A 57671-nucleotide genomic window follows, 5' to 3' on the forward strand; every position below is an offset into this window, starting at 1 on the left:
GGCTCCTCGACCTTCATCGTCCGCGACGGCATGTCGATCCAGGATGCCATCGACGCGGCCTCGGCCGGCGACACCATCCTCATCGGGGCGGGGGTCTACAACGAGAGCATCAACGTCAACAAGGATGGCCTGACGATCGCCGCGATCGGCAACGAGGTCGTCGAGATCAACGGCATCTTCAGCGAGAGCAATCCCACCTTCACCAGCGGCACCCTGACCGACTGGCTCAAGGCGGCGCCGGCGCATGCCGGGGGCAATGTCGCGATCACCGTGAATGCCGACGATGTCACGATCCAGAACATCAAGGTCACGGACGCGCTCTGGGGCATCGAACTCGGGAATGGAAGCGACGGCACCACGCTGACGAATGTCGATCTTGAGTCGAATGTCGTCGGAATCTACAAGCAGGGCACCTCTGCCATCACCGATCTCACGATGACCGGCGGTTCGGTCTCCGACGGCTTCCTCGGCATCAACTTCGACATGGCGATCGGCGGCGGGACGGCGGACGGCGTCCTGATCGACGGCACCGAGTTCTCGAACCTGATGCGCAAGGGCATCTACGTCGAGACGCTGTCCAACGCCCAGATCACCAACGTCACCATGACCGATGTCGGCCAGTATGGCGGCACGACGTGGAACGGCTCGCTCGGGGCCGGGGGCAACGGCATCAACCTCAACGTCAAGTACGGCGACTACAGCAATATCGAGATCGACAACTTCACGATGACCGATGTCGGCGCCTCGGACCGCGACGGTTTGGACGCTGCTTCGCACGGCAACGGTGGCGCCATCGTGATCGAGGCGCGCGATGACGGCGGCTATGCCGGCAATCCCGCGACGCTCACCAACGTGACGATCCACGACGGCACGATCGGTGGTCATCTTTCGACCGGTGTCCATGTCGGCGAACCCGCCAAGGACAATGCCGGGCCCGCGGTAACCGTGACCAACGTCGCGATCGGGCCGGACGTCGAGCACAGCGCCGACCACGGCGACATTGCCAATGAAACCCTGTCGACCGTCGCGGTCGTCGGTACCGCGCAGGCCGACTCCTACATGGCGAGCGGCGACTCCGACGGGGCCTTCGACATCGACGGCGCCGGCGGCAACGATACCCTCGGCGGCGGCTCGGCCGACGACCTCATCGACGGCGGTCTCGGCGATGACGAACTCTACGGCGGCGCCGGCAACGACACGCTGATCGCCACCCAGGGCAGCGACCTCGCCCATGGCGGTGACGACATGGACGTCGCGGTGATCCACGACAATGGCGGGGCGCCGATCAACATCGGCGACTTCGACTTCTCCGGCTTCGATGCCACCAACGGCATCGACGGCGACACGATCGTGGTCGGTGGCCGCACCGTGACGCTGACCGAGGTCGAACTGATCAAGGTGGCCAACACCGGCTCCTCGACCTTCATCGTCCGCGACGGCATGTCGATCCAGGAGGCGATCGACGCGGCCGCGGCCGGCGACACCATTCACATCGGCGCCGGAACCTTTGCCGAGAATCTGGTGATCGACAAGGAATTGACGATCATCGGTGCGGGAGAGGCGACGGTCATCCAGGGCACCTTGAAGACGGACAACGGCATCGGCGGGTCCGTCGCTGACTTCATGAAAGTCGCGGAACTCGGGAATCTCGGGTCCGGAATCGGCGTCAGTGTGGCCGCAGACAATGTCACGCTTCAGAACCTGAAGATCGACAGCTTCGCCACGGGTATCAATCTCGGCACAGTCGACAATGTCGTTCTGGACGGCGTTGTCATCGAGGACACCAATGTCGGCGTCCGCAAGGGTAACGCTGCCGAGGTCAACGGCTTCGAGATGACGGGTGGCGAGATTCGCGACAGCTTCATCGGCATGTACCTGTCGAAGGAGAACGATAACCACCGCGACATCACGGACGTGTTGATCGACGGGACGTCGTTCAGCGACCTCACCTTCAAGGGCATCTACGCCGAAACGCTGTCGGATGCCTTGATCACCAACATCTCGATGAACAACGTCGGCGAGTTCGGCCGTGGCGTCGACCTGGGCGGCGCCTTCACCGGGTTCTGGGGCAACGGCATCGACCTGAACCTGAAATGGGACAAGGAAGCATCGTCCGACACGACCGATGACGACGCGCCCTATAGCAACATCGTCATCGAGAACTTCACGTTCACCGATGTCGGCTCATCCGACAAGGATGGCGCGGCGGCGGCGCACCTGGCAGGCGGCGCGATCGTCATCAAGGCCCGGGACGACGGAGGATACAGCGACGAAGCGGCCTCCTTCCTCGGCTCGGTGATCGTTCGCAACGGCACCATCGACGGCACCTCGACCGGTATCCGCGCCGGCGAACCCGGCAAGTCCAATGCCGGTCCGCAAGTGACGGTGACCAATGTGACGATCACCGACGCGGTGCAGAACGCGCTGCACGGCGATATCGACAACGTCACCCAGTCGATCATGACGGTAACCGGCGACGCGGCCGCCAACAGCATCATCGCCCACGCCGCTGCCACGGGCGTGTTCCACATCAACGGCGGTGCCGGCAACGATACGATCATCGGCGGGTCGGCGGGCGATACCCTCAGCGGCGGCGCCGACAACGACACCATGCGCGGTGGCGGTGGGAACGACATCCTGAACGGCGATGGCGGCAACGACACGATGTTCGGTCAGGCCGGGACGGACACGCTGTTTGGCGGTGTCGGCAACGACACGCTTTATGGCGGGGACGACGCGGACACGCTGAACGGTGGCGCGGGCAACGACGCGCTGGACGGCGGGGCCGGAGCCGATGCGCTCAACGGCGGCGCCGGTACGGACACCGCCCGCTACGGGGTCACGCTGGCCAAAGCCGACGTCACCTTCGTCGGCGGAAACTGGGTCGTGTCCAACGCCGGGATCGGCGGCAACGACACGCTCAACGGTGTCGAGATCGTTTCCCATTCGGGTGGCCGGTTCCTGCTGGTCGGCGGCACCGGCTTCGCCGATGCCACCACGGCGGCTGGCTTCGCCACCAACCCCGGCGATGTCCTGCTCTACGCGGTGCCACCGGCAAAGACCAATGTGAACCAGGGCACCTCGACCCAGAACCTGGTCATTGACCTGACCGAGGAGGATACGCCGGTAGAGATCGAAACCGGAACGGGCGACGATAACGTCAAGACCGGCGATGGCGACGACACCGTCAAGACCGGCGACGGCAACGACGTGGTCGAAACCGGTGACGGCAACGACACGATCATCGGCGGCTCCGGCAATGGCGACGATGTCTACGATGGCGGATTGCTCAACGACACCGCCGTCTACTCCTCGGCGACAAGCAGCATCACCGTCGATCTCCGCGGGATGAATCGCTCGGACACGGCGGTCAGCGGCGCGGACGGGGCGGGTTCAGGTCCCGATACGGTCGGGGCGCTGTTGGTCAACGCCGGCAAGTCTGCCACGACGTCCGTCGGACTGGCGAGCGGCGAGGACATCGGCACCGATGCGTTGCTGAACATCGAGAACGCCGTCGCCGGCAGCGGCAAGGACCTGCTGATCGGCAACAGCGTGGCGAACATGCTGGACGGCGCTGGCGGCAAGGACAAGATCAAGGCCGGAGGCGGCGATGACGAACTCATCGGCGGCGCCGGCAAGGACACCCTCAAGGGCCAGGCCGGCGACGACACCCTGTCGGGCGGCAACGGGCGCGACAAGCTGAAGGGCGGCTCCGGCGACGATGCCTTCGTCTTCGACAGCAAGCTCAAGTCGAACAAGAAGGCGATGGACAAGATCCTCGACTTCTCGACCGGGGACGACCAGGTCCATCTGGACGGGGCGGTGTTCAAGAAGCTGGATGTCGGCGACCTTCACAAGTCGGACTTCAAGGCCGGCGGCAAGAAGGCCAAGGCCGACGACCACGACCTCTACTATCACCGCAAGTCGGGGGTGCTCTACTACGACAAGAACGGGAACAAGAAGGGCGGCGACGTCGCTATCGCCAAGCTCGACAAGAATCTCGACTTGAGTCACGACGACTTCCTCGTCATCTGATCGGCAAAGCGCCCCGGCATGAACAACCGGGGCGCGATCCGCTCCGCAGCGAGCATGAGCCCCGGACGCGGAGACCCGTGGCCGGGGCTCGACTTTTGTCTGGCCTTGACCACGCCGGAACGGCTAGGAATGCTGCGGCGCGGTGGCGCTGCGCATTTTCAGCAACTGGGGAGGAGTAATTCGAATGGCCGGAAAGAAGATATTGATGCTCGCTGGCGACTTCAGCGAGGAATACGAAATCTTCGTCTTCGAACAGGCGATGATGGCGGTCGGCCACACGGTCGACGTGGTCTGCCCGGACCGCAAGGCGGGCGAAATCCTCAAGACCTCGCTGCACGACTTCGAGGGCGACAAGACCTATACCGAGAAGCCCGGTCACAACTACACGCTGTCGAAGAGCTTCTCCGCAGTGAAGCCCGACAAGTATGACGCGGTCTACATCGCCGGCGGCCGTGGGCCGGAATACATCCGCATCGACAAGGGCGTGCAGAAGATCGTTCGCCATTTCCACGAGGCGGACAAGCCGATCTTCACCATTTGCCACGGCGTCCAGGTGTTGGTCGCGGTGCCGGAGACGATCCGCGGCAAGGAAGTGGCCGGCCTCGAATTCTGCGAGCCGGAAGTCACCGCCGTCGGCGGCATCTACATCGACGTGCCGCCGACCGGCCCGAAGGCCGCCCATGTCGACGGCAAGCTGGTTTCGGCGAAGGGCTGGCCGGGCCTCGCGGCCTTTATCCGCGAATGCCTCGGCGTGCTCGGGACCGAGATCCACCACGGCAAGGTCAAGGGCGCCCGCAAGCCCGCGGCGAAACGCAACGGCGCCCGCGCCGGCAATGGTGCACGGGCCACGGCCTGACGATCGAGCCGGGCAGGGCGGTGGGACGCACCATGCGCGATCCGACCGCCCGGCCCGCTATCGCCGTGCCCCATCATTTGCAAGGCCCAACAGCCGGTCTTGAAGCGACAGGACAGCGTGGGGCGGTTGCGGGCGAGGAGCGTGCGAGCCGACGTGCAACGTCGACGGCGCTCCAGACGGTCGCGTGAACCGCGGCTTACTGCACCGTCAGGGATGAGAAACGGGGAAGGCTAGCCTTCGGGCGACCAGGGCTCATAGTCCGGACGCGCCGGGGTCCGCGGATCGCGGTTGAGGATCGAGCCTGGCGGGCGATAGGCGAGTGCGGTGCCGGTCATGTTCGGCTGGTGCGGCTTTTCCCATTCGCGCGGCGTGTAGGGCGCCGGCGGTTCGTCCACCCGGAAATGAATCCACGAATGCCAGCCCGGCGGGATGCGCGAGGCTTCGGCCAGGCCGTTATAGATGACCCAGCGGCGGGTTCCCTTCCGCTCGCGGTAATACTGGTTGCCCTGTTCGTCCTCGCCGACCAGTTCGCCCTTCCGCCACGTCCAGAAACGCGTGCCGATGGTCTCGCCGTTCCACCAGGTAAAGAAGTGCAGAAGGAAGCTTTTCATGTTGGCCGGTTTACCGCGCCGGCCTCGCGGTGTCCATGCTTTCGTCGACGCAGTCGGCGGCCTCGGCAGCGATCATGAAAAAGGGCGGCGCCCGATGGACGCCGCCCGGATTTCAGGCCTGCTGCCTCGGGCTCAGAAGAAGCTGCGCCGCTGCCACCAGCCGCTGCGCTTCGGCTTGTCCGGATCCTCGTCGGCGTCGTCAGCCTCCGGCGTGGATGGCGGCGGGGAGGCGGGTTCGGGCGCCACCGAAGCGACCACGGGCTCCTCGGCCTGCACGACCGGCGCTTCCGGCTCCCATTCGCTGTCGGGGATGGCGGCCTGCTCGGGCTCCGGTGTGGCGATCGCGTCGTGCTGCTCGGCCGCAACGGCAACCGGCTCGGCCGCGATGGGTGCGGACTCGGATTCGACGACCTCGGCCACATGCGTCGGGCTGGCATCGCCGTTGATCGCATGGCTCGGCTCGTCGGCGACCGGCGTGGTGTCGACTTCCTCGGCGAGGGAGCCTGTCCCGGCTTCGATCGCCTGATTCGCGTCGTCCTCGCCGTTAGCGCTCCGCTCGCCATTGGCGCCGCGTCCGCGCTGGCCGCGGCGACCGCCGCGACGACCGCGACGACGCTTGCGCGGCTGGGTCCCGTCGCCGTCTGCCTCGCCCTCGGCGGCGCTTTCGCCACCGCTTGCCTGCTCAGGCTCCGCCTCGGAAGCGGTTTCGGGGTCGGCGCTGCCTTCACCCGACTCGGGCTTCGCCTCAGCGGCCGAGTCGGACCCGCCACCGCGACGACGGCGACGGCGACGGCGCGGACGGCGCTCGCCGTCCTGCTCGCGGTCCGTCCCGGCATCGGCCTCGACCTCGGCTTCCGCCTCAGCGGCGGCCTCGACAGCCTCGTCCTCGGCAATCGCGTCGATGTCATCCTCTTCCTCGTCCGGCTGGACCGAGTCCGGCTGGACCGAGGTGACGAGTGTTTCGGGGCGCTCGGCGAGTTCGCCGCGCTCGACCGCGAAATGCGCGCTGTTGACCAGGGCCTCGTCGGCGCTGACCGTGATGGTCAGGCCGAAGCGCTGCTCGAGCTCCGACAGGTGGGCGCGTTTCTGGTTGAGGATGTAGAGCGCGACCGGCGTGCGGGTGCGGATCGTCAGGTTGTGGGTGGCGCTCTTGAGGAGCTGGTCCTCGATCGAACGCAGCACGTGCAGCGCGACGGAGGCCGGGGCGCGGACATGGCCGCTGCCCTGGCAGGTCGGGCAGACGCTGGTCGTCGATTCGAGGACGCCGGTGCGGATGCGCTGGCGCGACATCTCCAGCAGGCCGAAATGCGAGATGCGGCCGACCTGGATGCGGGCACGGTCGCTCTTCAGCGACTCCTTCATCCGCCGCTCGACGGCCCGGTTGTTGCGCTTCTCCTCCATGTCGATGAAGTCGATGACGACGAGGCCGGCGAGATCGCGGAGGCGAAGCTGCCGCGCCACTTCCTCGGCCGCCTCGAGGTTGGTCTGGAGGGCGGTGTCCTCGATGTTGTGCTCGCGGGTCGACCGGCCCGAGTTGACGTCGATCGACACCAGCGCCTCGGTCTGGTTGATCACCAGATAGCCACCCGACTTGAGGGTGACCTGGGGCGAGAACATCGCGTCGAGCTGGGCCTCGATGCCTGACCGGGCGAAGAGGGGCTGGCTGTCGCGATAGGCCTTCACGTTCTTCGCATGGCTCGGCATGAGCATGCGCATAAACTCTTTCGCCTCGCGATAGGCTTCCTCGCCGGCGACCTGAATCTCGTCGATCTCCTTGTTGTAGAGATCGCGGATCGAGCGCTTGATCAGGCTGCCTTCCTCGTAGACGAGGGTGGGCGCGGTCGAGTGGAGCGTCAGCTCGCGGACATTCTCCCAGAGGCGGAGCAGGTATTCGAAGTCGCGCTTGACCTCGGCCTTGGTGCGGCTGGCGCCGGCGGTGCGCAGGATGACGCCCATGCCCTCGGCGACGTCGAGATCGGCGACGACGTCCTTGAGCCGCTTGCGGTCGGCCGGGCTGGTGATCTTGCGGGAAATGCCGCCGCCGCGCGCCGTGTTCGGCATCAGCACCGAATAGCGGCCGGCAAGCGAGAGATAGGTGGTCAGCGCCGCGCCCTTGTTGCCGCGCTCTTCCTTGACGACCTGGACGAGCAGCACCTGGCGGCGCTTGATCACTTCCTGGATCTTGTACTGCCGGGCGCGACCGCGGCGACGAACCGGAACCTCTTCCAGCGCGTCCTCGGCGCCGACGGAATCGACTTCCTCGTCGCTGTGGATGTCGTCGCCATCGTCGTCGCCGTCATCCGCCGCGGCGACCGTCTCGTCCGCGGCCTCGCCGCCGGTGTCGGACGGCGTCTCGCCGGCGGCTTCGGAAACGGTATCGGGCTCAGCCGCCGCCGCGGCCACGCTTTCCGCTTCAGCGTCTCCATTGCCGGAATCGCCATCGTCGTGATCGCGCCTTTCGGCCTCGATCAGCGCCTGACGGTCGGCGACCGGGATCTGGTAGTAGTCGGGGTGGATTTCCGAGAAGGCGAGGAAGCCGTGGCGATTGCCGCCGTAATCGACGAAGGCCGCCTGAAGCGACGGTTCGACCCGCGTAACCTTGGCTAGATAGATATTGCCGCGGAGCTGCTTTCGGGTCGCGGATTCGAAGTCGAACTCGTGGACTCGGTTGCCGCGAAGCACCACGACCCGGGTCTCTTCGGGGTGGGCGGCATCGACAAGCATTTTGTTGGCCATTGCCTGAAATCTCCATGGCCGCGGGCCGGCGCCAGGCGGTGTGCGTCTTGGGAGCACGCCGCGGCGCCTGTCTGGCGGCCGTTTTGTCGGTGAAAGAAGGCGCCTGACCCCGAATCCATCCGCCGTCCGGAAGCCACGGTCATTGCCGGGCCTGGCGTCAGCGGTGATGTGATCGGATTTCGGGTCATGTCAGTACGCCGGTGCCTCATACATTTCGTTTGTCCGGACGCCGCGTCCGGGTTTTAAGGCGGCCGCCGGGAGGGCGACTACGCCGTCAGAATCGCCGGATTCCGTCCTGATGCGCGACAGGCAGATGACAGCTGCTGCATCCGGACGATTGTCCGATACATCCTCCTCCGGTGCCAACCGGATGCCGGTCTCACCAACGGCGAAACACTCGTTTTTGAAAGTCGCCGCCGCTTGGACCGCTGCCGCCGCTACGGGGAGCACCTACGGACGGAGGATGAATTCCGTACAAATGTTGTATGTGCGCCGCGCCTACATTGCAAGGAGGACATCTTTTTGCGCAACGACCACAATAAAATCTCGGATAGGCGGTTAACCTGCCGGCTCGCATCATTTAAGACGTGCGTCGGGGCGATGCGCGCATGAGGAACGGGCTTTTTGCGCAGATTTAGAGCCATGACAGACGGATTCGCCGGCCGCCTTCCGTCGGCGGCCATTGCCGTTGCCGCCGTCTTTTTCGTTCTCGGCGGGCATGCGGTCGCCCAGGATTCGCCAGCCGATACGGCCGGCACAACGCCGATCGTCTTTGACGCGCGGGTTGTCGGCGACTCGAATCGCACCCGCTTCGTCGCCGACCTGACCGACGTGGCGGACGCGGCGGTCTTCACCCTGGCCGACCCCTACCGGATCGTCGTCGACATGTCGGAGGTCGGTTTCCGCCTGCCCGAGACCGCCGGACAGGATGGACGCGGCCTGTTTTCCGCCTTCCGTTACGGCCTGATCTCGCCGGGCAAGTCGCGCATCGTCCTCGACGTCACCGGCCCGGTGAAGGTCGACAAGTCCTTCGTCGTCGCGCCGGCGGAGGACCAGCCCGCGCGCCTGGTCATCGATGTCGTGCCGACCAGTCGCGAGTCGTTCCTAGAAGCCAACCGCGCCTATCGCGATTCCCTGAGTGTCGAGGGCGCGGCGAAGCGCGATCGCGCGCTGGTCGCGGCGGGGAAGGGGGAAAACCAGGGGCCGACGGTCATTCTGGACCCCGGGCACGGCGGAATCGATACCGGCGCCAAGGGGCGGGGCGGCGGCGTCGAGAAGGACCTGACGCTCGCCTTCGCCCAGGTTCTTGGCGAAAAGTTAAAGGCGACCGGGCGCTATAACGTTTTGTTTACCAGAACGGATGACAGTTTCGTGGCACTGGGTGATCGAGTCGCGATTGCCCGCGAGAACGACGCGGATCTCTTCGTTTCGATCCACGCCAACTCCTTTCGCGGGCGGTCGATCCGGGGCGCAATCGTCTACACCGTGTCCGACGGCGCTTCGGACAAGATGGCGGCGGAGATTGCGGCGTCGGAGAACCAGGCGGACGTGCTGTCCGGTATCGATATCGCCGAAGAGGACTCGAACGAGGTGATGGATATCCTGCTAGACCTCACCCGTCGCGAGACCCGGAATTTCGGCACCGTGTTTGCCCGCAACCTCGTCAATGAACTGAAGACCGCCACGCCGATGTTCAAGGTTCCCCACCAGCAGGCCGGCTTCAAGGTTCTCGAGGCCCCCGACGTGCCCTCGGCGATGATCGAGCTGGGATTCGTTTCGAATGCCGAGGACGAGAAGTTGCTGAAGTCGGAGGCCTGGCGCGACAAGACCGCGACGTCCGTGGTCCGCGCGATCGACGATTTCTTCGAGAAGAAACTCGCCCAGCGAGGGGGGCAATGAGGCTGGTGTTGCGCAATGGTCACGGGCCGGCGAGAGCCGCCGGCAGCCCTGTTTGCGCCCTAGTTTCTCCACAAAGCTCGCCGAACTACGCGGGGGTCGAATTTGCCGCCAGAGGCGACGTTCGCCCCGCGGCCGCGAAAGCGTTTGAGCCGCGAGGAAGCGGCCGGGGAACGCACGCGATATGATACTACGAATCTTTGGTTATCTATTCGGGATCGGTGCGGTGTTATTTTTGGTCGTCGCGACGGGTATCGCCTGGTACGTCTCTGGTATCACCCAGGACCTGCCTGACTACGATGTTCTGGCAAAATACGAGCCGCCGGTGATGACGCGCATCCACGCGTCGGACGGGCAACTCATCGCCGAGTATGCGCGGGAGCGGCGACTCTATCTGCCGATCCAGGCCATTCCGGACCGGATCAAGGCCGCCTTCATCTCGGCCGAAGACAAGAATTTCTATCACCACTCCGGGCTCGACTATTACGCCATCTTCCGCGCCATGGTGCAGAACGTGCAGTCGATGGGCTCGGGCAGTCGGCCAGTCGGCGCCTCGACGATCACCCAGCAGGTGGCGAAGAACTTCCTGCTGACCAACGAGCAGAGCATCGACCGCAAGATCAAGGAAGCGATCCTGTCGTTGCGGATCGAGGCGGCCTACAAGAAGGACAAGATTCTCGAACTGTATCTGAACGAGATCTTCCTCGGGCTTGGCGCCTATGGGGTCGCGGCCGCGTCGCTCGAATATTTCGACAAGTCGGTCCACGAATTGACGCTTGCCGAGGCCGCCTACCTGGCGGCGTTGCCGAAGGCGCCGAACAACTACAATCCCTTCCGGCATCCCGACCGGGCGATCGAACGTCGCAACTGGGTCATCGATCGGATCGTGGAGAACGGTTTTGCCACCGTCCAGGAAGGCGACGCGGCCAAGGCCGAGCCGCTCGGCGTCAACCGTCGCGTCACCGCCCCGCATCTGTTTGCCGCCGATTACTTCACCGAAGAGGTCCGCCGGCAACTCGGCGACATGTTCGGCGACAAGGCGCTTTACGAAGGCGGCCTTTCGGTCCGGACGACGCTGGATCCCGAGTTGCAGGTGCTGGCCCGCCAGGCTCTGATGAAGGGGCTGATCAAATTTGATCGCGCCCGCGGCTGGCGCAAGCCGGTCAAGCATTTTGACGAGATCGGCGCCGACTGGGGTGCGACGGTCGGCGAGGTCGAGGCGCTTTCCGACGTCGTCGAATGGCGCCTGTCGATCGTGCTCGAATCCTCAGGCAACGGCCTGACCGTCGGGCTGCAGCCCGCGCGCCTGCCGAACGGCAGGCTCGAGGAAGCACGCGAGACGGCCGTCGTGCCTGCGTCGCAGATGAAATGGGCCGGCAAGCGGCCAAGCGTCGGCGACGTCGTCTATGTCTCGAAGGTCGAGGGCAGCGAATCCAACGAATACGCGCTGGAGCAGGTGCCGGAAATCGAGGGCGCAATCGTCGCGATGGATCCGCATACCGGCCGTGTCCTTGCGATGGTCGGCGGCTTTTCCTTCGCCGAGAGCGAGTTCAACCGCGCCACGCAGGCCTATCGCCAGCCCGGTTCGTCCTTCAAGCCGTTCGTCTATTCGGCGGCGCTCGACAACGGCTACACGCCGTCGTCGGTGGTCATGGATGCGCCGATCGAGATCGATCCCGGTCCCGGCCAGCCGATCTGGCGTCCGTCCAACTACAGCAACGAATTCTACGGCCCGTCGACGCTGCGGACCGGCATCGAGCGGTCGCGCAACGTGATGACCGTGCGTCTCGCCCAGGACATGGGCATGCCGCTGGTCGCCGAATATTCTCGCCGCTTCGGCGTCTATGACGACCTGCCGCAATTCCTGCCGATGGCGCTTGGCGCCGGCGAGACCACGGTGCTGCGCATGGCGGCCGCCTATTCGGTCATCGACAACGGCGGCCGGTCGATCAGCCCGACGCTGATCGATCGCATCCAGAATCGCTTCGGCGAGACGGTCTTCCGCCATGACACCCGGGGCTGCGAGGCCTGCGAGGCCGCCGAATGGCAGGGGCAGGACGAGCCGGAGATCATCGACGACGCCGACCAGGTGCTCGATCCGATGACCGCCTACCAGATGACCTCGATGCTCGAGGGCGTCGTCCAGCGCGGTACCGCGACCATCGTTTCGCGTGAGATCGACAAGCCGCTGGCGGGCAAGACCGGCACCACCAACGACTATCACGACGCCTGGTTCATGGGCTTCTCGCCCGACATGGTGGTCGGCGTCTTCGTCGGCTACGACCAGCCGCGCAATCTCGGTCGCAGTTCGACCGGCGGCCAGCTGGCGGCGCCGATCTTCGTCGACTTCATGAAGGAGGCGCTTGCCGACAAGCCGGCAATTCCGTTCCGCGTCCCGCCGGGCATGAATTTCATCCCGATCGACCGCAAGACCGGCCTGCATACAAGCGGCAACGGGGCAGGCGTCCTGCTCGAAGCCTTCAAGCCGGGAACCGGGCCGCCCGATACCTATTCGATCATCGGCTACACCGACACGCTCGGCAATCCGCTCACCGTCTCGCCCGATTCCGATAGCGCCGTGATTTCCGGCACGGGCGGACTCTACTGACGCAAAATGAACGAAGGTCGGCCCTTTGCCGACCTTCATTCAGCCATCATCAAATTGCAAAACCAAAAGCGAGAGGGGTCTCGCTGAGCATACGGTCGCCGTCCATGCCCCTCTGCCCATTGTCGTCCCGGAACCCACGGTTCCGCCCGACGGACGAAAACCCGCTGATTCACGAGATCCCGCTTGGTATTGACGCGGCCCGCGCCGCGTTGGACTGTGCGTTCTTTTCGAGCAAAGGCTACCGGAGCGTCTGAGCGCGCACGGTTTTTTTTCGTTACCTCAACACGACAATGGAGGGTTTCTTGAACCGACTTTGGCTTATCCCAGCAGCCGTGACCATCGCGCTCGCAAGCGGTCCCGGCTTTGCCCAGACAAGCGATAACGACGGCAACCGCGCCGCCCCCAATCGCGACCGGCTCAGCACCTGGTCGCCGGCGGCGATGGAGCGGGCAAAACAGGTCGTGTTGCCGAACGTCGATCCGGAGGCGGTCAAGGCCGCCGCCCGCAGCGGCCAGCGCGCCTCCCGTCCCAGCACGCCCGGCTCCAGCCCCGCCAAGGACCTGGTGTCCGATCGCGAGCGCGCGTCGGGCAACGTCTACGACAAGCCGCTCTACTGGGCCGGCAAGCTGTTCTTCCGCAACAAGGGCGAGAGCTATGTCTGCTCGGCGCAGTTCATCTCGCCGACCGTGCTGCTGACCGCCGCCCATTGCGTGCGCGATTCGGAGACCGGCGAGTGGTACGACGATGTCATCTTCGCCCTTCAGTACAAGAACGGCGAGTATTCGCAGGTCTACGACTACGTCTGCACCGCGACCAACAAGGGCTGGGTTCAGGACGGCTTCGAGAAGTACCTCTACGACTTCGCCGTCATCAAGGTCGATAAGCCCTCGAAGACCGGCTATTTCGGCACCCATTGGAACTGGGACGGCCAGTATAGCGACGTCGTGAAGATCGGTTACCCCGGCGGCGTCGAGAATGGCGAAGTCATCCAGGTCGAGAAGGGCCCGATCCAGTTCGTCGAAGGCGTCGTCCAGCTGACGCACGGCAACCCCGCCGACCAGGGCGGCTCGAGCGGTGGCGCCTGGATCGGCGCATTCTCGGGTGGCAACAATACCGACGCCAACTACATCATCAGTGTCGAGTCCTTCGGCGTCGACGGTCAGCCGGGCATCGATTACGGCCCGTATCTGAACGAGGACTTTAAGAGCCTGTTCGACTACGGCGAGAACGGCTGCCAGTAACGCCAGGCACCTGGCCACAGACACCGGGTCGCGGCGGCATCGTCGCCGTGACCCAACCGGGACGGACACGAAGGGCAGGGGCGAGATGAGGAACAGACCATGCGTCTTACAGTGCCGCTGCTTGCTGCCTGCGCGTCTTTCGCCTGCCTCGGCGCTTCGGGTGAAACCGTGACCGCCGACGACGACAAGCGGGAAAGCCAGGTCGACTCGAATGTTGCCACGCCGCAGTCGAAGGAGCGGGCAAAGGACTACTGGACGGTCGAACGGATGCGCAAGGCCAAGCCGATGCCGAGCCCGGTCCTCGATCCCGAGACGCTGAAGCCGGTCGACCCGGAATAGGCTCGGCCCCGATATCAACAATCCGACGTGCCTTCCACACGGGCGTTTTCTCGCCCGTATCGGGGATGTGCGCCCACGCCAAGGACCAACGAATGCGCTTCTCTCGCCCGCTCTCAGCCGTTGTCGCCGCGCTGGCATTGCCGCTCAGCCTCATGGCCGCAACTCCTGGCCAGGCCGCGTCGGTTGCCGCGCCCGACACGCTCTTCGCCACGCCGGACAAGACGCGATCGGCGGCCGGATACTGGACCTTCGACCGGATGGACAGGGCCAGGCCGCGGCTGCCCGATCTCCTCGATCCGGTGACGATGAAGCCAGTGCGCCGCCAATAGGCTCCTCACCGTTCGCATATTGTTTCCGGAGGCCGAGGCGGCTACATGCTGGCGTGACATTGGTACCGGAGACCTTGATGCGTACGGAAATCGAGAACGTCGTCGACGAAATCCAGCAGGGTATGAGCCTGCTGAGGAGGCATCTTTGACTGGGATACTGCCCAGGTACGCCTTGCCGAACTGAACGCGGCGGCTGAAGACCCCGAACTCTGGAATTCCCCCGACCGCGCCCAGAAGGTGATGCGGGAGCGCCAGACGCTCGCCGACCAGGTCGAGGCGGTCCAGCGGCTGGAGCAGGACCTCAGCGACCAGATCGAACTGATCGAGCTGGCCGAGGCCGAGGACGACCTCACTGTCGCCGTCGAGGCCGAGGCGGCGCTGCGCGCCCTGAAGAGCGAAGTCGAGCGTCGCGAGGTCGAAACCATGCTGTCGGGGGAGGCCGACGGCAACGACACCTATATCGAGATCCACGCCGGCGCCGGCGGCACCGAGAGCCAGGACTGGGCCGAGATGCTGATGCGCATGTACATCCGCTGGGCGGAGCGCAAGGGCTACAAGACCGAAATTCTCGAGTATCACGGCGGTGAGGAGGCGGGCATCAAGTCGGTCACCCTGATGTTCAAGGGGCCGAACGCCTATGGCTGGCTGAAGACCGAATCCGGCGTCCATCGCCTGGTCCGGATCTCCCCCTTCGACAGCAACGCCCGCCGCCACACGTCCTTCGCCAGCGCCTGGGTCTATCCGGTGGTCGACGACTCGATCGACATCGACATCAACGAATCCGACGTGCGGGTCGACACCTACCGCGCCTCCGGCGCCGGCGGCCAGCACATCAACACGACCGATTCCGCGGTCCGGTTGACCCACGAGCCGAGCGGCATCGTCGTCCAGTGCCAGAATGAGCGGTCGCAGCACAAGAACCGGGCGACGGCCTGGGGTATGCTGCGGGCGCGGCTCTACGAGGCGGAACTGGAGCGTCGCGAGGCCGAGGCCAACGCCGAGGCGGCGTCGAAGACCGACATCGGCTGGGGCCACCAGATCCGGTCCTACGTCCTGCAGCCGTACCAGCTGGTCAAGGACCTGCGCACCGGCGTCGAAAGCACGAGTCCGAAGGACGTGCTCGACGGTGCGCTCGACCCCTTCATGGAGGCGTCGCTGGCCCAGCGGGTCGGCGGCGAGCCGAAGGCCGCCGTCGAGGATCTCGAATAGGCAGGCGTCAGAGCAGAGGCGTCAGTTCAGCACCTGCCTTGATGTAGCCCATCGGATCGATAGCGCGGCCGTTGAGGCGGATCTCGTAGTGGAGATGGGGACCGGTCGATCGCCCGGTGCTGCCGATCTGGCCGATGATTGTGCCTTGCTCGACATAGGCGCCTTTCTTGACCAAGAGCTTGCTCATGTGGCCGTAGCGGGTCATCACGCCGCCGCCGTGGTCGATGACCACCATGTTGCCGTAGCCGCCGCTGTACTGGGCGGTCGTGACCTTGCCGCCGCCTGTCGCGCGGATCGGAAAACCGGTGGATGCCTTGAAGTCGATACCGGCATGCATGGCCGGACGACGGAGGAAGGGGTCGACCCGCCTGCCGAAACGGCTGGTGATCGGGGCGTTGGGGATCGGCTTGGCAAGCGGCAGGCGCGTCGCGGCGGCACGAAGCGTCGCCAGTTGTTCGATCTGGCCTTCCACCGCCTCGACATTGGCGCGGAACGCCTCGGGATCGGCGTCCTCGTCGAGCGCCAGGAAGGGACCGCCAACGGCGTCCCCACCGCCCGTATCGATCTTCGGCATCTGGCCAAGCTTGTCGAGCACGGCAGCGATCCTTGCCGAGCGCTCGGTGACTTCCGCGGCGATGTCCGTGACGTAGTCGACCTGTTCACGGGCGAGAGTGTCGATCGACGACTCGGCGGCGACGATCCGGTTGACCTCGTTCGATGCCGGCATCGGCGACGCCGTGGTGTCCCGGCGCAACTCGGCAACGGCGAGTTTCGGCGTGGTGTCGCGCGGAACGACACTGCCGGTGGTGATCGGATCGGGGTCGGCCGGATTGGTCGGCCGGGGCCGCGGCAGCGGCGCGGTGTCCTTGACCAGGCCGGAGCCGCGAATCGTCTGGCTGAGGCTGGCGATGATATCCTGGCGGGCGTCCAGCGCGGCCTGGCGCCCCAGCAACTCGGCGAGACGGCCCTCGAAGGCCTCCTGGTTGAGCAGCTGGCGGCTGGTCAGGCGGTCGATGTCCGACCGCAGCGACGCGATTCGGTCTTCATACGCCTGCTGGATCCGGGCCTGGCGGGCGAAGGAGGCAGCGAGCAGGTCGTCGCGGAAGACGAGGTAGCCGGTGGCGGCGAAGTAGAAGACGCCGAAGAGGATGCCGAAAACCCCTAGGGAAACCGCGGCCCAGGGCCTGACATGAAACTCCCGGACATCCTTTCCGCGGCCAATCAGGACGCGGAAGCGCTGTTTCCGTGGCGGGGCGGCCTTCACAAACCGGAGGGGAGTTGCAGTCGACATACGCAGTCACCATTAAATCGCTGAAACGACTGCGTAGTTAGAGCGGGTTAGGGTTAATATTCTGTTGTTGCAACCGCTCCCTTTCAAAGATTCCTGACCGCGTCGAGCACCTTGTCGACATGGCCCTTGACCCTGACGCGGGGCCAGATATTGGCGATCCGCCCGTCGGCTCCGATCAGGACGGTGGTCCGGATCAGGCCGATGGTCTTGCGGCCGTAGTTCATCTTCTCGCCCCAAGCCCCGTATCGCTCGATCACCTTGCGCTCCGGATCGGCGGCGAGGATGACCGCGAGGTCGTGCTTGGCGCTGAACTTCTGGTGCGATTCGACGGTGTCCGGAGAAACGCCGATGACGACCGCGCCGGCCGCCTCGAAGTCGGCGAGGGCGCCGGTGAAATCGATCGCCTCGGTCGTGCAGCCCGGCGTGTCGTCCCTGGGATAGAAGTAGAGCACCACCTTTCGGCCCTTGAGGTCCGCCAGGCGTACGGTTTCGCCGCCGGCGACGGGCATTTCGAAATCTGGCGCGGTGTCGCCTTCGCTGATCGTCATCGATGCCTTCCTTTCGTCGCGATTGGGTGGCTTGAGGATTGGCCCGCGTTCGAGCCCGACGCAAGGCCTTGATCGCAGACGGGTGCCGGCCGGCGAACAGGCGCCACGGCCGGGCGGCCCGGGCAAACTAACGCTTGCGCTGATGCCGGGAAGCGCGGAGCATCCCATTGATCGCGGCCTTGCGGTCGCGCCGCCGACGAGCTTTCCAGTTCAGCCCATGCGTTTCACGCGAACCTCCGAAGTCCCTGCCGGCGCACCGCCGGGGGCGGCCGGTGGCCTGTCGCACGGCGTAAGGATCGGCCTCCTGGTCCTCGCCGCCCTGGTCGGTGTCGCCGTTTTCGTGGTCGTCGCCGCGGTGGCGGTGGTCATGTCCGGCCCGACCGAACTCGGGTTCGTCCGGGATCGCTACGAGGCGACGCTGCAGGATCAACTGGGCGACGACTATCGCGTGACGGTGGCGCGGGCGGTGGTCGATGTCGATCCCGCCCTCGGCCTCGTCCTCGATATCGCGGACACGGCGGTGGCCGATCGCGCTGGCGTCGTCGTCGCCGCGGTGCCGCGAACCCGGATTGCCGTCGATCCCACCGCGCTATTCGGCGTGCGGGTCTCGGTGACCGCGGTCGAACTTCACGATGTGGCGCTGTCGCTGGTCCGTTCGATGGCCGGCGAGGTCTATCTAGGAGACGAGGCGACGACCACGTCGACGGCGTTGGCGGCGAAGGCGATCCCGGCGACCGCGGATCGATCGGGACCGGATGGCGGGTTCCCCGAACTGACAGCGATCCTCCAGATCGTCGATCAGGGGCTGGCGCTGCCGCTCGATCTGGCGATCAGCGCCGGGTTCCGGAACCTCACCCTGGTCGACGGAACCATCACCGTCTGGGACGCGGTCAACCAGCGGGAGCGGCGTTTCGGCGAGACCGATTTCGACCTGGTGATCAATGCGGAGAGCCGCGGCCTGACCGCCACCATCGCGACCTCCGGCTATGCCGGTCGATGGAGCGGAACGCTTGAGCGAACCGAGGATCAGCGCGACGGCACGCACGCCCTGTCCGGCGTCTTCTCGCAACTGACGCTCGCCGATCTCTTTCCCGGATTCGGCGGCTCGGAAGGCTCGGCCTCCGCCGATATTCCCCTCTACGGCCGCGCCAATGTCGGCTTCGACAGCGACGGCGCGGTTGCCTCGGCGACCCTCAGGCTCGATGTCGGGGCCGGCGTCTTCTCGACAGGCAGCGAGGACGAAAGCGTCCTCCTCGACGAGGCGACCCTGAAGCTCGACTGGGACGTCGCCAACCGGATCATCGTGGTCGAACCGTCGCCGGTCTTCTTCGGCGAGACGCGCGGGATTGCGACGGGGTGGGTGCGGCCGGCGGGCGGGACCGGTGGCGGTCGCTACGCCTTCGACATCCAGTCGCGCGGCGCGGTGCTTGCCGCCAAGGATGCCAATGCGCCGCCGATCGTCGCCGAGCGGCTGGGCATCTCCGGCATTCTCGACCTGCCGGGCCGGCTCCTCGACATCGAGGACCTTTCGGTCCAGTCGGCCAGCGGATCGATGACGCTCGCGGGGACGGTGGGTTTCGAGGAGGAGGGGACGTCGCTGGCGCTTGCCGCGTCGCTTTCGCCAATGCCGGTCGCGACCCTGAAGCAGATGTGGGTGCCATTTCTGGCGCCTGGCGCGCGGCGCTGGGTCCTGGCCAACATCACCGGCGGGGCCATCGAATCCGGTCAGTTCGAAGCGACGGTGCCGCCGGGCGTGCTGGACGCCACTCATCCGCAGATGCCCGACGACGGACTGAAACTCGATCTCGCGCTCAAGGACGTGTCCTTCCGGACGCTGGGCGGTCTGCCGCCGGTCGTCGGTGCTTCCGGGCATGCGGTGCTGTCCGGCAGCACCTTTGGCCTCGACGTCGCGGCGGCGCGGGTCGCTCTTGCCTCGGGGGATACGGTGACGATCGATGCCGGGGCCTTCGCGATCGATGACGTGTTCGCCCCGTCGCCGGTCGGCGTCGTCGAACTGGAGCTGTCGGGCTCCGCGTCCGGACTTGGCGAAATCGCCGATGCGGAACCGTTGAAGGTGCTCGCCCATCGCGACCTGTCCCCCGGCGATCTGTCGGGACAGGCGACCGCCGCGATTTCACTGCGCCTGCCGCTCGACCTGCCGGAGGAAGAGCTCGGCGACGCGATGGAATGGAAGGTGACGGTTGTCGGCGAGGGGCTGGCCAGCAAACGGCCGATCGAAGGCCGGACCTTTGCCGATGCCGATGTGACGCTGGTCGTCACCGATGACAATTTCGCGGCGAGCGGCACGGCGACGATCGACGGCGTGCGCGCCGATGTCAGCTTTTCGCAGCCGCTCGGCAGCGGCGGCGAGTCGAGCGGACGCGGCCAGCAACTGGCGCGGCTCTCCCTCGACAAGGCGGCGCGGGAGAAGTTGGGGCTCTCCCTCGACGATATTCTCGGCGGCACGGTGAATACCCAGATCAGCAGCCTCGCGGACGGCGCCGGCGATCACTACGATCTCGACCTGGCGCCGGCGCGGCTGACCATCCCCGGCCTTGGCTGGACCAAGGGTATCGGCGTGCCGGCAACGCTCTCCTTCGACCTTGTCCCGGCTGAGGACGGCCAGGCGGTCGAGAATATCGTCCTCGAAGGGGAGGGGTTCGGGTTCGCCGGCTCGGCGCGCATCGACGCGCAGGGCAACCTGGTGTCCGCCGACATCGACCGGTTTGCCCTGCGGCCCGACGACTCTGTCGCCTTCACGCTCGCAGCGACACCGACCGGCTACGCGATCAAGGCCTCCGGCGCCTCCTTCGACGTGCGCGGCGTCATTTCCGAGGCGACAGGAACCGGAAGCGGCGGCGGTGGCGATCCGCCCGACATCGCGATCGAGGCGGATATCGCCCGGATCGTCGGCTTCAACGGCGAGACACTGCGGGGCGGCAAGGTGACCTTCATCGCGACGCGCGGCCTGCCGGTCAGGATCGCCGTGTCGGGATCGCTGGACGGCGCACCGGTCACCGTGGACTACACCGACAGCGGTCGAGGCGCATCGCTGCGCGCCAGCGCGGGCGCCGGCGACCTCCTGCGCTTCCTCGATGTCTACACGCGGATCGACGGGGGCCTGCTGACGATCGCGGCGCAGAGCAACGGGCGGTCCGCGCCACTTGCCGGCGAGGCATCGATCGCCAACTTCGACATCCTCAACGAGCCGGCGGTCAAGCAGGCGATCTCGACCGCGCCGGCCCGGCAGCCCATCGATCCAAGCCGGCTGCGTATCGAGCAGATGGTGGCGCGGTTCCAGCTGGCCGGCGATATCCTGACCATCGACGAGGCCCTGCTGCGCGGCCAGACGCTGGGCGCGACCTTCAGCGGGCTGATCGACATGGCGCGCTCGCAGGTGAAGATCAACGGCACGTATCTCCCGGCTTACGCGCTCAACAACGCCTTCGGTCGGGTGCCGCTGATCGGCCTGGTGCTTGGCGGCGGCGATCGCGGCGGGCTGATCGGCGTCACCTTTCGGGTCGAGGGCTCGCTCGACGGCCCGCGGGTCTACTTCAACCCGCTGTCGGCGGTGGCGCCGGGCATCTTCCGGAAGATCTTCGAGTTCCGGTAAGCCGGTCGCGCCGGTCCTTGCCTATTCGGGCCGGACCAGCACGTGCTTCTTGCGGCCATGGGAGAGCTTGACCGTTCCGTCGACGAGGGCGTCGGCGGTGACGACCGCCTTCTCGTCCGTGACCGGGGCATCGTTGATGCGGAGGCCGCCGCCGCGAATGGCGCGGCGGGCCTCGCCATTCGACGACGCAAGGCCGGCCTCGACGAACAAGCCGAGGACGGCGATCCCGGCGTCGAGATCGGCCGCGGCCACGGTGATGGTCGGCAGGGCCGCGGCGACCGCACCTTCCTCGAACGTGCGGCGCGCCGCGTCGGAAGCCTCGGCCGCCGCCTCGGGGCCGTGCAGCAGCGCCGTCGCCTCGGTGGCGAGGACCTTCTTGGCCTCGTTGATCTCGGCGCCGCCAAGCGCCTCGAGCCGGGCGATCTCGTCGAGCGGCAATTCGGTGAACAGCTTGAGGAAGCGGCCGACATCGGCGTCCTCGGTGTTGCGCCAGAACTGCCAGTACTCATAGGGCGAGACCAGGTCGGCATTGAGCCAGACGGCGCCCGACGCGGTCTTGCCCATCTTGGCGCCGGAGGAGGTGGTGATCAGCGGCGAGGTGAGGGCGAAGAGCTCGACATTCTCCATGCGGCGGCCGAGGTCGATGCCGGCGACGATGTTGCCCCACTGGTCGGACCCGCCGAGCTGGAGCCGGCAGCCGACCCGGCGCGCCAGTTCGACGAAGTCGTAGCCCTGGAGGATCATGTAGTTGAATTCGAGGAAGGAAAGATGCTGCTCACGCTCAAGCCGCAGCTTGACCGAGTCGCGCTGGATCATCTGGTTGACCGAGACGTGGCGGCCGACGTCGCGCAGGAAATCGATGTAGTTGAGGCCGAGCAGCCAGTCGGCGTTATCGACCATCAGGGCATCGCCCGGTCCGTCGCCGAAATCGAGAAAGCGGTCGAAGACCGTGCGGATACCGTTCTTGTTGGCCGCGATCTCGGTGTCGGTCAGCACCTTGCGGCTCTCGTCCTTGCCGGTCGGATCGCCGACTCGGGTGGTGCCGCTGCCCATCAGGGCGATCGGCTTGTGCCCGGTCTTCTGCATCCAGCGCAGCTTCATGATCTGCAGCAGGCTGCCGACATGGAGGCTGGAGGCGGTGCAGTCGAAGCCGATATAGCCGGAGACCGGCCCCTCGATGGCGAGCGCGTCGAGCCCGGCGGGGTCGGAGCATTGATGGATGAAGCCGCGTTCTTCGAAAACGCGCAAGAAGTCTGACTTGAACACTGGACTGGTATCCCGACGGGTATGGACGTGAGGCGCCTCGCCGCGACCGTGAGGCCGCGATGGAGACGATCGGCGAAAGCCGTATAACAGGCCGCGTCGGGGATTTCACTTGCCGCGATTCCCGCTTTTCCGCTCTTTGGGGCCGGAAGGACGCACGGGGCGGCGTTCAGGATCGATTTTCAGGCGGACGGGACCAGGGCCAATGCAGACGGTAATCGGAATGATGAGCGGCACGTCGATGGACGGCGTCGACGCGGCGGTGCTGGTGACCGACGGCGAGACGATCGAGCGTTTTGGGCCGACGCTCTTCCGGCCTTATGACGCAGCCGAACGCGCCGTCCTCCGCCGTGCCCTAGCCGAGGCGCGAAGCCTCGACGACCGCACCGCCCGGCCGGGCGCCCTTGCCGAGGCCGAGACGATCGTCACGGACGCCCATGCCGACGCGGCGGAGAAGCTGCTGGCGGCCAATCCCGGCCTCACCGCCGATCTCGTCGGCTTCCACGGCCAGACCGTGTTCCACGCCCCGGATCGCCTGCTCACCGTGCAGATCGGCGACGGGGCGGCGCTTGCGCGGCGACTGGGCGTGCCGGTGGTGTTTGATTTCCGCGCCGCGGATATTGCGGCGGGCGGCGAGGGCGCGCCCTTCGTCCCCCTTTATCACCAGGCGCTGGCCCGCATGGCCGGGCTGAAAGGCAACATCGTCATCGCCAATATCGGCGGCGTCGGCAACATCACCCGCATCGGGGCCGACGGCAGCATCGCGGCCGGCGATACGGGGCCGGGCAATGCGTTGATCGACGATCTGGTCGCCAGCCGTACGGGCGCCACGATGGATGAGGGGGGGCGGCTGGCGGCGAAGGGCGAGGTCGACGAGCTCGCCCTGTCGGCGCTGATGGCCGACCCGTGGTTTCTCGAACCCTTGCCGAAGTCGGTCGATCGCGATGCCTTCTCGCCGGCGCCGGTCCACCTGATGCCGGTCGAGGACGGCGCCGCGACGCTGGCCGCCTTCACGGCGTCGTCGATGGCTGGCGCGATCGCCAATGCCGGCGGCGCCGACGTCATCGTGGTCTCCGGCGGCGGCGCGCACAATCCGACGATTGTTGCGATGCTGGCGGAAGCGACAGAGTCGGACGTCAGGCTGGCGACCGATCTCGGCTGGGACGGCGACTTTGTCGAGGCACAGGCCTTCGCCTTCCTGGCGGCGCGCAGCGTCGCCGGGCTGCCGCTCAGCCTGCCGGAAACCACCGGCGTGCCCGAGCCGATGCGGGGCGGCGTACTCGTTCGGCCCGACTAGCGACCCAATCGCCGGATAGTATCGTTCGAACAGGTTTCCCTGGAGTTCGTTGGTGCTCGAGTCGCTGAACATTGCCATCTTCATTGGATCCGCCCTCGTGATGGTGGCGGTGCTGACCAGCCTTGTCAGCTTTCGCTTTGGCGCGCCGCTGCTGCTTGTCTTCCTGATTGTCGGCCTGCTGGCCGGCGAGGATGGCCCGCTGGGGATCGATTTCGACAATGCCGGGGTGGCGTTCTTCGTCGGCGCCATCGCGCTCGCCATCATCCTCTTCGATGCCGGATTCGAAACGCGGGTGGCGACCCTGCGGGTGGCGGCCGGGCCGGCGGCGGTCCTTTCGACAGTCGGAGTCGTGCTGACCGCCCTGATGGTCGGCTTCGTCGCGCAATACCTCTTCGGCATCCCGTTCTTCGCCGGCGTCCTGCTCGGCGCCATCGTCGCGCCGACCGATGCCGCGGCGGTGTTTTTCCTGTTGCGGGTCGGCGGCATCACGCTGCGCGATCGCGTCCGGTCGACGCTCGAGGTGGAATCCGGCTCGAACGATCCGATATCGATCTTCCTCACGCTCGTCCTTGTCGAGTGGATGGTCGGCGGCGCGGTGACCGACGGCCTGACCGGCGAGATCGCCGTCCGCTTCCTCTTGCAGATCGGGCTGGGAACCGTGGCCGGTCTCGCCGGCGGCTGGGTGATTGCCCAGATCGTCAACCGCGCGCAACTCGAGCCGGCCCTTTACCCGATCATCGTCATTGCCGCCGCACTTGCCGTTTTTGCGCTCACCGGCATGATCGGCGGCAGCGGCTTCCTCGCCGTCTATCTGGCCGGCATCGTGGCGGGGAACACCCGGATACGGCACGCGCTGGCGCTTCGGCGGTTCCAGCAGGGCACCACCTGGCTCAGCCAGATCGCCATGTTCCTGACCCTCGGCCTGCTCGCCACGCCGTCGCAGTTTCCCGCGATCGTGCTGCCGGCGATCGCACTCGCCGCCTTCCTGACCTTCGTCGCGCGGCCGGTCGCCGTGTGGCTGTGCCTGCTGCCCTTCGGCTTCAGCCGCAACGAGATCGCCTTCGTGTCATGGGTCGGATTGCGCGGCGCGGTGTCCATCCTCCTCGCCATCCTGCCGGTGATCGGCCGGCTCCCCGACGCCCAGGCGATCTTCAATACCGCCTTCATCGTCGTCCTCGCCTCGCTTGTCGTGCAGGGATGGTCGATCGGGGCTGTCGGCCGTTTCCTGGGCATGGTGGTGCCGGCGCGCTTCGGCCCCGTCGAACGGATCGAGCTGGAACTGCCGGGACGCGGAGACCACGAGATCGTCGCCTATGTTGTTCACCCGGAGAGCCCCGTGGCCAACGGGCAGCGCATCCCGCGTTGGGCGCGCCCGGCGCTGATCGTGCGTGGCGGCCGGTCGTTGCGGCCGGACCGGGCAGGGCGTCCCCAGGCCGGCGACCACATCTATGTGCTGACCACCGCGAACTTCATCCGCCTGCTCGATGGCCTGTTCGCAGGACCTGTCGAGGGGGCGGGCGACCCGGATCTCTATGGTGAGTTTTCAATCGGCCCCGACACCAGCCTGGCGGAACTGGCGACGCTCTACGATCTGCCGATGGACAAGGAGAACGGTGACATCACCGTCGGCGAGATGCTGCGGCGCGAACTGGCGGGCAACATCGAACACGGCGACCGGGTCGCCTATGGCCGGATCGACCTGATCGTCCGAAGTGTCGACGACGATCACCGGATCGTCGAAGTCGGGCTGGCGCTGGAGCAATCGACGCGCGCGGCGCCGCGGATTCCGATCTTCCAGGATCGGCGCGAGATCGCGGCCCTGTTCAGACGGGGGCGGATGAGACTCCGCCGACGCGGGATGGGAGACGCCGGTGCTTTGTCGACAAGCGATCCGGAGCCGGCGGAGGAGACGCCCGACGACCCGTCCGGGGACGGCAACGGGAGGCCGTGAAACGGTCGGGTTGCAGCGGCCCCAGTCGGGCGTCGGACAGCCGGCTTTGCTATTATTGTTCCGGCTCGTCCACCGTGCGACAGTAGAGGGGGATTGCACGGCAGCTCGTCTCAGATTTCGCCGAGGATTCATGCTGACAACCGACGAACTGGCCGCGTTTCCGGTCTTCTCCGGTCTTCGGCCTGACCAGCTTGGCGAGGTCACCAAGCACGCGGCCGATATCGTGGTCGGGTCCGGACAGTATGTCGTTCACGACGGCGACGAGGCGGCATTCTACCTCGTGATTTCCGGCGTTCTGGAGGTTGTCCAGGCAATCGACGGAGTCGAAAAGAAATTCGGTGAACGGCGGGCCGGAACGATGTTCGGTGAAATCCCGCTGACATTCGGCATGGACTTCCAGTGGGCCGCCAGGGCCCTTGGCCCGACGCGCGTGCTTCGCCTGGACGCCCGGCACTACCACGCGCTTGCCGGTGAGGCGCCGGAGTTCGCGAAGACCGTGCGCGAAAGCGCCGAGTATCGCGTCGGCGGGCCCAAGGGAATGAAGAGCCTCGTCGCCGAACGACGACCGCCGCAGGTGACCATGGCCGGACACCGCTACGACGCGACCTGCGTCGCGCTCCGCAGTTTCCTTGCCAGGAACCAGATTCATTTCGAGGGGGTCGACGTCGACGAGCCTGGCTTCATGGACCGGTGGCAGGCCCCGATGCCCGCGGAGGCCGACCTGCCGGCCTTCCGCCTGGCTGACGGGACCATCCTGGCGAAGCCGCCGGCGCGCCTGCTTGCGGAGCGGCTGGGGCTGCAGACCGTGCCGGTGATGATGGATTATGACACGGTGGTTGTCGGCGGTGGGCCGGCGGGACTTGCAGCGGCCGTCTATGGAGCATCCGAGGGGCTGCGAACGCTGGTGATCGAGCGGGAGGCGCCCGGCGGACAAGCCGGTACGTCCTCGCGGATCGAGAACTACCTCGGGTTCCCGAACGGCATCTCCGGTGACGACCTGGCGAGCCGGGCCCTCCGCCAGGCGAAGCGCCTGGGTGCGGAAATCCTGATCACGCGCCACATCGAGAAGATCGACGCCGACACCCGCGCCATTCATCTCGATTGCGGGGATGTTGTCCGGACGCGGACGATCGTCCTGGCCACCGGCGTGAGCTGGCGGCGGTTGACTATCGAAGGCTTCGATCGCCTGACCGGCAAGGGGATCTATTACGGGGCGGCGCGGAGCGAAGCGAGCCTGATGCAGGGCCTCGACGTCCATCTCATCGGCGCCGGAAACTCTGCGGGCCAGGCAGCGATGTTCTTCGCCAATCACGCGCGCAGCGTCACGCTGCTGGTCCGCGGCCAGTCACTCGAGAAGAGCATGTCCCGGTATCTGATCGATCAGGTAAGGGAGAAATCGAATATCAAGGTGGCGCTGGGTTGCGAGGTCGGGGGCGTCCACGGCGACAACCACCTGACCGACATCGACATCGTCGACCGCACCTGCGGCGGTGTGCGACGCGAAACCTGTGGCGGGCTGTTTGTCTTCATCGGCGCGGACGCGGAAACCGGATGGCTGCCGGCCGGGATCGCCCGGAACGAGAGGGGCTATGTTCTCACTGGCCCCGACCTTCTTCGGGCCGGGCACTGGTCGCTCGACCGCGATCCCTATCTCCTCGAGACCAGCGTGCCCGGCATTTTCGCGGCAGGCGACGTTCGCCTCGGGCCGGTCAAGCGTGTGGCTTCGGCCGTCGGCGAGGGCAGCATGGCCATCGCATTCATTCACCAGTATCTGCGCGACCTGAGCGGTGCGGGAGCGTCCTGAGACGCCCCCGCAGGCGCCAGCTCAGGCGGCGTCGATCATCGCCTGGCGCATGTCGACATAGTTGGCGCAGATGCCGAGAAGCTCGTCGACATGGTTCTCGAAGAAGTGGTTGGCGCCAGGCACGATCTGCTGGTCGATCTTGATGCCCTTCTGGGTCTTCAGCTTGTCGACCAGCGCCTGGACATCCTTCTGCGGAACGACGCGGTCGGCGTCGCCGTGAACGATCAGGCCCGACGAGGGGCAGGGCGCGAGGAAGGTGAAGTCGTGCAGGTTGGCCGGCGGGGCGATCGAGATGAAACCCTCGACTTCCGGCCGGCGCATCAGCAACTGCATGCCGATCCAAGCGCCGAACGAAAAGCCGGCCACCCAGCAGCCGCGGGCATCGGTGTGGACCGACTGGATCCAGTCGAGCGCCGCTGCGGCATCCGACAACTCGCCGGCGCCGTGGTCGAACTCGCCCTGGCTGCGGCCGACGCCGCGGAAATTGAAGCGGAGGACCGCGAAGCCGCGCTTCGAGAACATGTAGAAGAGCTGATAGATCACCTGGTTGTTCATCGTCCCGCCAAACGCCGGATGCGGATGGAGGATGATAGCGATCGGCGCGTTCTTCTGCTTGGCGGGCTGGAAACGCCCTTCGAGGCGGCCGGAGGGACCGGTGAAAATGACTTCGGGCATGTCTGGTCGGTTTCTCTCTTTATTGCCGCCGCGAAGGCGAAGCTGCGCAGGCTTCCGGCCGCTGATGCCGGGCCGCGCGTGAAGCGTGGCATTCATATCACGATGGACGGGGGCAATTTCAAGCAAAACGGCGGATGCCAGGGCGGCGTCGGTTCGGAGCCGGCCCTGGCGTCCGGCGCGAGCCCGGCGCGGGGGCGGGCTATGTTAACGCACCGGTTACCAAAACGCGCTTGAACGGCCCGCGACATGGCGGTTGCAGGCGCGTTTTTTCTTAACCTCTAGGCACCTAATGTGAGAGTTCAACCGCACCGGGACCCGGCATGCCGCCACACGACGAGAGCCTCAGCCAGTATCTTCTTGCCCTAGAGCATGAGGTCCTCATTGTCGTCGCCACGAACCAGGACCTGGGAGCGGCGATGGATTTGTTGTGCCGGCGGGTCGAGGAGATCGTCCCCGATGTCACAACGTCGATTCTGGCCGTTGACGACGAGGGCCGGCTTCGACCCCTTGCCGGGCCGTCCGTGCCGGAAGTCTTCAGCCGGTCGATTGACGGGATTCCGATCGGTCCAAACATTGGCTCCTGCGGAACCGCAGCCTACAAGCGCGAACCGGTTGAGTGCCACGATCTCGAGACCGATCCGCTCTGGCGGAATTTCAAGGAGATTCCGCTGCAGCACGGCCTGAAGGCCTGCTGGTCGAGCCCGATCCTCGCCAAGGACGGCCGGGCCGTCGGCAGCTTTGCCTTCTATTACCGCGAGAAGCGTGGTCCAAGCGCGATTGATCTCCAGATCGTCGAGAGCTGCATCCACCTCTGCACGATCGCCATCGAGCACGACCGTGCCCGCGAGCAGATCCGCCGGATCGCCTATGTCGATCCGATCACCGGATTGCCCAACCGCAGCGCCTTCCAGTCCCGCGGTGTAGCGATCCTGGCCGAGGCGAAGGAGACGGGGCGAACGCTGGCGGTCCACTATCTCGACCTGGACGATTTCAAGGGCGTCAACGATACGCTGGGTCACCGCGTCGGCGACATGGCCCTCCATCAGATCGGCGAGCGGCTCCTTGAAGTCGCGGGCAAGGAGGCCCTGATAACCCGGTTGGGTGGCGACGAATTCGCGATCCTCCAGCCCGATGCCCGGCCCGTCGATGCCGAACGCCTTTCCGGGGCGGTTCTTGCGAGTTTCGAGACGGATTTCGTCGTCGAGGGACATGTCATCTCGCTGGGCGCGAGCTGCGGAATTGCCCGTGCGCCGGACGACGGCGTCACGCTGATCGAACTGATGAAAAACGCCGATCTCGCTCTCTACCGGGCGAAGGCCGATGGGCGCGGTCGCTGCCGCTTCTTCCTGCCGGAGATGGCCGACGCCGTACGACGCCGGCGTGAACGCGAGGCGGACCTGCGGCGGGCGATCGAGAATGACGAACTGGCGCTGGTCTATCAGCCGATCGTCGATCTCCAGACCGGCCGCATCACCAGTTGCGAGACATTGCTTCGCTGGAACCACCCAACCCGCGGACTGGTACCGCCGACTGAATTCGTGCCGATGGCCGAGGATATCGGTCTGATCCCGGTCATTGGCCGATGGGTCCTGAAACGGGCCTGCGCCGAGGCGACCCGATGGCCGGAAACCGTTTCCGTCGCCATCAACCTGTCAGCCGTTCAGTTGAGAAACCCGAGCTTCTCGACCGAGGTGAGGCGAACGCTGGCGGACGTTGGCCTCGATCCGCACCGTTTGATCCTCGAGATCACCGAGTCGGTTATTCTTGCCGAGAACCGGCAGACCAAGGCGGTCCTGTCTGAATTGCGACGGGCCGGTGTGCGACTGGCCCTCGACGACTTCGGAACCGGCTACTCGTCGCTCCGCTCGCTCAGGGTCTTTCCCATCGATACGATCAAGATCGATAGGTCCTTTGTTGCCGAACTCGGCCGCACGCCGCATGCGATGACGATCGTCACGGCCGTGATCGTCCTGGCCAGGGAACTCGGCATGAAGACGACCGCCGAGGGCATCGAGACGGCCGGGCAGATGGACTGGCTGACGGAAGCCGGATGCACGGAAGGGCAGGGCTATCTCCTTGCCCGCCCGAAGGCGGCAGCAGAGGTGAGACAATTCCTCGCTGCGGAATGCGCGCTTGCCGCACCCGAGGAACCGCGGCGTCTGGCTGCCGGGTGAACCGGCGTCAAGCCGCGACTCGACGAGGCCCTGACTGACGGTGTGATTTGCGTTTCGCCGGAAACCGTGTTTTTCCAACCGCGATGACCCGCCTCTATCTCGATTACAACGCAACGGCGCCGCTTCGTCCCGAGGCGCGGGACGCCGTCGTCTCCGCATTGTCGACGGTCGGTAACGCCTCCTCCGTCCACGCCGAGGGGCGCGCTGCGCGCGGACGGGTCGAGGCGGCCCGGCGTCAGGTCGCCGGCCTGGTCGGCGCCGATGCCAAGCTCGTCACCTTCACCAGCGGCGGCACCGAAGCTAACAACACGGTGCTGGCGCCGGACTGGCGGATGGGCAGCGAAGCGCATCGCGCCGACATGCTGCTGGTTTCGGCGGTCGAGCATGTCGCCGTTCTTGCCGGTGGCCGCTTTCCGCCGGAGCGGGTGCGGACGATTCCGGTCGACGGCGACGGCGTGGTCCGGCTCGACAGCCTCGAACGGCTCCTCGAGGAACTTGCTGCCAGTGAAATCCGCCCGCTGGTCTCCGTCATGCTGGCGAATAACGAGACGGGGGTGATTCAGCCCGTTTCCGAGGTCGCCCGTCTCGCCCACCGCGCGGGCGCGATCGTCCATACCGATGCGGTTCAGGCCGCCGGACGGATGCCGATCGACATGGAAGCCCTTGGCGTCGATGTGCTGACCCTTTCGGCGCACAAGATCGGCGGCCCCCAGGGTGCCGGCGCGATCGTGCGGGCATCGGAGGCGCTGACCTTCCCGCCGCTCCTCGTCGGCGGCGGCCAGGAAAAGCGCCAGCGGGGCGGGACCGAGAATGTCGCGGCGATAGCCGGCTTTGGCGCCGCCGCCGATGCCGCCGCTGCCGACCTCGCCAAGGGGCCGACCTGGGCGGATTGGCGCACCCGGTTGGCGGAAACGCTCCGCCAGGGCGGAGTGCCGGTCACGGTGTTCGGCGACAACGCACCGCGCCTGCCGCAAACGCTGTGCGCTGGCCTGGAGGGCGTTACGGCGGAAACCCTGGTGATCGCACTCGATCTGGAGGGCGTCGCGGTGTCGTCCGGCTCCGCCTGTTCGTCCGGAAAGGTCGCGGCCAGCCATGTCCTGGCGGCCATGGGGGTGCCGGACAAGGTCGCAAAAACCGCAATTCGCATCTCCTGGGGGTGGGAATCCACGGAATCTAGCTTAGATTTATTCGCAAATAGGTGGGGCCGCGTGCTAAGGCACGTAGCGCCGGGACACATTCGGGCGGCTTGAGCCGCGCCGAAATGCTCGACCCGCGGTCCTTTAAACCGCAGTGGATGGAGTACGTTAATGCCTGCCGTTCAGGAAACGGTCGATACCGTACGCGGCATCGACGTTGACCAGTACAAATATGGATTCGTCACGGATATCGAAACGGACAAGGCCCCGATCGGCCTTTCCGAGGATACCGTGCGCTTCATTTCGGCCAAGAAGAACGAGCCGGAATGGATGCTCGAATGGCGCCTCGACGCCTATCGCCGCTGGATCAACATGATCGAGCCGACCTGGGCGCGCGTTCACTATCCGAAGATCGACTTCCAGAGCATCTACTACTACGCCGCGCCGAAGAGCACCGCCGGGCCGAAGAGCCTCGACGAGGTCGATCCGGAATTGCTGGCGATGTACGACAAGCTCGGTATCCCGCTGCGCGAGCGCGAGGTGCTGGCCGGGGTGCAGGGGGCCAAGGTCGCTGTCGACGCGGTGTTCGATTCCGTCTCGGTCGTCACCACCTTCAAGGACGAGTTGAAGAAGGCCGGCGTCATCTTCTGCTCGATCTCCGAGGCGATCCGCGACTATCCGGACCTCGTCAAGAAATACCTCGGCTCGGTCGTGCCGGTCACCGACAACTTCTATGCGACGCTGAACTCGGCCGTCTTCTCCGACGGATCCTTCGTCTATGTGCCGGAGGGCGTCCGCTGCCCGATGGAACTGTCGACCTATTTCCGCATCAACGAGAAGAATTCCGGGCAGTTCGAGCGGACGCTGATCATCGCCGAGAAGGGCGCCTACGTTTCCTATCTCGAGGGCTGCACGGCGCCGATGCGCGACGAGAACCAGTTGCACGCGGCCGTGGTGGAGCTGATCGCGCTCGAGGACGCCGAGATAAAATATTCGACCGTCCAGAACTGGTATCCCGGCAACGCCGAGGGCAAGGGCGGCATCTACAACTTCGTCACCAAGCGCGGCGACTGCCGGGGCGACCGCTCGAAGATTTCCTGGACCCAAGTCGAGACCGGCTCGGCGATCACCTGGAAATATCCGAGCTGCATCCTGCGCGGCGACGACTCGATCGGCGAGTTCTATTCGATCGCGGTGTCGAACGGCTACCAGCAGGTCGACTCCGGCACCAAGATGACCCATCTCGGCAAGAACACGAAGAGCCGGATCATCTCGAAGGGCATTGCCGCCGGGCACTCGCAGAACACCTATCGCGGCCTGGTCACCAGCCATCGCAAGGCCACCGGCGCCCGCAACTACACCAACTGCGACTCGCTGCTGATCGGCAACGAATGCGGCGCCCATACCGTGCCGTATATCGAGGCGAAGAACCCGACGGTCAATTTCGAGCATGAGGCGACGACGTCGAAGATCTCGGACGACCAGCTTTTCTACGCCAAGAGCCGTGGGCTTGGCGACGAGGAAGCCGTGGCGCTGATCGTCAACGGTTTCGTCAAGGACGTCATCCAGCAACTGCCGATGGAATTCGCCGTCGAAGCGCAGAAGCTGATCGGCGTCAGTCTGGAGGGCAGCGTCGGCTAGGTCGGCGGATAACGGAGGGAAGGGCGATATGAGCGATACGCTGAAACCGGTGGTGAACATTTCGGAGGTCGATTTCCGCGAGTCCAGCCACGGCGACAAGTTCGCGGCGAAGCTCGGACGGGTCGGCCCGATGATCGGCTCAGACGGTCTCGGTTGCACGGTGACCATTGTGCCGCCCGGCAAGGCCGCCTTTCCATTCCATGCCCATCACTGCGTCGACGAGATGTTCGTGGTGCTGGTCGGCACCGGCGAATACCGCATCGGCGACGAGCGCTACCCGGTGAAGTCCGGCGACGTTCTCGCGGCGCCCGCCGGCGGGCCCGAGACCGCGCACCAGATCATCAATACCGGCGAAGGCGATCTTCAGTATCTCGCCTTCTCCAGCAAGGCCGAAGCCGACGTGGTCGAGTATCCGGATTCCGGAAAATTCGCGGTCACCTCGCGCCACGACTGGACGTCCGGCACCGGCGGCGTGCGCTTTGTTGGCCGGCCCGAATCCTCTGTCGGCTACTGGGACGGCGAATAGCCGTCCGTTCATCAACCCGAGACGTTAGAAGACACCAGATTCAATGGCACTGCTCGAAATCGAAAACCTCCACGCCACGGTCGGCGACAAGGAAATCCTCCGCGGCATCGACCTGAAGGTCGGCGAGGGAGAAATCCACGCGATCATGGGGCCGAACGGCTCCGGCAAGTCGACGCTGGCATACGTGCTGGCCGGTCGCGAAGGCTATGAGGTGACCGCCGGCACGATCCGCTTCCGCGGCGACAACCTGCTCGAGATGGAACCCGACGAGCGGGCGGCCGCCGGCGTGTTCCTCGCTTTCCAGTATCCGGTCGAGATTCCCGGCGTCGCTACCATGACCTTCCTCAAGGCTGCCCTGAACGCCCAGCGCAAGGCGCGCGGCGAGGCCGAATTGTCGACGCCGGACTTCATGCGCAAGGTGAAAGGCGCTGCAGAACGCCTTAATGTGACTCAGGATATGCTGCGCCGGCCGCTGAATGCCGGCTTCTCGGGCGGCGAGAAGAAGCGGAACGAGATCCTGCAGATGGCGCTGCTCGAGCCGTCGCTCTGCGTGCTCGACGAGACCGACTCCGGCCTCGACATCGATGCGCTGCGGCTGGTCGCCGATGGCGTCAACCAGCTTCGCTCGCCGGAGCGCGGCATGCTGGTCATCACGCACTATCAGCGGCTGCTCGAATACATCGTACCGGACTTCGTCCACGTGCTTTCGGCCGGCAAGGTCGTTCGGTCCGGCGGCAAGGAACTGGCGCTTGAACTCGAGGCGCGCGGCTATGCCGAATTCGCGGCGGACGCTGCGTGAGTGGAGCGACCGCGATGAACGCCCCCCAACGTCCAATGCGGACCGAAGCCGAGCAGGCGCTGCTCGACGCCTGGGAGAATGCGCGCACCGGCCTGCCGGGCGGCAGCCTGGTTGCGGCCCGGCGTGCGGCTGCGATCGCGCTGTTCAGCGACAGGGGGCTGCCGCACCGCCGGGTCGAGGAATGGAAATACACCGACCTTCGCGCCCGGATGCGCAACGCCTATCCGCCGGCGGAACGGCCGGACGCCGAGGCAGCGGCACGGGCGGTGTCGGCGCTCGCCGACCCGCTGGACGGTGTCGACCGGTTTCGGCTGGTGATGGTCGACGGCTTCTTCTTCGACGAACTCTCCGATCGCGGCCCGCTGCTGGAAGCCGGCATCGCGGTCGCGCCGCTGGCCGAGTTGCTCGCCGCTGACGGCGACATGGCGGCCGGGCTGCTGGCGACCTCCGACGTGGCCGATGGCGATGTCGCCGTCGCGCTGAACACGGCCTTCGCCACCGATGGCGTGGTAGTCTCCGTTCCCAAGGGCGCCGCGCTCGGCAAGCCGATCGAACTCGCTCACGTCACCAGTGAAGGCACACCGCGCGCATCCACGGCCCGCAGCCGGATCGTTGTGGGCGAGGGCGCATCGGTGCGCTTCATCGAAAGCCATCGCGGACCGGCCGGCGCGCCCTACCAGGTCAACACCCTGGCCGACCTCGACATTGCGAGGGGCGCGCTGGTCTCGTGGTCGCGTCTCCAGACGGAGAGCGATGCGGCACAGCACCTGACGACTTTCGTCGCCCGGATGGCGGATGACTCAAGCCTCGACCACCTGTCGGTCAACCGCGGCGCGGCGCTGGCCCGCTGGCAGGGCTTCGTCCGCATCGAGGGCAGTCATGCCCGTGCCGGCTTCTATGGCGCGACGATGCTTTCCGACAAGGAACATGGCGACAACACGCTGGTCGTCCGCCATGTCGCCCCGGACTCGGTCAGCAACGAGTTGTTCAAGAACGTGGTCGACGACCGGGCGACCGGCGCGTTCCAGGGGATGATCGCGGTCGAGAAGCTTGCCCAGAAGACCGACGCCAAGATGATGACCCGGGCGTTGCTCCTCTCGGACGAGGCGCAGTTCGCCTCGAAGCCGGAGCTCGAGATCTTCGCCGACGACGTCCGCTGCGGCCACGGCGCAACGGCCGGCGATATCGACCACACCCAGCTCTTCTACCTGATGTCGCGCGGCCTGCCGCGGCTTGAGGCGGAGCGTCTGCTGATCGAATCCTTCCTCGACGAGGCGATCGACGCCGGCAGCGACGGCGCGGTCGCGGAATCGCTGAAGGGCATCGTCAGCGGCTGGCTGGCGCGGCGGGGAGGGGCGTGATGAACGCGCCCGCCGCCGTCAGGACCGAGCCTTATGACGCCGAGGCCGTGCGCCGCGACTTCCCGATCCTGGCGCGGACCATCTACGACAAGCCGCTGGTCTATCTCGACAACGCCGCGTCGGCGCAGAAGCCGCAGGCGGTGATCGACGCGGTGTCGGCCGCCTATGGCGCCGAATACGCCAACGTCCATCGCGGCCTGCATTTCCTCTCCAACCTCGCCACCGAGAAATACGAGGACGCGCGCGAGACCGTGCGCCGCTTCATCAACGCCGAGCAGGTCGAGGAGATCATCTTCACCCGCAACGCCACCGAGGCCATCAACCTCGTCGCCTCGTCCTTCGGCGGCATGGCGATCGGTGAGGGCGACGAGATCGTCCTGTCGATCATGGAGCATCACTCCAACATCGTGCCGTGGAATTTCCACCGAGAGAGATCGGGCGCGGTGATCAAGTGGGCGCCGATCGCCGACGACGGCACCTTCCTGCTCGACGAGTTCGAGAAGCTGCTGACCGATCGCACCAAGATCGTCGCGCTGACCCAGATGTCGAACGTCACCGGCACGGTGGTGCCGATCAAGGAGGTCTGCAGCATCGCCCATGCCCGGGGCATCCCGGTCCTGGTCGATGGCAGCCAGGGTGCGGTGCATGCGCCGGTCGATGTCCGCGACCTCGATTGCGACTTCTACTGCATGACCGGCCACAAGCTCTACGGACCGACCGGCATCGGTGTCCTGTACGGCAAGGGCGAACTGCTCAGGGCGATGCCGCCCTATATGGGCGGCGGCGAGATGATCTCCGAGGTGACCGAGGCTGGCGTGACCTATGCCGAGCCGCCGCACCGCTTCGAGGCGGGGACGCCGCCGATCGTCCAGGCGATCGGCCTGGGCGCCGCGCTGACCTATATCGAAAGCATCGGCCGCGACCGTATCGCCGCGCATGAAGCGGAGCTTCGCGCCTATGCGATGGAGCGCCTGTCGAAGATCAACAGCCTGACGCTCTACGGCACGACGGCCGACAAGGGCGCGATCCTCGCCTTCAACATGGCCGGCGCCCATCCGCACGACATCTCGACGATCATCGACCGTTCGGGCGTCGCGGTGCGGGCCGGCACCCATTGCGCACAGCCGCTTCTCGCCCGATATGGAACGACAGCGACATGCCGTGCTTCCTTCGGCATGTACAACACGCTGGCCGAGGTCGACGCGCTGGCCGAGGCCCTGCAGAAAGCCCATGAGTTCTTTGCATGAGTGAAGCCATGGAAGACCGCCCGACCGACATCGCGACCGGCGAGACGCCCGAGCCGACGGCTGAGGCCTCGGCACCGGAGACCGCGCAGGTCGTGGCTCCCGAGCCCGAGGCCGGAGCAACGACGCCGCGCGCCACCGGCTCGGCGATCCCGCCGGAGGAACTGGAGCGCCTGACCACCGACATCGTCGCGGCGCTGAAAAGCATCTACGACCCGGAAATTCCGGCCGATATCTACGAGCTCGGCCTGATCTACAAGGTCGATATCGACGACGACCGCAATGTCGCGGTCGACATGACGCTGACCGCGCCGGGCTGTCCGGTCGCCGGGGAGATGCCGGGCTGGGTGGAGAACGCCGTCAGCCTCGTCGCCGGCGTCGGACAGGTCAATGTCTCGATGGTCTTCGACCCGCCGTGGACGCCGGACCGCATGTCCGACGAGGCGCGGGTCGCCCTCGACTGGTACTAGGGCCGGGAGCCTCGTGTGAGCACGGTTCGAAAAACCATCCCGGATCGGCCGGAGCTCAACGGTATCCTGGAAACCTGCCTCTACTGCGACGACGTCGCGGTGACGCGCGCCTTCTACGAGCGGGTCTTCGGTTTCGAGTCGATGGTCGTCGAGGACCGGATCGTCGCCATGGATGCCGGCCAGGGCCACGTCCTGATCCTGTTCAGGCGCGGCGGGACGCTGACGCCGGTTCCCGTCGCCGGCAGCTTCATCCCACCGCATGACGGCGGCGGCCAACAGCATTTCGCCTTCGGCATTCGCGGCGACGCCTATGACGCCTGGAAGCAGTATCTGATCTCGGAAGGGGTCGCGATCGAGAGCGAGGTCGACTGGCCGCAAGGCGGCAAGAGCCTCTATTTCCGGGACCCCGACGGGCATCTCGGCGAACTGGCGACGCCCGGGCTCTGGTCGAACTATTGATGAGACGGTTCGGGACAACCGCTTGTCTCACCGGGCGAAACGCCCCATCTTGATGCTGGTAACCGTCGCTCCAGCGGCGAACAGGGAAATGACGTCATGGCGAATGCACGCCCCCGTCCTTCAGTAATGCACCTGACCGAACGCGCCGCCGAGCGCGTGCGCGAGATCGTCGACGGCACCGACAAGCCGCTGCTCGGTGTCCGCGTCGGGATCAAGAAGGGCGGCTGCGCCGGGATGGAATACACCCTCGACCCGGTCGAGGCGGCCATCCCGGGCGACGACGTCGTCAGCGAGCACGGGGTGAATGTCTACGTCGACCCCGGCGCCATCCTGTTCCTGCTCGGCAGCGTCATGGACTACGAGACCACCAAGCTGCGTTCGGGTTTCGTGTTCCAGAACCCCAACGAGGTCTCCGCCTGCGGCTGCGGCGAGTCGGTGATGCTGAAGCCGGCGGAAGCCGAGGGCGCGGCCACCAGCGCGTAGCGACGGGCCGGACGCCCAGATGGCCGGCGCGTTCCAGGATTACATCAGCGAATTGTTCGAGCCGCTTGGCGGCGTCGCGTTCCGCAGGATGTTTGGCGGCGTCGGCATCTTCAGGGGCGGCATCATGTTCGCCCTGACGATCGACGACGCGCTCTACCTGAAGACCGACGAGGCGAGCCGGCCGCGGTTCATCGCCGAGGGCGTCGGACCGTTTGTCTTCGACAGCCGCGGCAAGACCGTCACCACCTCATATTGGCGACTGCCCGAGCGGCTCTTTGACGAGCGGGACGAGTTCGCCGATTGGGCGGCGGAGGCGCTCGCTGTCGCCGAGCGTCTGCACAAGCCAAAATCAGGAAAAGTCAGGAAATCCGCACCGAAAGCCGGGCGCTGACGTCGATCAGGTCGACGTCCGCACCGGGCGGAGCAGGAACTGCGGCACGTCCTCGGAACTGCCGAAGGCCGTCTCCATCTCGCGAGCCGGTTCGCGTTCGCGCTTGCCACGCTGCGGGCGGGGCTCGCCCTTCGGCCGGCGCGGCCCGCGCGACCGCTGGTTCGATCCCGAGCGCTCGTCCGGCTTGGCGTCTGCCTCTGCGACCTTCTCAGGCGCTGCGGCGGGGGCTTCGGCCTTCGCGGCCTCGACCGGGGCCTCTGCCTTGGCCGGCGCATCCGCCTCGGCCGGCGCTTTCGCCTCGGCCGGAGCGTCTTTCGTCTCGGCGGGCTTCGGCTTCTGGCCCCGCTTGGCGTAGCGGGCATTGGCCAGTTCGTCGTCGGCCTCGACCTCGAGCGTCTCGATCGGCTGGCCGGTCAGCTTGGCGATGCCCGCGACATACTTGCGGTCGAGCGGGGTGGCGATGGTGATCGCGGTGCCCTTGCGCCCGGCGCGGCCCGTGCGGCCGATGCGATGGATGTAATCCTCGGCGTGGGTCGGGACGTCGAAATTGAAGACATGGCTGACCGCCGGAATATCGAGGCCGCGCGCCGCGACATCGCTGGCGACAAGCAGGGTCAGCTTGTTGGCCTTGAAGTCGGCAAGCGTCGCCATGCGCGAGCGCTGGTCCATGTCGCCATGCAGCGCGCCGACCGAAAAGCCGTGGCGTGCGAGCGAACGTTGGACCACCGCGACATCGCGCTTGCGGTTGCAGAAGATGATGGCGTTGGTCAGGTCCTTGGCATCGCGGATCAGCTTGCGCAGGACGGCGCGCTTGTCGACGGACTCGCGGCCCGAGGGGACCAGCAACTGTGTGACGGTGGTCGCCGCGGTCGACGGGGCCGAGGCCTCGACCCGGACGGCGTTGGAGAGGAAGGCGTCAGCGAGGCGCTTGATCTCCGGCGGCATGGTCGCGGAGAAGAACAGCGTCTGGCGGGTAAAGGGCAGAAGCTTGCAGATGCGCTCGATGTCCGGGATGAAGCCCATGTCAAGCATGCGGTCGGCTTCGTCGATCACCAGGATCTCGACGCCGTTCATCAGGAGGTTGCCGCGCTCGAAATGGTCGAGCAGGCGTCCGGGCGTCGCGATCAGGACATCGGCGCCACGATCGAGCTTCTTCAACTGGTCGACGAAGGAAACGCCGCCGATCAGCAGCGCAACCGTCAGCTTGTGATTGGCGCCATAGCTGTTGAAGCTCTCCTCGACCTGCGCCGCGAGTTCGCGCGTCGGCTCGAGGATCAGGGTGCGCGGCATCCGCGCCCGGGCCCGTCCGCGCTCCAGCGTGGTCAGCATCGGCAGCACGAATCCGGCGGTCTTGCCGGTGCCGGTCTGGGCGATGCCCAGAACGTCACGCCGCGCCAGGACGTGCGGAATCGCCTGCTCCTGGATGGGAGTCGGTGTGTCGTAGCCAACCGCCTCGACTGCGGCGAGTACCTTCGGACTTAGTCCGAGTTCGGAAAATTTCATCTTTTTGAGCAGCCCGGCCCTTGGCCGAAGTCTGACGGAACGGTCAAGGACACGGGACCGTCAATCGGATTGAATTCGTCCCGGAACATAGGCAAAGGCCACGGATTGTCAACGATTACCGGGATTTAATCTAATCTCGAGGTAAACGGCGAAGTACTTGTGTAAGGCGACACGCCGCTTTGCCCCCGGCGGGTGCAATTGCTGGCAGGCCGGCAAGGGTGCGAGGAGGGGATCGCGTGAGCGGACATCACCATCATCACCATGATCATTTTGACGGCGAAGGGGGGAGTTCCGGCGATCGCCGGGTGTTGTGGGCGGTCGGGATCAACGTCCTCCTGACGGTCGCCCAGGCGATCGGCGGCATCTTCGCGGGCAGCCTCTCGCTCGTCGCCGACGCGCTCCACAATTTCAGCGACGCGGCGTCGCTCGGCATTGCCTATATCGCGCGCCGCATCGCCCGCCGCCCGTCGGACGAAACCATGACCTTCGGCTACGTACGGGCCGAAGTGGTCGCGGCGCTGATCAACTACACCACGCTGATCATCGTCGGGATCTTCCTGGCCTATGAGGCGATCCTGCGCTTTTTCGAGCCCGAGCCGGTGGATGGCTGGCTGGTCGTGATCATCGCCGGGGTTGCGCTCGCCGTCGATATCGGCACCGCGGTAATGACCTACGCGATGTCGAAGAGCAGCATGAACATCCGGGCCGCCTTCCTGCACAATGTCGCCGACGCCATGGCCTCGGTCGGCGTGATCGTCGCCGGCATCCTGATCCTGGTCTTCGACTGGACGATCGTCGATCCGATCATCACGCTGGCGATCTCGGGCTATATCCTGTGGATGGCCTTCTCCGAGATCGGCGCCGCCATCCGGATTCTCATGCTCGGCACCCCGCCGGACCTCGACATGCCGAAGCTCGTCGCCGCGCTCTGCGCGGTGCGCGGCGTCAAGAACGTCCACCACCTGCATGTATGGTCGATCGACGAGCGGGCGTGCGCCCTCGAAGCCCATGTCGTCCTGCCCGAGGAGGCGGACGACCAGGCGGCGGGCGAGGCAGTCAAGAAGCGTATCAGGAGCCTGGTGGGCGAGAGCTTCGGCATCACCCATTCCACTCTCGAGATCGAGCGTGCCTCGGCGCCGTGCGAGGGCGATGACGCACAGGTCATCGGCCACCGCATCGCGCCGCAGGGTTAGGCGAAGGACGCCGAGCGGGTTGCGCCGGTGCGCCCCTAGTTCGTCGCCGGGCCGAAGATGTATTCCGTCGGCGAGAACAGGTGCAGTTCGTAGGTCTCGTCGTAGCCGTCGGCCGGATTGATTGTCTCGATGAAGATCGAGAGACCGTCGACGTCGGATTCCGTCATGTAGTCGACGACATCCAGGCCGAGTTCGCCGAGTTCCTTGATCTCCACCGATTTCTCGACGACGGCGGCGCCATCGACTTCGTAGGCAAGCCACTGGATGAACAGGCGTGCGGTGACCGGTTCAAGTCCGGTGCGCGCGACGACGATGCGGTAGGCGCCGCTCTTGTCGTCGTTTTCCCACGATCCGCTGATCCGCACATCCTCGATCGCGCCCGGAATGGAATTGACCGCGTCGGCGACATCATCGGCGAGCGCCGTCCCGCCCAGTCCCACACCAACGCTGAAGCCGGTGATCAGGGCATACTTGCGGTACATCTAGATTTCTCCTGACAGTCGTTCATCGAGAACGTTCGTTGAAACGGCTGCGAGGTCTACCAACCGGCGGTTGGCTTGGCTAGATATGAGGATCGCGGGCAGCCGACCATGTTGAACACTGACGGTGTCGCGCTTGCCGAAGCGATCTGGAGGGCGCATTGGACGCCGACCCTGACAATGATGATGCCCGCGAGGCCATCAACCGATCCCACGCGATGCTCGCCAAGGATCCCGGCGCAGCAATCGCCGACCTCGAAGCGTGGGCCGATCGGGGATCGGTATTGGCCATGGCGCATCTGGCAGGGGTGTACTACGCCGGAAAACATGTCCAACGGGACTTTCGCCAGGCCAATAGCTGGTACCGAAGGGCCGAACTGAGCGGCTGGCCGGAGGCCTCCTTCATGACCGGGCTCACCGCGATGCAACTTGGGGAGGAAGAAGCCGCTTTCGCGGCTTATTCGAGGGGCGCCCGGCTGGATCACCTGCCTTCCATATACAGGCTCGCCATCATGTACGGGGATGGGACCGGGACCGAGGAGGACCCGGTCGCCTATCGCAGCCTTCTGGAGCGCGGAGCCGCGATGGGCCACATGTATAGCCGTCGCGACCTCGGACTTGCTTACCTGAAAGAAGGAAGCGGCTTGTCGCTGATGCGCGGACTGGCAATGATCGCTGGCGTCTACCTGTCGGCGCTCGGCATCGCGGCAAGAGGCATTGCAACCGGCCGGGAGATCGACGACCGGTTACGCTAGGATTCCCCTCGCATCGTCTGGTCCGACGGTCAGATATCGAGATCGTGGGCGAACTCGGCCCGCTCCTGGATGAAACGAAAGCGCTCCTCGGGCTTGTTGCCCATCAGGCTCTCGACGCTGGCGCCGGTCTCGTCCACGCCGACCACCTGGACCCGCAACAGGACGCGGTTCGCCGGGTTCATCGTGGTTTCCTTGAGCTGGGCAGGGAGCATCTCGCCGAGGCCCTTGAAGCGGCCGATATCGATCTTCGACTTGCCGTTGAATGCCGACTTCATCAGTTCGTCCCGGTGCTTCTCGTCGCGGGCATAGACCGTCTTGCTGCCCTGGGTCAGCCGGAAAAGCGGCGGCACCGCCAGATAGAGATGGCCGCGATCGATCAGCTCGGGCGTCTGGCGATAGAAGAAAGTGATCAGCAGCGAGGCGATATGCGCGCCGTCGACATCGGCGTCGGTCATGATGATCACCCGCTCGTAGCGCAGGTCGTCGTCGCGGTAGCGGCTACCGAGGCCGACGCCGAGCGCCTGAACGAGATCGGACAACTGCTGGTTCGCCGCCAGCTTGTCGCGGCCGGCATTGGCGACATTGAGGATCTTGCCGCGCAGCGGCAGGATCGCCTGGGTCGCCCGGTTGCGGGCCTGCTTGGCCGAGCCGCCGGCGGAATCGCCCTCGACGATGAAGATCTCGGTGCCTTCCTTGCTGCGCGACGAGCAGTCGGCGAGCTTGCCCGGCAGCCGCAGCTTGCGGGTGGCGTTCTGGCGGCCGATTTCCTTTTCCTTGCGCCGGCGCAGGCGCTCCTCGGCCCGGTCGATCACCCATTCGAGCAGCTTGTTCGCCTCGTTCGGCGATCCCGCCAGCCAGTGGTCGAAGGGGTCGCGCACCGCATTCTCGACGATGCGGGTCGCCTGGGCGCTGGCCAGCCTGTCCTTGGTCTGGCCGACGAATTCCGGTTCGCGGACGAAGACCGACAGCATGCTGGCGGCCGAGGTCATCACGTCGTCCCCGGTGACGACCGCCGCGCGCTTGTTGCCGATCCGCTCGGCATGGGCCTTCAGCCCCTTGACCAGTGCGGCGCGCAGGCCGGCCTCGTGAGTGCCGCCTTCGCCGGTTGGGATCGTGTTGCAGTAGGAGCGGACGAACCCGTCGCCCGGGAACCAGGCGACCGCCCATTCGGTGGCACCGTTGCCGCTGGCCTTCTCGGTGCGCCCGGAAAAGATCGGGACAATGGTCTTTTCGTTGCCAAGTTCGGCCGACAGGTAGTCGGCAAGGCCGCCGGGGAAGTGGAATTCGGCCTTCTCGGGAATATCGGAGCCTTCGACCAGCGTCTTGTCGCACTGCCAGCGGATCTGCACGCCGCCGAACAGATAGGCCTTCGACCGGCTCATCGCCAGAAGCCGTTCCGGGCGAAACATGGCGCCCTTGCCGAAGATCTCGGGGTCGGGGCGGAAGCGAACCCGGGTGCCACGGCGGTTATGGACCTCGCCGCGCTCCTCGAGGCCACTGGTCGGAACACCCTTGGCGAAGGACTGGCCGTAGAGGCGCCGTCCGCGCGCCACCTCGACATCCAGCGACTCCGACAGGGCATTGACGACCGACACGCCGACGCCGTGCAGACCGCCTGAGGTCTCGTAGACCTTCGAGTCGAATTTTCCGCCGGCGTGGAGGATGGTCATGATGACTTCGAGCGCAGATTTCGACTTGAACTTCGGGTGCGGATCGATCGGCATGCCGCGGCCGTTGTCGGTGACGGTGACGAAGCCATCGGCTTCAAGCTGGACATCGATCCACGTCGCGTGGCCGGCAACGGCCTCGTCCATCGAATTGTCGATGACCTCGGCGAAGAGGTGATGGAGGCCCTTTTCGTCGGTCCCGCCGATATACATGCCTGGGCGCCGGCGCACCGGTTCCAGTCCCTCCAGAACTTCGATGTCGGCAGCCGAATAATCCGCGTCGGCGACCGGATCCCCATTCGCCACCTTGCGCACGGGCGCGGCGCGGGATTGCCGGGCCGCCTTGGCGACAGCCTTGAGGCTGCCGACCTGCGTGTCGACGGACTCGAACAGGTCGTCGGATTCTTTCGCTTTGGTTTTCATTGATTTCTGGGTTCCGGGAAGGCATATCGCGGTGGTCGAATCAGCGGTCAGTTTGACATTTCCATGGCAGGGGCGCGAGGGCGTTCCTGCTCCGTTCCAACGATTGCGGGTCTGACCGGGACCAATGCGGCTGCGCCCTGCCGGGTCGATACAGGCGCTGCTGGACGAAGGAAACAGATGTTGCGTGACGTGAAGGCAGACGGAGGCGTTTCTCCACAACGCAAGGAGGCCTCGCCTCTGCCAGGGACGATTCGCGGGCCGGATTTCATGTGCATCGGCGCGCAGAAGGCCGGGACCCAGTGGTTGTTCGACCAACTCAGCCTGCATCCCGATTTCTGGATGCCGCCGATGAAGGAGTTGAAGTATTTCAACTTCTCCAAGCCCCGCCGGCAGGTGGCGCGCAAGATGCTCAAGGCCGCCGAGACCGATCTGGAGCGCTATAACGCGCGACGGCATCGCGACTTCCGCCGCCCGCTCGTCGCCGAGGATCTGACCTTCCTCTCCGATTTCATCGCGCTTGACCGGCAGGAGATCGACCCGGAGGGCTACAAGGCGCTGTTCGACCGCAAGGGCGCGCTGCTGTCGGGAGACATCACGCCGGCCTATTCAGCCTTGAAGCCGCCGATGGTCGACCGGGTCGCCAGGGAATTCGGCAACGCCAAATACGTCTTCATCGCCCGCGACCCGGTCAAGCGATTCTGGTCGCAGGTCCGCATGCACGTCTTCAAGAAACGTCTGACCGAGGATCTCGACGAGAAGGCGATCGTCAAGCTCCTGTCCCAGCGCCGCTACGACGCGCGCTCCTTCTCGACCCAGATCGTCGCGACCTGGCAGAGCCGGCTGCCGCCCGGTCAGTTCCGGCTGTTCTTCTTCGACGACCTGGTCGGGGACGCGGTAAACTTCCGCAGGGAGATCATCGCCTTCCTCGGCGGCGACCCGGACAAGCCGACGGCGCGGATTGCACCGGACTTCAACCGGAAGAGCGGCAAGTCTTCCGCCCCGATGCCGGACCGCGCCCGCGATCTCATCGCCGAACGGATGGCGGGAGAGTTGCGGGCCTGCGCCAAACAGCTTGGCGGCGCCGCGGAAAAGTGGCCGGGCCTCTACGGGCTGTAGGCTTCCGCGCCGTCCGGCAACCGAGACGGGCTGTCCAGCAGACCTGCGAAATCGGCCGGCGGACGGCGATCAGGCGGGTTTTCAGGCGCGAATCCGGGGACTCGTCAGGCGTGTCCCTGATGGGTGTTGCAGCCTCGCCACAGTGTTCCGAGAAGTTAACCTGTTGCGTCTACAACATCAGGCAGCGCCGCCGTTCGGCCATAAAGTGGCGTGAAGGGTGAGGCTCATTTTCAGGTCGCCTGCCGAGGGGGGCAACGCACCTGACGCAAGATTTGCGATTGGCAATCCCGCATGACGGGAGGCGGATTCTTGTGTCGTCTGCGCTGCCTTCGGACCCAGGTGGCCGAGGCTAGGATGTCATGGAAGTACGTATTTTCGACAAGCTCGAACGGTACCGCCGCCAGACCATGGCCGGCCGGCGCGCGTCCGGGTGCGGTCGAGCGGGCTTTGGGGCCGTGACTGAGTGTGTAGAGCGGCGGAAGTAGTGATCTATGCAGACGCGTAATCTGTTCCCCGGACTGCTGGCATTTGCCGCCATCGGCATGTTTGCCGGTGCCGCGGCGGCCTTCGATGCCAACAGCCTGAACGCCGAGACAGCGCCGACGGATGCGCTTGAATTCGGCCTTGATTCCTACCGCAGCGGCGACAAGGAAGGCGCTCTCGAGGCGCTGAGCTTCGCCGCCGACAAGGGCAACGCGATCGCCCAGTGGAAGCTCGGCCGGATGTATGCCGAAGGCGACGGCACGGCGCGGGACGACTACAAGGCCTTCGAGATCTTCAGCGAAATGGCCGACGCCCACGCCGACGACAATCCGACCCAGCGGGATTCCCGCTTCGTGTCGAATGCCTTCGTCGCGCTCGGCGGCTACTACGAGGAAGGTATCCCCGACACCAACGTCAAGCAGGACCTCCGCCGCGCTCGCCAGATCTACGGCTATGCCGCCTCGTATTTCGGCGACGCCGAGGCACAGTTGAAGCTCGCCTGGATGTATTATCAGGGCGAGGGTGGCGACCGCGATCCGCTGCAGGCCGCCCGTTGGGCGAAGCTCGCCGCCGACAAGGGTGACGCCGAAGCGCAGGCGCTGCTGGGTCACCTGCTCTTCGAGGGCGACGGGATTCCGCGCCAGGCGGTTCTCGGGTTGATGTACCTGACCATCGCCCGCGATCAGGCCGAAGCGGCCGATCGCTGGATCTTCGACATGCAGGAACGGGCGGTCTCTGTCGCGACCGAGAACGAGCGCCGGACCGCCATGGCGCTGGCCGGCGACTGGCTCGACAAGCAGTAGGGCCTGCTCGGCTGCGGCCGATCCGTAAACCAACGAGCAACCAAGCCCTTCAACGGCCGCGTCTTTGGGGCTTTTGAGTCCTTTGCGGTCACGCTCCACTAACCTTTCGCCGTCACCTTCCGCGCCATAGGGAACGACCGAGGCAAGACAGGAGAGCGGAGATGAAGACACTGGTTCAGGTGCACGGCCCGTTTTTTGGACCGGATTTCGTCAAGGGTTGGGGCGATCAGTCCGCCGGCTACACGATCGTCAATTCGACGACCGCGACGCTGACCTTCAATGGCGGGTTCACGACCGACACATTCACCCAGACGCTCACCGGAACCGGCTTCGGCATTACCGCTGACGGTCGACTTACCGGGACCGTTACCAGCTTCGTCGGCGTCAACAATTCGATCCCGGACACCTACTGGACGTTCACCAACATCAGCGTTCCGCTGAACATCATGAACACCCAGGCGACGACTTTGGATTTTGCCGATCTCCTCGTGTCCCCGACGTCTTACAAATACATCGGCGATGTGTTCGACGATTACTACATCATGAGTTCCTTCAACGACATCGCGCGGGGCAAGGCCGGCGACGACTCCTTCTTCGCCCTGAGCGGCAACGACAAGCTCTACGGCGGGCCGGGCGCGGACGAACTGGTCGGCGACCAGGGCAACGACATCCTCCGCGGCGGCCGTGGCAACGACATGCTGCTCGGCGGCATCGGCCTCGATGATATCTCCGGGATGAAGGGGAACGACACCATCTACGGCGGTGGCGACGGCGACACCATCAACGGCGACCAGGGACGCGACACGATCTTCGGCGATCACGGCGCCGACACCATCTATGGCGGCGACAACGGCGACACCATCGATGGCGGCGCGGGCGCCGATGTGATCATTGGCGGCAAGGGGCGCGACCACCTCGACGGCGGCCTTGACGAAGACATTATTCGCGGCGGCGCCGGCAAGGATGTCATCACGGCCGGACCGGTCGACGACGTCGCCGGCGACAAGATGTTCGGCGGCGCCGGCGACGACACGATCAACGGCTACAAGGGCGTCGATGTCCTGCGCGGCGGCAGGGGCGACGACGCGCTGTATGGCGGCGACAACCTCGACAAGCTGCACGGCGGCTCTGGAGACGACATCGTCGTCGGTGGCACCGGGTCGGACACGATCATCGGCGGCAAGGGCAACGATCAGTTGTCAGGCAACGAGGCCGGGGCGGTCGTCCTCGACGATGGGCTCAACAAGTTCATCTTTGCCGGTGATTTCGGCAAGGATGTCATTACCGATTTTCATATCGGCTTCGACACCATCGGCCTGGTCGGCATCAGCGAGGATGACGTTACGGTCAAGACCAAGGGTGACGACGTCAAGGTCATCGTGGAGGAGGCCGGCCACGGCCGCCAGACGATCCTTGTCGAAGGCGTCGCGGACGATTTCGACGCCGATATCGACATCGTCTACGCCTGACGGCGGATCATACTGGGTGATGGCGGCCAGCGGTCGCCATCCCGTCAGCCGGGAAGCCGTGCCTCGATCTCGGGGTCGATGGCGCAACTGGTGATGTCGTAGGGGATGGGCGACATGGCGGTCGTAACCGGCGCCACGGTCACGCCGTCCGGCGTCTCCGGCGTGAACATCGCCATCGGGCAGACATCCGAGACGTAGGTCCAGGACGCATTCTGCGAGAGTGCGTCGCAACGCGCGTAGCGCTGGCGTCCGTGGCAGCCCGGCAGGCAGGCATAGTCGCCGACCTGGTAGCGGTTGCCGGCATTCGTGCAGATCAGGGAAGCCTCGGCGGCTGTCAGCGGCATGGTTGCAAGCGCCGCCATTGCGAAGATCACCGACCCGAGTGCGCTGCGTTTTCTCATGCCGCTCTCCTGTGCCTGACTGTCGAAGTGTCCTGTGCGACGGTGGATTGCTCAAGCCACATCTGCGTGATCGGTCAGTCGTCCAGCCTATCCTCAAGCATCGCCTGCGCCAGTTTTCCCGGCGCAAGGGGCAGGGGTGTCAGGCTGACGGTCGGACAACTGTCCTCGACGACATCCCATGTGGTGACATTCTGCGACATGGCGCAGCGCACCAGACGCCGACCGTCGCCGTTCCGGATGCAGAAGAGATCGCCTTGGTTGAAGAACTGGCCCTCGGCCCGGCAACGACAATCCGGGCCGGCGGTCGCGCCTGTCGGCAGCGTCGCCGCAATCAGGAGGAGGGTGAGGGCGGTGAGCTTGCCCATGCGCCGAGTATAGCACGGTATCGCGCCCCGGCGTAGCCGCCGTCAGACGTCGAGTTCGATCACCACCGGAACGTGGTCCGACGGCTTCTCCCAGCCGCGGGTCCGCTTGTCGATCATCGCCGATACCAGCCGGTCGGCCGCTGGCGGCGAGAGCAGGTGATGGTCGATCCGGATGCCGTTGTTCCGCTGCCAGGCGCCGGCCTGGTAGTCCCAGAAGGAATAGTGGCCGGGCTCGGTCGTGCAGGCGCGGAAGGCGTCGGTCAGCCCGAGGTTGAGAAGGCGGCGGAAACGCTGGCGTGTTTCGGGCTGGAAGAGCGCGTCGTCGCGCCAGTTCTCCGGGTGCCGTGCGTCTTCCGGCTCCGGGATGACGTTATAGTCGCCCGCCATGACGAAGGTCTCCTCCGCCGCGAGATGGGCCCGGGCATACGCCTCGAGCCGGTCCATCCAGCCATATTTGTAGGTAAGCTTCTCTGAGCCGACCGGATTGCCATTGGGCAGGTAGAGCGAGGCGACGCGGATCGCGCCGCCCTTGACCGAGAAGACCGCCTCGATGAAGCGTGCCTGGACGTCCTCGTCATCGCCCGGGAGGCCGCGCGAGATCTCGTCGATCGGCAGCTTCGACAGGATGGCGACACCGTTGAAACCCTTCTGGCCGTGGGTTTCGACGTTGTAGCCAAGGTCCTCGAAGGCTTCGCGCGGAAACGCCTCGTCGGCGGACTTGATCTCCTGGAGGCAAAGCACGTCGGGCGCGGCATCGCGCACCCAGGCAACCGCGCCGTCAATCCGGGCGCGTACGCCATTGATGTTCCACGTCGCGATTCTCAAAGCCGCCTCCGCCAAATGCCGCCGCGAGCATAACGAGCGCGACGCGGCCGGTCAGCACTTTCGAGCGCCGGGCGCCGCCAAAGGAGGCGGTGGACGTCATTGGCTCTGGATTTTCTGGCCCCATCCTCTTATCGATCTGGCGATATCAACAACGAAGGAGGCGGAAATGGCAGTGGTTTCGAAAGCCGACGCGCAATGGAACGGTTCGCTCAAGGAAGGCGGCGGCGAGGTTGCATTCGGCACATTCAGGGGCTCCTACAGCTTCGCCTCGCGGTTCGAGACCGGCGCAGGCACCAATCCCGAGCAGCTGATCGCGGCGGCGCATGCCGGCTGCTATTCGATGCAGTTGTCCGGTGTCCTGACGGCGGGCGGCAATCCGCCGACCAGCATCGACACCACGGCGGAAGTCACCATCGAGGCCGGCGTCGGAATCACCGGCATCAAGCTGGTGACTGAGGCGGCCGTGCCGGGCATCAGCGCGGAAGCCTTCGCCGAGGCGGCCAACAAAGCCAAGGAAATCTGCCCGGTCTCCAAGGCGCTGGCGGCGGTGGAAAACATCACCCTCGAGGCGACGCTGAAGAGCTAGCCCCACGGTGCACGAACAGGTCCCGTCGCCGCGAACCTTGACCGGCGGCGGGCGGTGGCCGACAGTCCGGTGCACCTTGAACGAGGTGCCGGAATGAAAAGCCCCAACGACAGCCTGATCACGCCGAAACGGATTGCCCGCAAGCGCTTCGACGATGCCGAAGCAGCGGTCGCGCGGCTCGAACAGATCTACGAGCGCCACACCGCCTTCCTTCGCGAGCAGTTCGCCCGCATGCTTGCCAATGGAAGTCCCGGCGGGCGGGTCCGGGCGACCTATCCGGAAGTCCGTATCGAGACCACGACCTTCGCCCAGATCGATTCCCGGCTGTCCTACGGCCATGTCGCGGGTCCCGGCGTCTACGCGACGACCATCACCCGACCCGACCTTTTTCGGGAATACCTCGTCGAGCAACTTCGGCTGCTCCTGCGCAATCACAACGTGAAGCTCGAGGTCGGCCCGTCGGCGGAGGCGATCCCGCTGCACTTCGCCTTTCCCGACGGTGTCCATGTCGAGGGCAAGATCGTCGACATGATGGAAACGCCGTTGCGGGACGTCTTCGATGTGCCGGATCTCGCGGTGATGGACGACGCCATCGTCAACGGCACGTTCGAGGCAGCGCCGGGCGCGTCGCTGCCTCTGGCGCCTTTCACGGCATCGCGGGTCGATTATTCGCTCCACCGCCTGCCGCATTACACCGCGACGCTGCCGGGCTTCTTCCAGAATTTCGTGATCTTCACCAACTACCAGTTCTATGTCGACGAGTTCGTCGAGCGCTCCCGGCTGATGATGGCGGCCGGCGACGACGGCTACGAAAGCTTTGTCGAGCCGGGCAATGTCGTCACCTATTCGGGCAGCGACGCGCCGGAGGCCGGCCACGCGCCGGACCGGCTGCCCCAGATGCCGGCCTACCACCTGACCCGGCCGGGTCACATGGGGCTGACGATGGTCAATATCGGCGTCGGGCCGTCTAATGCGAAGACCATCACCGATCACATCGCGGTGCTGCGGCCGCATGCCTGGATGATGCTCGGCCATTGCGCCGGCCTGCGAAACACCCAGGCGCTCGGCGACTATGTGCTCGCCCATGGTTATGTCCGCGAGGACCACGTCCTCGATGCCGACCTGCCGAAATGGGTGCCGATCCCGCCACTCGCCGAGGTTCAGGTGGCGATTGAGGAGACCGTCGCGGAAGTCACCGGCCTGTCGGGCTATGAGCTAAAACGGATCATGCGGACCGGCACCGTGGCGACGATCGACAACCGGAACTGGGAACTGCGCGACCACCGCGAACCGGTCCAGCGGTTCTCGCAGTCGCGGGCGATCGCGCTGGACATGGAGTCGGCGACGGTCGCGGCGAACGGCTTTCGCTTCCGCGTTCCCTACGGAACGCTGCTCTGCGTTTCCGACAAGCCGCTGCACGGCGAGTTGAAGCTGCCCGGCATGGCGTCCGACTTCTATCGCCGCCAGGTCAACCAGCACCTCGAGATTGGCATCCGGGCAATGGAGAAGTTGCGGGCGATGGAGCCCGACCGGCTTCATTCACGAAAGCTGCGAAGCTTCGCCGAAACCGCGTTCCAGTAGGCGCTACGACGCTTTCGCGAGGTCGGCACCGCGTACGTCCTGTATGGTCTCGATCCTGCCGACGACGCGTTGAAGCGCCTCGAAGCATTGGGCGTCTATCGCAGTGCCGACGTCGCGTGACATGATCTCCAGGGCCTTGTTCGACGGCATCCCGGCACGGTATGGCCGATCGGCGGTCATCGCCTCGTAGATGTCGGCGACAGTCAGAATTCGGGTCTCGAAGGCGATTTCGTCGCCAGCGAGTCCCTTCGGATAGCCTTTGCCGTCAAGGCGCTCGTGATGGGCGGCGGATATCTCGGCCATGTCGGCGAACGCCCCGATCCGCGACAGGATCATCTCGGTATGCGCCGGGTGACGTTTGATCGCCTCCCACTCCGCCTCGGTCGGCTTTCCAGCCTTGTCCAGAATGCGGTTGCTGACCCCGAGCTTGCCGATGTCATGAAGGAGGGCCGCCCGCCCCAGCCACCGGCGTCTGGCGACGTCGACGCCAAGTTCCGTCGCGACGAGGTCGGTGATTAGCGCCACCCGCTCGCTGTGGCCGGCAGTGTAGGGGCTCTTGGAGTCGACGACCTGGGCAAAGGCGGCGGCAATTTCGTCGAGGAAATCCTCGTCGACCGGACGCGCCTGGTGGGCCGGCTCGAGGTCGAGCACGATGCGGTCGAGATCGGGAGCGGCGAGGCGGTGCCAGAAGGCCTCCGTCGCGGAGACCCGGGTGAACGCTTCGACAAGCGCAGGATCGAACCATTTGCCGGCCCGTCGACGTGCTTCGGCCCGCGCGCTGGCGGGGCCACCGCTGGAATTGAACACATCGACCACCTGGGCCAGCAACGCGATGCGCGCATAGACAGGGATCTGCTCGCCTTTCAGGCCATAGGGCTGGCCGCCGCCGTCCCAATGTTCGTCGAGACCCTGGATGCCGAGCGCCACGCCCTCCGAGAAGCGCATCTGCCGGGCGATGTCGGCACCGCGATGACACCGTGTCTCGATCACCTCATGGACATAGCGGTCGCCGTTCTTCATCTGGTCGAGGACGGTGCGCAAACGATCGGCGAGGCTGCCGTCGGCACCAGCGTGGCTGACAACGAATTTGAGGACCTGGGGCAGCCCACCGCCGACCAGCTTGAAGTCGTGCTTCAAAGTCAGGTCATCGGCGAGATAGAGCTGGCAGATCCGCGCCGCATTGCTGCTGCAGCCGAGATCCTTGAGCAAGAGCGTGTAGTAGAGTTCCCAGATCTCCTGGTCGGAAAGGCCGATTTCGCGACCAATATGGATGCCGATCCAGCAGCAGCGGATGCAATGCCCGTCCGCCTGTCCCTCGGTCAGGTCGAGGGCGTGGCTGAGCGCTCCCAGCAGTTCGGACATCCGCACGTCGCGCCCGGACGCTTCCGGTTGTCTTGCAAATCGTTCCATGAGTATCCCGCAGGCCGACCTTCGACCAGGCAACCACACCAGACCGGCCTTAAAAAAGTATCGTGCGGGGACAGAAGGGAGCATGTCGCCCGCCGGGGGGCATCGCGGGACGGTTAAAAGAAGCCTACTTGCGGGCAACCAGCGCAAGAAGGTTGCCGCTCGGATCGCGGAAGAACGCCATCCATTCCTCGACGCCCTTCTTGCCGAGGCGGCCCTCGTCGTCGCGATGGACCATGGCCGGCTTCTGCAGGAAGGAGACTCCGCGACCTGAGAGTGTGCGAACCGCCTTGGTGATGTTGTCGACGGAAAAATAGAGCGTCGCTTCCGAGGCCGTGGCCGAGAGCAGCAGTCTCAGGCCGTTGCCGAGGTCGAAGAAGGCCAGCCCGGGAGGATCGAACCGGTCGATGTAGGTAACGCCGAGGACATTCCGGTAGAAATCGACCGCCGTGTCGAGGTCGTTGGCCAAGAGGGCGACCTGATGCAGACCGCCGACGACGGCGGGCTTCTTGCCAATCTGCCGGCGCGCGCTGGTGGCAGGCTTGGCGGCGGCCGGTTTCTTCCTGGCCGGCGCCGTCTTGGCGGGCTTCGCCGGGGTCGCGGGTTTTCTGGTTCGCGTGCTCGCCGCCTTGGCGCGGCCGCCGGGGGACGCCGGCTTGACGCGTGCAGGCGGCTTGGAGGATCGCGGCGTCCGGCTCTTCGCTCCCGCCATGATCACTCCCTCAGATGGAAAAACTCGTTCCACATCCGCAAGATGCGGTCGCATTCGGATTCTTGATCTGAAATGATTGGCCGATGATGTCGTCGACGAAGTCGATGACCGAACCTTCCATATACGGAAGGGAGACGGCGTCGATCAGAACGGCCGCGCCGTCGCGCTCAAGCACGAGATCTTCGTCGGTCCGTGTCTGGTCGAGGTCGAAACCGTACTGGAATCCGGAGCAACCGCCGCCGGAAACGCTGATACGCAGCGCGGTTCCGCCCGGCTCCGCCGCCAGAATCTTGGCAATCCGGGCGGCTGCGCTATCGGAAAGGGTCACATTGGCTGTCGAAACGTCTGTCATCGCTTGTCTTTCCGCTGAACCGATAGTTATGAAGCGGCAGGGGCGAAGTCAATTGCCCGAGGGGCCGGTGTCGGTGCGATGATAACGCAGAAGATCGGTTTTGGCGGAAGCGACCGGTCGTCCTTCGCGGCCGACCCGGCAAGGAGCCGCGGCCGCTTCTTCGCCGAACCGCCAAGCCCGACCCGGACCGAATACCAGCGGGATCGCGACCGGGTTGTGCATTCGACAGGATTTCGCCGTCTGCGGGAAAAGACCCAGGTTTTCCTGGTCGACGAAGGCGATCACTACCGGACGCGGCTGACCCATACCCTCGAGGTGTCGCAGATCGCCCGTGCGCTGGCCCGGGCCCTGCGGCTGGACGAGGACCTCGCCGAGGCGCTGGCGCTCGCCCATGACCTTGGCCATCCGCCATTTGGCCATGCCGGCGAACGCGCCCTCGACGCGGCGATGGTCGATTACGGCGGTTTCGATCACAACGCCCAGAGCGTCAGGGTCGTCACCCTCCTGGAGCGCCGCTATCCACGATTCGACGGCCTCAACCTGACCTGGGAGACGCTGGAGGGCCTGGTCAAGCATAATGGCCCCCTGACCGACCGCGCGGGCCGCCCGATCGGGCGCTACACCGAGCGCGGTATCCCGCAGACATTCACGGACGTTTCGGCCCAGAACGACCTCTGGCTGTGGAGTTGGCCGAGCGCCGAGGCCCAGGCCGCCGCCATCGCCGACGATATCGCCTACGACACCCACGATATCGACGACGGCTTGCGGGCGGGCCTCCTGTCGCTCGAAACGCTCGCCGACCTCGAACTGCCGGGCCGTATCCTGGCGGACATTGCGAACGAGCACCCGCGCCTTGCCACCGAGCGGGTCATCCACGAACTGGGGCGCCGCCTGATTACCGTGCTGATCGAGGACGTGATCGCCGAGTCGCTGCGCCGGATCGAGCGGATGGCGCCGACCTCCAGCGACGCGGTGCGCGAGGGCGGGGAGGCGGTGATCGCTTTCTCCGAGCCGATGCGGAAGGCCGATGAGGAGATCAAGCGCCATCTCCACACCGCCGTCTATCGCCATGAATCCGTTATGTCGGTGATGGGCGAGGCCGAGGACATCGTGAGTCGCCTGTTCGCCCGCTATCGGTCCGACCCGGAGTCCATGCCCGCGTCCTGGCGTCCCGGGCCGGACCTCGACGACAGGGCGGCCGCGCGCCAGGTCGCCGATTTCCTGGCCGGGATGACGGACCGCTATGCGACTGCGGAATACCGTCGTCTCTTTCCGGCGGCATGAGCCCGGTCCGGACAGCACGTTCCCGCAGGCTGCATCGTCTTGCGGCGACGATGTTTGCCGTGGCGCTCGGCGGTTGCGTGACCACGGCATTGGAACCGGTCGACAGCAGCCACTATTCGGACGGTCGGTTCCACAACATAGGCACCTATTCGGAGCCGGTTGCGAGCCGGGATGAATGGGCGCGGCATGCCCGCCAGATGTTGCTCGGGCTGTTTCCCAATGCGGACAGGCTGCCGCCGCGCCACGTCCTGTCCGTCCCCGAGGCGGAGGCCGGTGTCAGGCAGGCGGCGGCCGCGGCCTTCTCTGTCACCTGGATCGGCCACGCGACCACCCTGACCCGGATCGGCGGGCAGTGGGTGATGACCGATCCCGTGCTGGGGGACACGATCGGCGCCGGGCCGGTCCGCCTGGCGCGGCTTGCCCCACCGCGCCCGATGCCGAGCGGCTTGCCGCCCATTGATGTCATAGTCATCTCGCATGCCGACCACGACCATCTCGACCTCGGCTCGCTGCGGCGTCTCGCCCGGCGGAACCCGGGGACAACGGTCTACGTCCCGCTGGCCACGGCGGATCTGGTGCGCCGCGCCGGTTTCAGCGATGTCCGGGAGCTGGACTGGTTCGCCACCGACCGGCACGGCGACCTGACCGTTCAAGCTGTTCCCGCCATCCACGGCGTGCGTCGCCCGCCATACCGCCTCAATGCGATGTCCTGGAGCGGCTGGATCCTCGAAAGCGGCGAGGATCGCCTCTACTTCTCCGGCGACACCGGCTACGGCTCGATATTCGAGGAGATCCGGCGGCGGTCGGGTCCGGTCGATGTTGCCCTGGTCCCGATCGGCGCCTGGTCGCCGCGCTGGTTCCAGGAGCCGTTCCACGTTTCGCCGGACCAGGCGGCCGAGATCGCGGCGACCATGGGCGCGACAACGGCAATCGGCATTCACTGGGGAACCTTTCCGCTCAGCGAGGAAGCGCCGATGGAACAGCGGCGGCGGTTCCTTGCCGCCGGTGGGGTTGTTCCCCGCATCGGGGAAACGCTGGTCCTGCGCCGATAGTTTGACGCCCCTGCGGAATTGGGATAGGCGGCGCTTCACTCCCGGGACCCAGCCGCGCCATGAACATCTTTCACGACTTCACCACCAGACTTAAGGCCGCCGTCGAACTGATTGCTTCGCAATCCGGAATCGACGACGTCGACGTGGGACGGATCGTCGTCGAGCCGCCGCGCGACCCCTCGCATGGCGACCTCGCCTGCAACGCCGCCATGGTGCTGGCCAAGCCGAT

48 protein-coding genes (1 of these 48 running past the window's edge) are annotated in these 57671 nt (G+C 65.7%); 33 read left to right on the forward strand and 15 right to left on the reverse strand.

Going from position 1 to position 57671, the window contains the following annotated elements; genetic code table 11:
- Nucleotides 1–4035 (forward strand): beta strand repeat-containing protein (locus BLT60_RS03985; RefSeq protein WP_175478287.1); only part of this gene is annotated, 4035 nt, incomplete at its 5' end.
- A 184-nt stretch (nucleotides 4036–4219) separates the two neighbouring features.
- A complete protein-coding gene (locus BLT60_RS03990) occupies nucleotides 4220–4891 on the forward strand; it encodes a DJ-1/PfpI family protein (protein WP_090874958.1) in 672 nt (223 codons plus the stop codon).
- Between the two features lie 230 nt (nucleotides 4892–5121).
- Here the strand turns inward: BLT60_RS03990 and BLT60_RS03995 are convergent, their stop codons facing one another.
- Together BLT60_RS03995 and BLT60_RS04000 are read right to left on the reverse strand one after the other, a co-directional pair.
- Nucleotides 5122–5502: an NADH:ubiquinone oxidoreductase subunit NDUFA12 gene (locus BLT60_RS03995; RefSeq protein WP_090874959.1), complete on the reverse strand. Its 381-nt coding sequence runs from the start codon at nucleotides 5500–5502 to the stop codon at nucleotides 5122–5124.
- Between the two features lie 132 nt (nucleotides 5503–5634).
- Nucleotides 5635–8238 (reverse strand): ribonuclease E/G, encoded by a 2604-nt coding sequence (locus BLT60_RS04000; RefSeq protein WP_090874960.1) that lies wholly within the window; start codon nucleotides 8236–8238, stop codon nucleotides 5635–5637.
- Nucleotides 8239–8880: 642 nt separating this feature from the next.
- On the opposite strand from BLT60_RS04000, the gene BLT60_RS04005 reads away from it, so the two are divergent.
- The 6 genes from BLT60_RS04005 to prfB all read left to right on the forward strand — a co-directional run bounded on the left by BLT60_RS04005 (nucleotide 8881) and on the right by prfB (nucleotide 15860).
- The gene (locus BLT60_RS04005) at nucleotides 8881–10137 is read left to right on the forward strand and encodes an N-acetylmuramoyl-L-alanine amidase (protein ID WP_090874961.1); all 1257 of its coding nucleotides are present in this window, start codon (nucleotides 8881–8883) and stop codon (nucleotides 10135–10137) included.
- A gap of 184 nt (nucleotides 10138–10321) precedes the next feature.
- The gene (locus BLT60_RS04010) at nucleotides 10322–12742 is read left to right on the forward strand and encodes a penicillin-binding protein 1A (RefSeq protein ID WP_175478326.1); all 2421 of its coding nucleotides are present in this window, start codon (nucleotides 10322–10324) and stop codon (nucleotides 12740–12742) included.
- A gap of 332 nt (nucleotides 12743–13074) precedes the next feature.
- On the forward strand, nucleotides 13075–13983 hold the full coding sequence (locus BLT60_RS04015; protein ID WP_175478288.1) for a trypsin-like serine peptidase: 909 nt from the start codon (nucleotides 13075–13077) through the stop codon (nucleotides 13981–13983).
- A 99-nt stretch (nucleotides 13984–14082) separates the two neighbouring features.
- A complete protein-coding gene (locus BLT60_RS23960; protein ID WP_139167750.1) occupies nucleotides 14083–14322 on the forward strand; it encodes a hypothetical protein in 240 nt (79 codons plus the stop codon).
- Between the two features lie 92 nt (nucleotides 14323–14414).
- Nucleotides 14415–14651, forward strand: a complete 237-nt coding sequence (locus BLT60_RS04020) for a hypothetical protein (RefSeq protein ID WP_090874964.1) — start codon at nucleotides 14415–14417, stop codon at nucleotides 14649–14651.
- Between the two features lie 77 nt (nucleotides 14652–14728).
- Nucleotides 14729–15860 (forward strand): peptide chain release factor 2 gene (gene prfB, locus BLT60_RS04030; RefSeq protein ID WP_139167751.1). Its coding sequence is split into 2 segments (ribosomal slippage): nucleotides 14729–14797 and nucleotides 14799–15860, totalling 1131 coding nucleotides; the frame shifts between segments, so codons are not numbered across the junction.
- A 7-nt stretch (nucleotides 15861–15867) separates the two neighbouring features.
- Here prfB and BLT60_RS04035 read toward each other — a convergent pair.
- Both BLT60_RS04035 and BLT60_RS04040 read right to left on the reverse strand, forming a co-directional pair.
- Nucleotides 15868–17151: a M23 family metallopeptidase gene (locus tag BLT60_RS04035; RefSeq protein WP_090874966.1), complete on the reverse strand. Its 1284-nt coding sequence runs from the start codon at nucleotides 17149–17151 to the stop codon at nucleotides 15868–15870.
- An 83-nt stretch (nucleotides 17152–17234) separates the two neighbouring features.
- A complete protein-coding gene (locus BLT60_RS04040; RefSeq protein ID WP_090874967.1) occupies nucleotides 17235–17699 on the reverse strand; it encodes a peroxiredoxin in 465 nt (154 codons plus the stop codon).
- Between the two features lie 217 nt (nucleotides 17700–17916).
- Between BLT60_RS04040 and BLT60_RS04045 the strand changes: the two genes are divergently transcribed.
- Nucleotides 17917–21312: a YhdP family protein gene (locus BLT60_RS04045; RefSeq protein WP_139167752.1), complete on the forward strand. Its 3396-nt coding sequence runs from the start codon at nucleotides 17917–17919 to the stop codon at nucleotides 21310–21312.
- Nucleotides 21313–21333: 21 nt separating this feature from the next.
- Here BLT60_RS04045 and tyrS read toward each other — a convergent pair whose 3' ends face one another.
- The gene (gene tyrS / locus BLT60_RS04050; RefSeq protein ID WP_090874969.1) at nucleotides 21334–22578 is read right to left on the reverse strand and encodes a tyrosine--tRNA ligase; all 1245 of its coding nucleotides are present in this window, start codon (nucleotides 22576–22578) and stop codon (nucleotides 21334–21336) included.
- A gap of 202 nt (nucleotides 22579–22780) precedes the next feature.
- Between tyrS and BLT60_RS04055 the strand changes: the two genes are divergently transcribed.
- From BLT60_RS04055 to BLT60_RS04065, 3 genes are all read left to right on the forward strand, one after another.
- Nucleotides 22781–23872, forward strand: coding sequence for an anhydro-N-acetylmuramic acid kinase (locus BLT60_RS04055; RefSeq protein WP_090874970.1), 1092 nt, complete (start codon nucleotides 22781–22783; stop codon nucleotides 23870–23872).
- 52 nt (nucleotides 23873–23924) lie between these two features.
- Complete coding sequence (locus tag BLT60_RS04060) at nucleotides 23925–25823, forward strand: potassium/proton antiporter (protein ID WP_244521142.1); 1899 nt, start codon at nucleotides 23925–23927, stop codon at nucleotides 25821–25823.
- A 130-nt stretch (nucleotides 25824–25953) separates the two neighbouring features.
- A complete protein-coding gene (locus tag BLT60_RS04065) occupies nucleotides 25954–27627 on the forward strand; it encodes an FAD-dependent oxidoreductase (RefSeq protein ID WP_090874971.1) in 1674 nt (557 codons plus the stop codon).
- 21 nt (nucleotides 27628–27648) lie between these two features.
- Here the strand turns inward: BLT60_RS04065 and BLT60_RS04070 are convergent, their stop codons facing one another.
- The gene (locus tag BLT60_RS04070; RefSeq protein WP_090875722.1) at nucleotides 27649–28302 is read right to left on the reverse strand and encodes an alpha/beta hydrolase; all 654 of its coding nucleotides are present in this window, start codon (nucleotides 28300–28302) and stop codon (nucleotides 27649–27651) included.
- Nucleotides 28303–28622: 320 nt separating this feature from the next.
- Between BLT60_RS04070 and BLT60_RS04075 the strand changes: the two genes are divergently transcribed.
- From BLT60_RS04075 to BLT60_RS04125, 11 genes are all read left to right on the forward strand, one after another.
- Complete coding sequence (locus BLT60_RS04075; protein ID WP_090874972.1) at nucleotides 28623–30476, forward strand: putative bifunctional diguanylate cyclase/phosphodiesterase; 1854 nt, start codon at nucleotides 28623–28625, stop codon at nucleotides 30474–30476.
- Nucleotides 30477–30559: 83 nt separating this feature from the next.
- Nucleotides 30560–31726: a cysteine desulfurase family protein gene (locus tag BLT60_RS04080; RefSeq protein WP_090874973.1), complete on the forward strand. Its 1167-nt coding sequence runs from the start codon at nucleotides 30560–30562 to the stop codon at nucleotides 31724–31726.
- Nucleotides 31727–31783: 57 nt separating this feature from the next.
- Nucleotides 31784–33253 carry a Fe-S cluster assembly protein SufB gene (gene sufB / locus BLT60_RS04085; protein WP_090874974.1) on the forward strand — a complete coding sequence of 490 codons (1470 nt, stop codon included), beginning with the start codon at nucleotides 31784–31786 and terminating at the stop codon, nucleotides 33251–33253.
- Nucleotides 33254–33281: 28 nt separating this feature from the next.
- The gene (locus BLT60_RS04090; RefSeq protein WP_090874975.1) at nucleotides 33282–33779 is read left to right on the forward strand and encodes a cupin domain-containing protein; all 498 of its coding nucleotides are present in this window, start codon (nucleotides 33282–33284) and stop codon (nucleotides 33777–33779) included.
- 43 nt (nucleotides 33780–33822) lie between these two features.
- Nucleotides 33823–34578, forward strand: coding sequence for a Fe-S cluster assembly ATPase SufC (sufC, locus tag BLT60_RS04095; protein ID WP_090874976.1), 756 nt, complete (start codon nucleotides 33823–33825; stop codon nucleotides 34576–34578).
- 14 nt (nucleotides 34579–34592) lie between these two features.
- Complete coding sequence (gene sufD / locus BLT60_RS04100; protein WP_139167753.1) at nucleotides 34593–35939, forward strand: Fe-S cluster assembly protein SufD; 1347 nt, start codon at nucleotides 34593–34595, stop codon at nucleotides 35937–35939.
- A complete protein-coding gene (locus BLT60_RS04105) occupies nucleotides 35939–37186 on the forward strand; it encodes a cysteine desulfurase (RefSeq protein ID WP_090874978.1) in 1248 nt (415 codons plus the stop codon). Before sufD ends, BLT60_RS04105 begins: the two co-directional genes overlap by 1 nt.
- On the forward strand, nucleotides 37183–37653 hold the full coding sequence (locus BLT60_RS04110; RefSeq protein ID WP_244521143.1) for an SUF system Fe-S cluster assembly protein: 471 nt from the start codon (nucleotides 37183–37185) through the stop codon (nucleotides 37651–37653). The genes BLT60_RS04105 and BLT60_RS04110 overlap by 4 nt, the downstream gene beginning before the upstream one ends.
- 15 nt (nucleotides 37654–37668) lie before the next feature.
- Nucleotides 37669–38112, forward strand: coding sequence for a VOC family protein (locus tag BLT60_RS04115; RefSeq protein WP_211200082.1), 444 nt, complete (start codon nucleotides 37669–37671; stop codon nucleotides 38110–38112).
- A gap of 96 nt (nucleotides 38113–38208) precedes the next feature.
- On the forward strand, nucleotides 38209–38595 hold the full coding sequence (locus BLT60_RS04120; protein WP_090874980.1) for a HesB/IscA family protein: 387 nt from the start codon (nucleotides 38209–38211) through the stop codon (nucleotides 38593–38595).
- A gap of 19 nt (nucleotides 38596–38614) precedes the next feature.
- A complete protein-coding gene (locus BLT60_RS04125) occupies nucleotides 38615–38986 on the forward strand; it encodes a TfoX/Sxy family protein (protein ID WP_090874981.1) in 372 nt (123 codons plus the stop codon).
- A gap of 6 nt (nucleotides 38987–38992) precedes the next feature.
- On the opposite strand, the gene BLT60_RS04130 is transcribed toward BLT60_RS04125, so the two are convergent.
- Nucleotides 38993–40489, reverse strand: a complete 1497-nt coding sequence (locus tag BLT60_RS04130) for a DEAD/DEAH box helicase (protein WP_090874982.1) — start codon at nucleotides 40487–40489, stop codon at nucleotides 38993–38995.
- 236 nt (nucleotides 40490–40725) lie between these two features.
- Between BLT60_RS04130 and BLT60_RS04135 the strand changes: the two genes are divergently transcribed.
- Nucleotides 40726–41682, forward strand: coding sequence for a cation diffusion facilitator family transporter (locus BLT60_RS04135; protein ID WP_090874983.1), 957 nt, complete (start codon nucleotides 40726–40728; stop codon nucleotides 41680–41682).
- A 35-nt stretch (nucleotides 41683–41717) separates the two neighbouring features.
- On the opposite strand, the gene BLT60_RS04140 is transcribed toward BLT60_RS04135, so the two are convergent.
- Nucleotides 41718–42164 (reverse strand): hypothetical protein, encoded by a 447-nt coding sequence (locus BLT60_RS04140; RefSeq protein ID WP_090874984.1) that lies wholly within the window; start codon nucleotides 42162–42164, stop codon nucleotides 41718–41720.
- 158 nt (nucleotides 42165–42322) lie between these two features.
- Here BLT60_RS04140 and BLT60_RS04145 point away from each other — a divergent pair, with 158 nt between their 5' ends.
- Nucleotides 42323–42916, forward strand: coding sequence for a tetratricopeptide repeat protein (locus BLT60_RS04145; protein ID WP_090874985.1), 594 nt, complete (start codon nucleotides 42323–42325; stop codon nucleotides 42914–42916).
- 29 nt (nucleotides 42917–42945) lie between these two features.
- On the opposite strand, the gene parE is transcribed toward BLT60_RS04145, so the two are convergent.
- Nucleotides 42946–45006 carry a DNA topoisomerase IV subunit B gene (gene parE / locus BLT60_RS04150; protein ID WP_090874986.1) on the reverse strand — a complete coding sequence of 687 codons (2061 nt, stop codon included), beginning with the start codon at nucleotides 45004–45006 and terminating at the stop codon, nucleotides 42946–42948.
- 267 nt (nucleotides 45007–45273) lie between these two features.
- Between parE and BLT60_RS04155 the strand changes: the two genes are divergently transcribed.
- From BLT60_RS04155 to BLT60_RS04165, 3 genes are all read left to right on the forward strand, one after another.
- Nucleotides 45274–46122 (forward strand): sulfotransferase, encoded by an 849-nt coding sequence (locus BLT60_RS04155; protein WP_175478289.1) that lies wholly within the window; start codon nucleotides 45274–45276, stop codon nucleotides 46120–46122.
- 491 nt (nucleotides 46123–46613) lie between these two features.
- Nucleotides 46614–47408: a tetratricopeptide repeat protein gene (locus tag BLT60_RS04160; protein ID WP_090874988.1), complete on the forward strand. Its 795-nt coding sequence runs from the start codon at nucleotides 46614–46616 to the stop codon at nucleotides 47406–47408.
- A 161-nt stretch (nucleotides 47409–47569) separates the two neighbouring features.
- Nucleotides 47570–48877, forward strand: a complete 1308-nt coding sequence (locus tag BLT60_RS04165) for a calcium-binding protein (RefSeq protein WP_090874989.1) — start codon at nucleotides 47570–47572, stop codon at nucleotides 48875–48877.
- Nucleotides 48878–48921: 44 nt separating this feature from the next.
- On the opposite strand, the gene BLT60_RS04170 is transcribed toward BLT60_RS04165, so the two are convergent.
- The 3 genes from BLT60_RS04170 to xth all read right to left on the reverse strand — a co-directional run bounded on the left by BLT60_RS04170 (nucleotide 48922) and on the right by xth (nucleotide 50468).
- A complete protein-coding gene (locus BLT60_RS04170) occupies nucleotides 48922–49278 on the reverse strand; it encodes a hypothetical protein (protein ID WP_090874990.1) in 357 nt (118 codons plus the stop codon).
- A gap of 74 nt (nucleotides 49279–49352) precedes the next feature.
- The gene (locus BLT60_RS04175) at nucleotides 49353–49643 is read right to left on the reverse strand and encodes a hypothetical protein (protein ID WP_090874991.1); all 291 of its coding nucleotides are present in this window, start codon (nucleotides 49641–49643) and stop codon (nucleotides 49353–49355) included.
- A gap of 42 nt (nucleotides 49644–49685) precedes the next feature.
- Entirely contained in the window at nucleotides 49686–50468 is a 783-nt protein-coding gene (gene xth / locus BLT60_RS04180) for an exodeoxyribonuclease III (protein ID WP_090874992.1), read from the reverse strand.
- On the opposite strand from xth, the gene BLT60_RS04185 reads away from it, so the two are divergent.
- Complete coding sequence (locus tag BLT60_RS04185) at nucleotides 50446–51054, forward strand: OsmC family peroxiredoxin (protein ID WP_342028568.1); 609 nt, start codon at nucleotides 50446–50448, stop codon at nucleotides 51052–51054. The two genes, xth and BLT60_RS04185, sit on opposite strands and share 23 nt — an antisense overlap.
- A gap of 93 nt (nucleotides 51055–51147) precedes the next feature.
- Entirely contained in the window at nucleotides 51148–52635 is a 1488-nt protein-coding gene (locus BLT60_RS04190) for an AMP nucleosidase (protein ID WP_090874994.1), read from the forward strand.
- A gap of 3 nt (nucleotides 52636–52638) precedes the next feature.
- Here BLT60_RS04190 and BLT60_RS04195 read toward each other — a convergent pair whose 3' ends face one another.
- The 3 genes from BLT60_RS04195 to erpA all read right to left on the reverse strand — a co-directional run bounded on the left by BLT60_RS04195 (nucleotide 52639) and on the right by erpA (nucleotide 55106).
- The gene (locus BLT60_RS04195) at nucleotides 52639–54045 is read right to left on the reverse strand and encodes an HD-GYP domain-containing protein (protein ID WP_210185537.1); all 1407 of its coding nucleotides are present in this window, start codon (nucleotides 54043–54045) and stop codon (nucleotides 52639–52641) included.
- A gap of 124 nt (nucleotides 54046–54169) precedes the next feature.
- The gene (locus BLT60_RS24540) at nucleotides 54170–54754 is read right to left on the reverse strand and encodes a VOC family protein (RefSeq protein WP_210185538.1); all 585 of its coding nucleotides are present in this window, start codon (nucleotides 54752–54754) and stop codon (nucleotides 54170–54172) included.
- A 10-nt stretch (nucleotides 54755–54764) separates the two neighbouring features.
- Entirely contained in the window at nucleotides 54765–55106 is a 342-nt protein-coding gene (gene erpA, locus BLT60_RS04205; RefSeq protein ID WP_090874996.1) for an iron-sulfur cluster insertion protein ErpA, read from the reverse strand.
- A gap of 78 nt (nucleotides 55107–55184) precedes the next feature.
- Here erpA and BLT60_RS04210 point away from each other — a divergent pair, with 78 nt between their 5' ends.
- The 3 genes from BLT60_RS04210 to argS all read left to right on the forward strand — a co-directional run.
- Entirely contained in the window at nucleotides 55185–56390 is a 1206-nt protein-coding gene (locus BLT60_RS04210) for a deoxyguanosinetriphosphate triphosphohydrolase (RefSeq protein ID WP_090874997.1), read from the forward strand.
- Nucleotides 56391–56467: 77 nt separating this feature from the next.
- Nucleotides 56468–57442, forward strand: a complete 975-nt coding sequence (locus BLT60_RS04215) for an MBL fold metallo-hydrolase (protein WP_175478290.1) — start codon at nucleotides 56468–56470, stop codon at nucleotides 57440–57442.
- 59 nt (nucleotides 57443–57501) lie between these two features.
- On the forward strand, nucleotides 57502–57671 hold the 5' end (the start) of the coding sequence (argS, locus tag BLT60_RS04220; protein ID WP_090874999.1) for an arginine--tRNA ligase. Its footprint extends 1588 nt past the window's final position; the window shows 170 of its 1758 coding nt (coding positions 1–170); its start codon is at nucleotides 57502–57504; the stop codon falls past the right edge of the window.

Source organism: Bauldia litoralis (assembly GCF_900104485.1).
GTDB classification, from domain to species: domain Bacteria; phylum Pseudomonadota; class Alphaproteobacteria; order Rhizobiales; family Kaistiaceae; genus Bauldia; species Bauldia litoralis.

Excerpts from the sequence above, each read along its gene's own strand:
- BLT60_RS04065 (WP_090874971.1), top strand. The coding sequence starts at position 25,954 with ATGCTGACAACCGACGAACTGGCCGCGTTTCCGGTCTTCTCCGGTCTT.
- BLT60_RS03990 (WP_090874958.1), top strand. The coding sequence starts at position 4,220 with ATGGCCGGAAAGAAGATATTGATGCTCGCTGGCGACTTCAGCGAGGAA.
- BLT60_RS04035 (WP_090874966.1), bottom strand. The coding sequence starts at position 17,151 with ATGTCGACTGCAACTCCCCTCCGGTTTGTGAAGGCCGCCCCGCCACGG.
- BLT60_RS04165 (WP_090874989.1), top strand. The coding sequence starts at position 47,570 with ATGAAGACACTGGTTCAGGTGCACGGCCCGTTTTTTGGACCGGATTTC.
- BLT60_RS04185 (WP_342028568.1), top strand. The coding sequence starts at position 50,446 with ATGTTCCACGTCGCGATTCTCAAAGCCGCCTCCGCCAAATGCCGCCGC.
- BLT60_RS04020 (WP_090874964.1), top strand. The coding sequence starts at position 14,415 with ATGCGCTTCTCTCGCCCGCTCTCAGCCGTTGTCGCCGCGCTGGCATTG.
- parE (WP_090874986.1), bottom strand. The coding sequence starts at position 45,006 with ATGAAAACCAAAGCGAAAGAATCCGACGACCTGTTCGAGTCCGTCGAC.
- sufB (WP_090874974.1), top strand. The coding sequence starts at position 31,784 with ATGCCTGCCGTTCAGGAAACGGTCGATACCGTACGCGGCATCGACGTT.
- BLT60_RS04000 (WP_090874960.1), bottom strand. The coding sequence starts at position 8,238 with ATGGCCAACAAAATGCTTGTCGATGCCGCCCACCCCGAAGAGACCCGG.
- BLT60_RS04075 (WP_090874972.1), top strand. The coding sequence starts at position 28,623 with ATGCCGCCACACGACGAGAGCCTCAGCCAGTATCTTCTTGCCCTAGAG.
- BLT60_RS04170 (WP_090874990.1), bottom strand. The coding sequence starts at position 49,278 with ATGAGAAAACGCAGCGCACTCGGGTCGGTGATCTTCGCAATGGCGGCG.
- BLT60_RS04070 (WP_090875722.1), bottom strand. The coding sequence starts at position 28,302 with ATGCCCGAAGTCATTTTCACCGGTCCCTCCGGCCGCCTCGAAGGGCGT.
- BLT60_RS04040 (WP_090874967.1), bottom strand. The coding sequence starts at position 17,699 with ATGACGATCAGCGAAGGCGACACCGCGCCAGATTTCGAAATGCCCGTC.
- BLT60_RS04160 (WP_090874988.1), top strand. The coding sequence starts at position 46,614 with ATGCAGACGCGTAATCTGTTCCCCGGACTGCTGGCATTTGCCGCCATC.
- BLT60_RS04190 (WP_090874994.1), top strand. The coding sequence starts at position 51,148 with ATGAAAAGCCCCAACGACAGCCTGATCACGCCGAAACGGATTGCCCGC.
- BLT60_RS04055 (WP_090874970.1), top strand. The coding sequence starts at position 22,781 with ATGCAGACGGTAATCGGAATGATGAGCGGCACGTCGATGGACGGCGTC.
- BLT60_RS04155 (WP_175478289.1), top strand. The coding sequence starts at position 45,274 with ATGTGCATCGGCGCGCAGAAGGCCGGGACCCAGTGGTTGTTCGACCAA.
- erpA (WP_090874996.1), bottom strand. The coding sequence starts at position 55,106 with ATGACAGACGTTTCGACAGCCAATGTGACCCTTTCCGATAGCGCAGCC.
- BLT60_RS04105 (WP_090874978.1), top strand. The coding sequence starts at position 35,939 with ATGAACGCGCCCGCCGCCGTCAGGACCGAGCCTTATGACGCCGAGGCC.
- BLT60_RS04210 (WP_090874997.1), top strand. The coding sequence starts at position 55,185 with ATGATAACGCAGAAGATCGGTTTTGGCGGAAGCGACCGGTCGTCCTTC.
- BLT60_RS23960 (WP_139167750.1), top strand. The coding sequence starts at position 14,083 with ATGCGTCTTACAGTGCCGCTGCTTGCTGCCTGCGCGTCTTTCGCCTGC.
- BLT60_RS04120 (WP_090874980.1), top strand. The coding sequence starts at position 38,209 with ATGGCGAATGCACGCCCCCGTCCTTCAGTAATGCACCTGACCGAACGC.
- BLT60_RS04140 (WP_090874984.1), bottom strand. The coding sequence starts at position 42,164 with ATGTACCGCAAGTATGCCCTGATCACCGGCTTCAGCGTTGGTGTGGGA.
- sufC (WP_090874976.1), top strand. The coding sequence starts at position 33,823 with ATGGCACTGCTCGAAATCGAAAACCTCCACGCCACGGTCGGCGACAAG.
- BLT60_RS04005 (WP_090874961.1), top strand. The coding sequence starts at position 8,881 with ATGACAGACGGATTCGCCGGCCGCCTTCCGTCGGCGGCCATTGCCGTT.
- BLT60_RS04175 (WP_090874991.1), bottom strand. The coding sequence starts at position 49,643 with ATGGGCAAGCTCACCGCCCTCACCCTCCTCCTGATTGCGGCGACGCTG.
- BLT60_RS04045 (WP_139167752.1), top strand. The coding sequence starts at position 17,917 with ATGCGTTTCACGCGAACCTCCGAAGTCCCTGCCGGCGCACCGCCGGGG.
- sufD (WP_139167753.1), top strand. The coding sequence starts at position 34,593 with ATGAACGCCCCCCAACGTCCAATGCGGACCGAAGCCGAGCAGGCGCTG.
- BLT60_RS04110 (WP_244521143.1), top strand. The coding sequence starts at position 37,183 with ATGAGTGAAGCCATGGAAGACCGCCCGACCGACATCGCGACCGGCGAG.
- BLT60_RS04195 (WP_210185537.1), bottom strand. The coding sequence starts at position 54,045 with ATGGAACGATTTGCAAGACAACCGGAAGCGTCCGGGCGCGACGTGCGG.
- BLT60_RS24540 (WP_210185538.1), bottom strand. The coding sequence starts at position 54,754 with ATGGCGGGAGCGAAGAGCCGGACGCCGCGATCCTCCAAGCCGCCTGCA.
- BLT60_RS03995 (WP_090874959.1), bottom strand. The coding sequence starts at position 5,502 with ATGAAAAGCTTCCTTCTGCACTTCTTTACCTGGTGGAACGGCGAGACC.
- BLT60_RS04080 (WP_090874973.1), top strand. The coding sequence starts at position 30,560 with ATGACCCGCCTCTATCTCGATTACAACGCAACGGCGCCGCTTCGTCCC.
- BLT60_RS04130 (WP_090874982.1), bottom strand. The coding sequence starts at position 40,489 with ATGAAATTTTCCGAACTCGGACTAAGTCCGAAGGTACTCGCCGCAGTC.
- BLT60_RS04125 (WP_090874981.1), top strand. The coding sequence starts at position 38,615 with ATGGCCGGCGCGTTCCAGGATTACATCAGCGAATTGTTCGAGCCGCTT.
- BLT60_RS04090 (WP_090874975.1), top strand. The coding sequence starts at position 33,282 with ATGAGCGATACGCTGAAACCGGTGGTGAACATTTCGGAGGTCGATTTC.